The sequence below is a fragment of the Cupriavidus sp. 05N40 genome (assembly GCF_056397305.1).
Genome location: NZ_JBFTND010000001.1, coordinates 1 through 57,671 on the forward strand (window position 1 = coordinate 1; position 57,671 = coordinate 57,671).

53 protein-coding genes (1 of these 53 running past the window's edge) are annotated in these 57,671 nt (G+C 65.4%); 29 read left to right on the forward strand and 24 right to left on the reverse strand.

All coding sequences use genetic code 11. The annotated features are described in order from the left end of the window. Together AC1DO7_RS00005 and AC1DO7_RS00010 are read right to left on the reverse strand one after the other, a co-directional pair. On the reverse strand, window positions 1-321 hold a 321-nt coding region (locus tag AC1DO7_RS00005), incomplete at its 3' end, for a FeoB small GTPase domain-containing protein (protein ID WP_477115640.1). 19 nt (window positions 322-340) lie between these two features. Next, window positions 341-646: a FeoA family protein gene (locus tag AC1DO7_RS00010; RefSeq protein WP_441617196.1), complete on the reverse strand. Its 306-nt coding sequence runs from the start codon at window positions 644-646 to the stop codon at window positions 341-343. Window positions 647-948: 302 nt separating this feature from the next. Here AC1DO7_RS00010 and AC1DO7_RS00015 point away from each other — a divergent pair, with 302 nt between their 5' ends. The 5 genes from AC1DO7_RS00015 to AC1DO7_RS00035 all read left to right on the forward strand — a co-directional run bounded on the left by AC1DO7_RS00015 (window position 949) and on the right by AC1DO7_RS00035 (window position 5,576). Then, a complete protein-coding gene (locus AC1DO7_RS00015; RefSeq protein ID WP_441617198.1) occupies window positions 949-1,248 on the forward strand; it encodes an antibiotic biosynthesis monooxygenase family protein in 300 nt (99 codons plus the stop codon). 411 nt (window positions 1,249-1,659) lie between these two features. Continuing rightward, window positions 1,660-2,004, forward strand: coding sequence for a hypothetical protein (locus AC1DO7_RS00020; protein WP_441650318.1), 345 nt, complete (start codon window positions 1,660-1,662; stop codon window positions 2,002-2,004). A 114-nt stretch (window positions 2,005-2,118) separates the two neighbouring features. Continuing rightward, complete coding sequence (locus AC1DO7_RS00025; protein ID WP_441650317.1) at window positions 2,119-2,955, forward strand: DUF4393 domain-containing protein; 837 nt, start codon at window positions 2,119-2,121, stop codon at window positions 2,953-2,955. A 138-nt stretch (window positions 2,956-3,093) separates the two neighbouring features. After that, entirely contained in the window at window positions 3,094-4,797 is a 1,704-nt protein-coding gene (locus AC1DO7_RS00030; RefSeq protein ID WP_441650316.1) for an ATP-dependent nuclease, read from the forward strand. A gap of 194 nt (window positions 4,798-4,991) precedes the next feature. After that, window positions 4,992-5,576 (forward strand): abortive infection family protein, encoded by a 585-nt coding sequence (locus AC1DO7_RS00035; protein WP_441650315.1) that lies wholly within the window; start codon window positions 4,992-4,994, stop codon window positions 5,574-5,576. A gap of 649 nt (window positions 5,577-6,225) precedes the next feature. Here the strand turns inward: AC1DO7_RS00035 and AC1DO7_RS00040 are convergent. The 10 genes from AC1DO7_RS00040 to AC1DO7_RS00085 all read right to left on the reverse strand — a co-directional run bounded on the left by AC1DO7_RS00040 (window position 6,226) and on the right by AC1DO7_RS00085 (window position 14,536). Further along, window positions 6,226-6,858: a recombinase family protein gene (locus tag AC1DO7_RS00040; protein WP_477115641.1), complete on the reverse strand. Its 633-nt coding sequence runs from the start codon at window positions 6,856-6,858 to the stop codon at window positions 6,226-6,228. Between the two features lie 365 nt (window positions 6,859-7,223). Then, window positions 7,224-7,844: a hypothetical protein gene (locus tag AC1DO7_RS00045; RefSeq protein ID WP_477115642.1), complete on the reverse strand. Its 621-nt coding sequence runs from the start codon at window positions 7,842-7,844 to the stop codon at window positions 7,224-7,226. Window positions 7,845-8,042: 198 nt separating this feature from the next. Beyond that, window positions 8,043-9,437 (reverse strand): primase-helicase family protein, encoded by a 1,395-nt coding sequence (locus AC1DO7_RS00050; RefSeq protein WP_477115643.1) that lies wholly within the window; start codon window positions 9,435-9,437, stop codon window positions 8,043-8,045. Window positions 9,438-9,680: 243 nt separating this feature from the next. Further along, window positions 9,681-10,142: a hypothetical protein gene (locus AC1DO7_RS00055; RefSeq protein WP_477115644.1), complete on the reverse strand. Its 462-nt coding sequence runs from the start codon at window positions 10,140-10,142 to the stop codon at window positions 9,681-9,683. Further along, complete coding sequence (locus AC1DO7_RS00060) at window positions 10,139-10,369, reverse strand: hypothetical protein (protein ID WP_477115645.1); 231 nt, start codon at window positions 10,367-10,369, stop codon at window positions 10,139-10,141. Before AC1DO7_RS00060 ends, AC1DO7_RS00055 begins: the two co-directional genes overlap by 4 nt. After that, entirely contained in the window at window positions 10,366-10,659 is a 294-nt protein-coding gene (locus AC1DO7_RS00065; protein ID WP_477115646.1) for a hypothetical protein, read from the reverse strand. The genes AC1DO7_RS00060 and AC1DO7_RS00065 overlap by 4 nt, the downstream gene beginning before the upstream one ends. 373 nt (window positions 10,660-11,032) lie before the next feature. Then, entirely contained in the window at window positions 11,033-11,350 is a 318-nt protein-coding gene (locus tag AC1DO7_RS00070) for a hypothetical protein (RefSeq protein ID WP_477115647.1), read from the reverse strand. Window positions 11,351-11,586: 236 nt separating this feature from the next. Next, window positions 11,587-12,174, reverse strand: coding sequence for a helix-turn-helix domain-containing protein (locus tag AC1DO7_RS00075; RefSeq protein WP_477115648.1), 588 nt, complete (start codon window positions 12,172-12,174; stop codon window positions 11,587-11,589). Beyond that, a complete protein-coding gene (locus tag AC1DO7_RS00080; protein ID WP_477115649.1) occupies window positions 12,171-13,454 on the reverse strand; it encodes a tyrosine-type recombinase/integrase in 1,284 nt (427 codons plus the stop codon). The genes AC1DO7_RS00075 and AC1DO7_RS00080 overlap by 4 nt, the downstream gene beginning before the upstream one ends. A 206-nt stretch (window positions 13,455-13,660) precedes the next feature. Further along, entirely contained in the window at window positions 13,661-14,536 is an 876-nt protein-coding gene (locus tag AC1DO7_RS00085) for a LysR family transcriptional regulator (protein ID WP_441617200.1), read from the reverse strand. 294 nt (window positions 14,537-14,830) lie between these two features. Between AC1DO7_RS00085 and AC1DO7_RS00090 the strand changes: the two genes are divergently transcribed. From AC1DO7_RS00090 to AC1DO7_RS00105, 4 genes are all read left to right on the forward strand, one after another. Next, window positions 14,831-16,657, forward strand: a complete 1,827-nt coding sequence (locus AC1DO7_RS00090; RefSeq protein WP_441650312.1) for an acyl-CoA dehydrogenase family protein — start codon at window positions 14,831-14,833, stop codon at window positions 16,655-16,657. A gap of 221 nt (window positions 16,658-16,878) precedes the next feature. Then, entirely contained in the window at window positions 16,879-17,859 is a 981-nt protein-coding gene (locus tag AC1DO7_RS00095; protein WP_477115650.1) for a Bug family tripartite tricarboxylate transporter substrate binding protein, read from the forward strand. A gap of 219 nt (window positions 17,860-18,078) precedes the next feature. Beyond that, window positions 18,079-18,528, forward strand: a complete 450-nt coding sequence (locus AC1DO7_RS00100; protein WP_441617206.1) for a PaaI family thioesterase — start codon at window positions 18,079-18,081, stop codon at window positions 18,526-18,528. 78 nt (window positions 18,529-18,606) lie between these two features. After that, window positions 18,607-19,758 (forward strand): CaiB/BaiF CoA transferase family protein, encoded by a 1,152-nt coding sequence (locus AC1DO7_RS00105; protein WP_441617208.1) that lies wholly within the window; start codon window positions 18,607-18,609, stop codon window positions 19,756-19,758. Between the two features lie 161 nt (window positions 19,759-19,919). On the opposite strand, the gene AC1DO7_RS00110 is transcribed toward AC1DO7_RS00105, so the two are convergent. From AC1DO7_RS00110 to AC1DO7_RS00125, 4 genes are all read right to left on the reverse strand, one after another. Next, entirely contained in the window at window positions 19,920-21,644 is a 1,725-nt protein-coding gene (locus AC1DO7_RS00110) for a lactate permease LctP family transporter (RefSeq protein ID WP_441650311.1), read from the reverse strand. A 184-nt stretch (window positions 21,645-21,828) separates the two neighbouring features. Beyond that, complete coding sequence (locus AC1DO7_RS00115; RefSeq protein WP_441650310.1) at window positions 21,829-23,319, reverse strand: LutB/LldF family L-lactate oxidation iron-sulfur protein; 1,491 nt, start codon at window positions 23,317-23,319, stop codon at window positions 21,829-21,831. Beyond that, window positions 23,316-24,029, reverse strand: a complete 714-nt coding sequence (locus AC1DO7_RS00120; RefSeq protein ID WP_477115651.1) for a LutC/YkgG family protein — start codon at window positions 24,027-24,029, stop codon at window positions 23,316-23,318. The genes AC1DO7_RS00115 and AC1DO7_RS00120 overlap by 4 nt, the downstream gene beginning before the upstream one ends. Further along, window positions 24,026-24,820: a (Fe-S)-binding protein gene (locus AC1DO7_RS00125; RefSeq protein WP_441650309.1), complete on the reverse strand. Its 795-nt coding sequence runs from the start codon at window positions 24,818-24,820 to the stop codon at window positions 24,026-24,028. The genes AC1DO7_RS00120 and AC1DO7_RS00125 overlap by 4 nt, the downstream gene beginning before the upstream one ends. A gap of 167 nt (window positions 24,821-24,987) precedes the next feature. Here AC1DO7_RS00125 and AC1DO7_RS00130 point away from each other — a divergent pair, with 167 nt between their 5' ends. Continuing rightward, a complete protein-coding gene (locus tag AC1DO7_RS00130) occupies window positions 24,988-25,680 on the forward strand; it encodes a FadR/GntR family transcriptional regulator (protein WP_441650308.1) in 693 nt (230 codons plus the stop codon). A 50-nt stretch (window positions 25,681-25,730) separates the two neighbouring features. On the opposite strand, the gene AC1DO7_RS00135 is transcribed toward AC1DO7_RS00130, so the two are convergent. Next, a complete protein-coding gene (locus tag AC1DO7_RS00135; RefSeq protein ID WP_441650307.1) occupies window positions 25,731-26,768 on the reverse strand; it encodes an AI-2E family transporter in 1,038 nt (345 codons plus the stop codon). A 529-nt stretch (window positions 26,769-27,297) separates the two neighbouring features. Between AC1DO7_RS00135 and AC1DO7_RS00140 the strand changes: the two genes are divergently transcribed. Next, window positions 27,298-28,680: an ethanolamine ammonia-lyase subunit EutB gene (locus tag AC1DO7_RS00140; RefSeq protein WP_441650306.1), complete on the forward strand. Its 1,383-nt coding sequence runs from the start codon at window positions 27,298-27,300 to the stop codon at window positions 28,678-28,680. A 65-nt stretch (window positions 28,681-28,745) separates the two neighbouring features. Beyond that, window positions 28,746-29,534 (forward strand): ethanolamine ammonia-lyase subunit EutC, encoded by a 789-nt coding sequence (eutC, locus tag AC1DO7_RS00145; RefSeq protein WP_477115652.1) that lies wholly within the window; start codon window positions 28,746-28,748, stop codon window positions 29,532-29,534. Window positions 29,535-29,567: 33 nt separating this feature from the next. Here the strand turns inward: eutC and AC1DO7_RS00150 are convergent, their stop codons facing one another. The 3 genes from AC1DO7_RS00150 to pdxR all read right to left on the reverse strand — a co-directional run bounded on the left by AC1DO7_RS00150 (window position 29,568) and on the right by pdxR (window position 33,810). Then, window positions 29,568-30,989, reverse strand: coding sequence for an FAD-binding oxidoreductase (locus tag AC1DO7_RS00150; protein WP_441650080.1), 1,422 nt, complete (start codon window positions 30,987-30,989; stop codon window positions 29,568-29,570). Between the two features lie 105 nt (window positions 30,990-31,094). Further along, on the reverse strand, window positions 31,095-31,808 hold the full coding sequence (locus tag AC1DO7_RS00155; RefSeq protein ID WP_441650081.1) for an alpha/beta hydrolase family protein: 714 nt from the start codon (window positions 31,806-31,808) through the stop codon (window positions 31,095-31,097). Between the two features lie 403 nt (window positions 31,809-32,211). Continuing rightward, window positions 32,212-33,810 (reverse strand): MocR-like pyridoxine biosynthesis transcription factor PdxR, encoded by a 1,599-nt coding sequence (gene pdxR, locus AC1DO7_RS00160; protein ID WP_441650082.1) that lies wholly within the window; start codon window positions 33,808-33,810, stop codon window positions 32,212-32,214. A gap of 176 nt (window positions 33,811-33,986) precedes the next feature. On the opposite strand from pdxR, the gene AC1DO7_RS00165 reads away from it, so the two are divergent. From AC1DO7_RS00165 to AC1DO7_RS00225, 13 genes are all read left to right on the forward strand, one after another. Further along, window positions 33,987-35,330 (forward strand): ArgE/DapE family deacylase, encoded by a 1,344-nt coding sequence (locus AC1DO7_RS00165; protein WP_441650083.1) that lies wholly within the window; start codon window positions 33,987-33,989, stop codon window positions 35,328-35,330. A 229-nt stretch (window positions 35,331-35,559) separates the two neighbouring features. Continuing rightward, on the forward strand, window positions 35,560-37,176 hold the full coding sequence (locus AC1DO7_RS00170; RefSeq protein ID WP_441650084.1) for an ABC transporter substrate-binding protein: 1,617 nt from the start codon (window positions 35,560-35,562) through the stop codon (window positions 37,174-37,176). A 142-nt stretch (window positions 37,177-37,318) separates the two neighbouring features. After that, the gene (locus AC1DO7_RS00175; RefSeq protein ID WP_441617238.1) at window positions 37,319-38,323 is read left to right on the forward strand and encodes an ABC transporter permease; all 1,005 of its coding nucleotides are present in this window, start codon (window positions 37,319-37,321) and stop codon (window positions 38,321-38,323) included. Next, window positions 38,320-39,159, forward strand: coding sequence for an ABC transporter permease (locus tag AC1DO7_RS00180; protein ID WP_477115653.1), 840 nt, complete (start codon window positions 38,320-38,322; stop codon window positions 39,157-39,159). The genes AC1DO7_RS00175 and AC1DO7_RS00180 overlap by 4 nt, the downstream gene beginning before the upstream one ends. 8 nt (window positions 39,160-39,167) lie before the next feature. Continuing rightward, window positions 39,168-40,832 carry an ABC transporter ATP-binding protein gene (locus AC1DO7_RS00185; RefSeq protein ID WP_441650086.1) on the forward strand — a complete coding sequence of 555 codons (1,665 nt, stop codon included), beginning with the start codon at window positions 39,168-39,170 and terminating at the stop codon, window positions 40,830-40,832. Window positions 40,833-40,885: 53 nt separating this feature from the next. After that, window positions 40,886-42,148 (forward strand): 4-aminobutyrate--2-oxoglutarate transaminase, encoded by a 1,263-nt coding sequence (gene gabT, locus AC1DO7_RS00190; protein ID WP_477115654.1) that lies wholly within the window; start codon window positions 40,886-40,888, stop codon window positions 42,146-42,148. A 47-nt stretch (window positions 42,149-42,195) separates the two neighbouring features. Next, entirely contained in the window at window positions 42,196-43,662 is a 1,467-nt protein-coding gene (locus tag AC1DO7_RS00195) for an NAD-dependent succinate-semialdehyde dehydrogenase (protein WP_441650087.1), read from the forward strand. A 43-nt stretch (window positions 43,663-43,705) separates the two neighbouring features. Further along, window positions 43,706-43,993 carry a cupin domain-containing protein gene (locus AC1DO7_RS00200; protein ID WP_441617248.1) on the forward strand — a complete coding sequence of 96 codons (288 nt, stop codon included), beginning with the start codon at window positions 43,706-43,708 and terminating at the stop codon, window positions 43,991-43,993. After that, on the forward strand, window positions 43,990-45,720 hold the full coding sequence (locus AC1DO7_RS00205; RefSeq protein ID WP_441650088.1) for a thiamine pyrophosphate-binding protein: 1,731 nt from the start codon (window positions 43,990-43,992) through the stop codon (window positions 45,718-45,720). The genes AC1DO7_RS00200 and AC1DO7_RS00205 overlap by 4 nt, the downstream gene beginning before the upstream one ends. Before the next feature lie 108 nt (window positions 45,721-45,828). Further along, complete coding sequence (locus AC1DO7_RS00210) at window positions 45,829-46,902, forward strand: histone deacetylase family protein (protein WP_441650089.1); 1,074 nt, start codon at window positions 45,829-45,831, stop codon at window positions 46,900-46,902. 22 nt (window positions 46,903-46,924) lie between these two features. Beyond that, a complete protein-coding gene (locus tag AC1DO7_RS00215) occupies window positions 46,925-48,169 on the forward strand; it encodes a Zn-dependent hydrolase (RefSeq protein WP_477115655.1) in 1,245 nt (414 codons plus the stop codon). Further along, window positions 48,166-49,095, forward strand: coding sequence for a DMT family transporter (locus AC1DO7_RS00220; RefSeq protein ID WP_477115656.1), 930 nt, complete (start codon window positions 48,166-48,168; stop codon window positions 49,093-49,095). The genes AC1DO7_RS00215 and AC1DO7_RS00220 overlap by 4 nt, the downstream gene beginning before the upstream one ends. Before the next feature lie 488 nt (window positions 49,096-49,583). Next, a complete protein-coding gene (locus tag AC1DO7_RS00225) occupies window positions 49,584-50,582 on the forward strand; it encodes a Bug family tripartite tricarboxylate transporter substrate binding protein (RefSeq protein ID WP_477115657.1) in 999 nt (332 codons plus the stop codon). Window positions 50,583-50,654: 72 nt separating this feature from the next. Here AC1DO7_RS00225 and AC1DO7_RS00230 read toward each other — a convergent pair whose 3' ends face one another. The 4 genes from AC1DO7_RS00230 to AC1DO7_RS00245 form a co-directional block, all read right to left on the reverse strand. After that, on the reverse strand, window positions 50,655-51,128 hold the full coding sequence (locus AC1DO7_RS00230) for an aminoacyl-tRNA deacylase (protein ID WP_441617259.1): 474 nt from the start codon (window positions 51,126-51,128) through the stop codon (window positions 50,655-50,657). 123 nt (window positions 51,129-51,251) lie between these two features. Further along, window positions 51,252-52,214 (reverse strand): LysR family transcriptional regulator, encoded by a 963-nt coding sequence (locus tag AC1DO7_RS00235; protein ID WP_441650093.1) that lies wholly within the window; start codon window positions 52,212-52,214, stop codon window positions 51,252-51,254. Window positions 52,215-52,335: 121 nt separating this feature from the next. After that, entirely contained in the window at window positions 52,336-53,877 is a 1,542-nt protein-coding gene (locus AC1DO7_RS00240; protein WP_477115673.1) for a phospholipase D family protein, read from the reverse strand. Window positions 53,878-54,158: 281 nt separating this feature from the next. Beyond that, window positions 54,159-54,551, reverse strand: coding sequence for a hypothetical protein (locus tag AC1DO7_RS00245; protein ID WP_441650094.1), 393 nt, complete (start codon window positions 54,549-54,551; stop codon window positions 54,159-54,161). Window positions 54,552-54,748: 197 nt separating this feature from the next. Between AC1DO7_RS00245 and AC1DO7_RS00250 the strand changes: the two genes are divergently transcribed. The 4 genes from AC1DO7_RS00250 to AC1DO7_RS00265 all read left to right on the forward strand — a co-directional run. Beyond that, window positions 54,749-55,069, forward strand: coding sequence for an H-NS histone family protein (locus AC1DO7_RS00250; protein ID WP_441617265.1), 321 nt, complete (start codon window positions 54,749-54,751; stop codon window positions 55,067-55,069). Window positions 55,070-55,291: 222 nt separating this feature from the next. Next, entirely contained in the window at window positions 55,292-55,423 is a 132-nt protein-coding gene (locus AC1DO7_RS00255; protein ID WP_441650095.1) for a hypothetical protein, read from the forward strand. A 95-nt stretch (window positions 55,424-55,518) separates the two neighbouring features. Next, complete coding sequence (locus AC1DO7_RS00260) at window positions 55,519-56,676, forward strand: acyl-CoA dehydrogenase family protein (RefSeq protein WP_441617268.1); 1,158 nt, start codon at window positions 55,519-55,521, stop codon at window positions 56,674-56,676. A 192-nt stretch (window positions 56,677-56,868) separates the two neighbouring features. Beyond that, window positions 56,869-57,671, forward strand: partial view of an ImmA/IrrE family metallo-endopeptidase gene (locus AC1DO7_RS00265; protein WP_477115658.1) — the 5' portion only. The gene runs 13 nt beyond the window's last position; the window shows 803 of its 816 coding nt (coding positions 1-803); it begins with the start codon at window positions 56,869-56,871; its stop codon lies beyond the right edge, outside the window.

Here is a 57,671-nt window from a genome sequence, read left to right on the forward strand (position 1 = left end):
GTCCACCACCGATACCAGCAGGTCCGGGCGCGTCTCGCCCGCGCGCCGGCCCAGGCAGACATCGCGCGTGATGGCCTCGTCGAGGCTGGCCGCGTGCAGGCTGTAGGCACCCGGCAGGTCCAGCACGCGCACCTGGCGACCCGCCGGCGAGACGAAATGGCCTTCCTTGCGCTCGACGGTGACGCCGGCGTAGTTGGCTACCTTCTGGCGGCTGCCGGTCAGGCGGTTGAACAACGCGGTCTTGCCGCAGTTGGGATTGCCCACCAGCGCCACGCGCAAGGCGGGACGCTGGGCGGCGGAAGTCGGAGAAGCGACGGACATATTCTTGGCAGGTGCCCGCTCAGGCAGCGGTGCGTTTGGCGGCGGGCGCGTCTGGCTGCGCGGCCGGCGTGATGCTGGAGACGGAAGCGCTCACCGCTTCCACGGCAATGCGCGCCGCTTCCGAGCGGCGCAGGGCAAAGCGGGTGAAGCCCACCTGTGCCACGAGGGGATCGATGCCGAACGGGCCCAGCGCGATGACCTGCACCGCTTCGCCGGGCACGAAGCCAAGCTCTCGCAGGCGGCGCGCTACGGGATCGTTGGGAGAGGTGTCATCGACAGAGACGATGACCGCGGCAGTGCGCCGCGGAAGTTCAGACAACCGCATGGGGCTTCCAGTCCGTAGGCGCGAGGCACGGCACGCGGTCGGCAAACTCACGCCAGGGTTGGTAAATGAAAATCGTTCCCATTGTAGCCGATTTGCCTTTGTACGTTTGGTTTTCGCCGTGCCCGTCGCGATCCCGGCATTGCCCTGCGGGGCTTCTGGCAGGCCGCTGCGCGAGGTGCGGCGGCAAAGGCGCAACAGCATATCCTGCCCGGGCATAGAATGCGAGTCGGCACATGGCCGCAGCGCGGCAGCGTCGCCGTCCGCCGGCCAATACGACGACATACAGACACGGAGTGAAGACCATGATCCTTGAAATCGCGCAATTCCAGATCAAAGCCGGCTCGGAGTCGGCATTCGAAGCGGCCGTCGCGCAGGCTGCGCCGTTGTTCAGGCGCGCGCGCGGCTGCCATGGCATGCGCCTGCTCCGCTCGATCGAGACCCCGTCGCGCTTCACGCTCGAAGTGAAGTGGGAGACGGTCGAAAACCATATGGTGGACTTCCGCGAATCGGATGACTTCAGCGAATGGCGCAAGCTGGTCGGCGAACACTTCGCCTCGGCGCCCGACGTGGGGCACGTGAGCATCGCGGTCGAGGGTTTCTGAGCGCGGAAGGTCCGCCGCGGCGGGGCTGCGGTTCCCGAAAGCCGCCTGAAAGCTCCCCCTCCCTGGCGGGGGGAAGGGAATAACGCAATTGCGTTATTGGTCCAGGGGGACGCAGGGGGTAAGCTGGAAACACGCTGAACACCCCGTTCCACGCGTATTTGACAATGCTACTTGCCGGTAAAGCAGGTGGCATTTTTCTTTTGTAGATCTGACAATAGCTTATAAATCAATGGGTTATGAGATAAATATGTAAGCGTGTTGGCATGTGCTGGATTTCATGTAAGCGCCTGTGTAAGAAGTGTGCTTTTGTGTGCGTACCCTTTTCTGCGCACCAATCCCTGCAACGGTGCTATGGCGAATCCTCAGGCTGTGAGGTACGGTGCACTCCGATTTCAACTGGAAACGGCACCGATGAACGTACTCTCATGGCCTTCGATAGCCTTCTATTGCGTCTTCGCAGTCTGCATCTTCTACCAGCAACTGCATCTACGGAATTTTCGCGGACGTAATCAAGTCTTTGGTTTCGTGCTGGGCCTGTCGGCTCTTGCCGGAACCCTCACGGGACTGGTCTATCTCGGCTATTACGGCTGGGCTGTCACTTGGTGGGCACCGTTCGTAATCTTCGCTATCGGATTGGCTGCCAGCTTCCCTGGTGTACTCGTTGAGCGGATGGTGGGCACTCTGCCGCTGAGCGTTGCAGCATTCATTGGCTGGCCCGTATCGACCTACTTCATGTTTCATTACATGCCTAGATAACAAGAAGCCGGGAGGCAGTGGCGCCAGTGAAAGCAGGCGCCGCAACTGAGTCGAAGTGTGCAGCTTGCGTGCTAAAGTGCATTTTCTAAGACTCGGACTGACTGGGAGGTCAGCGTGGCCGAAGACAAAAAAGACGGCGGTTCCGTAACTGAAATCGCAAAAGCAATCGGGCAGATTGTCGACAAAGTCCCAGTATATGAAGATGCACTTCAGCCAGCCGCGAAGGAATTAGGGAAGGGTTTGGCCGTTGTAGCCAAGGCCGTCAACGCCGCTCTCGCCCCGGTGGAGGGGCTGATATGGGGCGTCGACAAGATCAAGGATTTTGTCCGTGAGCGGGTTGCCAAGAAGCTTGAGAACGTGCCACCGGGGGAAATCCAGCAGCCCAAGCCGCACATCGCTGTCCCGGCTATTGAGGCCCTTCGCTATACCGGCGCCGAAGAATCGCTCTCCGATTTGTACGCGAATCTACTGGCGACGTCGATGGACAAAGCCACGGCATACCGAGCGCATCCGGGCTTTGTGGACATCATCAAGAACATGTGCCCGGACGAGGCAAAAGTCATGAAGTACCTTGTCACCGCTTGGGACTTCATTGCCATTGCGAGTATTCACAGCAACATTGAGAATGGCGGCGGTTATAACGTGCTGCACCGGAATGTGACGTCCCTCGCAACGCGTGCTCAATGCGAGCACCCGGGTTTGCTTTCGACATACCTCGATAATCTTGATCGCCTTGGGCTTATCAAAGTTGACTACGATCAGTTCTTGACTGACCCGAAGGCATACGAAGAAATTGAGAGCGCTGCTACTGTCCAAGAGATACTGCAACGCATATCCCAAACGCCAGGACGCAAGGGCGAGATCAAGAAAGGCATAGTGAAGATGACAGACCTTGGAAGTCAGTTTGGTCGAGCTTGCATTTTGGACAAGGAAGGACAGCCGAGGGACTGAAAATCTTGGAAATTCGCAAATGCGATTGTCGCGAGGCGGGGTCTGGTGGCCTTGCGAATTTGGTCTTGCCCGCCCCCCCGACGAATACTTTATTAAGTGCCGGTCGTGTTGGGTATTTAATCTTACAGGGCTACTGTAATGCCAGAGAATACGGTTGGTGTTAGTATTGAAAGTCTTTCTTTCAGTGGTGGGCAGGCCGTGCGATTTGGCAAGAACGATGTAATTATCATCGTTGGGCCCAATAACGCGGGTAAGAGTGCAACTCTGCGGGAAATGGTAGGCAGGCTGCAAAGCGTCGGCGGAATTCCGGCGGCCTATGTATTGACTGACATTACGGTTGGTAAGCCAGCGGATGAGCAGTCAGTGTGGGATTTTGTCCGGCAGGTGGGCAAGCCAATGCCGGGGACCCCGCCGGATCACTACTTTCGGGCGGGGCAGGGTGCCAATCCGTACACGGTGACTGAATTCTTCCGCAACCCCGGTTTTTCAGGGTTGTTTAACTGGTTTGTCGTCTATATTGACGCGAGTACGCGCCTGTCCCTTGCTCAGGCACAGCAGTCGATAGATTTTGGAGCGCAACAGCCGAATCACCCGATGCACTATCTCCATCAAGATAATGCTGCAATGGGTAAGCTTGCTCGCTGGTTCAAACGGGCGTTCGGTACGGAGATCGCTGTTGATCATTTTGCGGGACAAACAATTCCTCTTCACGTTGGGCCGAATGTTGTCCCACAGGAAGGCGAAAATGTTATGAACGATGATTATCGGCAACGGCTTCGCAACGCTCCCCGCCTCGATGTTCAAGGCGATGGAATGCGTGGATTCGTCGGGGTCTTGATGCACGTACTTTTGGGCCATCAGGCGATATCGCTAGTAGACGAGCCGGAGGCTTTTCTACATCCTCCGCAGGCCAGACAACTTGGGAAGCGAATCGCTGAGGAACACGCAGATGGGCAGGTCTTCATTGCGACACACAGTGCGGACTTTCTTAGGGGGGCGCTTGAGGCTAAGGATCGCCCGCTAAGAGTGCTGCGCCTTCGCAGGGTCGCTGACAAAAATCATGTGTCAGAACTCACTCCCGACAAAATCAGGGAAGTCTGGGGCGACCCGGCTCTCAGGTACTCGAACATCCTAGACGGTGCATTTCACGAGAAGGTGGTTATTTGTGAGGCCGAGGGAGATTGTCGTTTTTATGGCGCGATTGCAGATGCTCTGCGGGACGAGGACGAGCATCCCTATGCACGCGACATGATGTTTGTTCAGTCCGGCGGAAAGGGAGGGATTTCAAAGCTGGTCAGAGCACTAAAGAGCCTTGACGTGCCCGTGGCCGCAGTGGTTGATTTTGACGTACTGTGTACCCCTGCGCAGTTGTGGCCAATCGTGGAGGCGCTTGGCGGCGTCAAGGATACGTTTGAGGTTGACTATCGGGCTGTTAAGGCATCAATCGATGCGCTAGGGAAGACAACGCCAGAGGCGTTCCGAGACAAGGCTCTCGCGGTTCTCGGAGGGATAGATGTCGGGCAGGACGAGGTGCCACGAAAAATTCTTAGCGAGATGCAGAAGGTTCTCAAAGTCTCGGTGGGAAATGCGCGAGCAAAGGAAAGCGGAATTGGTGTTCTTTCGCGCGACGCAAAGCCGGCCGGTCAGCGTCTGCTCGATGCCCTTGCGGGATTGGGTTTGTTCGTTGTGCCCAACGGTGAGCTTGAATCGTTCGTTGTCGAGGAAAGCGAAGAAAAGAATGCTTGGGTTGCCGCTGTATTGGAGAAGCACGGAAACAACCTCAAGGCTGCGCCAGAGTTGGCGGAGGCGAGGCAGTTTGTATCCCGCTTCATCAGGGTTTGAGAATGGGACGGGGAGGGGGCATGCATCAACGAGAGAGGCTGTTGGAAGAGGTCGAGTTACTTCAGAATATTCTCGTGTCGCAGGCTACCAACGGGCCCGCGTATGAGGGCGATTACGGCGGCTTACGGGCTTCCCTACTTGAACGGACTGGGTACGCCCCTCTGATTCCGAAATTCGTAAGAACTTGCAGAGACTTGGCCCAATTCTGGCAGTTCATCAAGCACAAATTCCCCTCGTACGCGGAACGTCGGACGTATCTGTGGAATGAATTCCGACCTCTCATCGAAATGATCGAGCAATCGTCATCCGGGCCAGCCGATCATGTCGTAACAGCCGCAATTGAGAGGTTTGATGCCGACCACTTACAGGCGGCGTGGCGGAAAGCGTTAGAACGCAGGCAGACGGACCCGGCAGGGGCCATAACGATTGCTCGCACTCTGCTTGAGACAACATGCAAGCACATCTTGGATGAGGTGTCCGTAGATTACGGAGATTCACCGGAATTGCCGCACCTGTACCGCCTCACGTCCAAGGCGCTGAACCTCGCTCCCAGCCAACATACTGAGGACGTCTTCAAGCAGATTCTCGGCGGATGCCATTCCGTTGTAGAGGGGCTTGGTGCCCTTAGGAATAGGCTGAGCGATGCGCATGGCACGGGGAAACGAGCGGTCAAGCCGGCTCCACGGCATGCAGAACTTGCAGTCAATCTGTCTGGTGCACTCGCGCTCTACTTGCTGCAAACGTTCGAAGCACGAAATCCAAGCAATGACCTCAATTGAAACGTATCTTGTTGCACTGGCATTTGTTGCGCTCTGCGGCTTCCTTTGCGGACTCGTCTTGGGCTGCCTCAAATCTCAAGGCGATAGCTCTGGGTTTTCAGAGACTAGGAAGAGGCCGATCATCCTCAGCCTCCTTTGTATCCCCATCGCCATTGCGTACGGGGTTGCATGGGGACTGCTGCTCGACGGTCCTCACTTAATATGGGTGCCTGGAGTGTTGGCGTGGTTTCTTGCTTCCAAGGCAGGGCGACGGTTCTATGCGGACACCTACGCATCACCAAGACCATTTCTCCTTCCCACATTGGGCGTGTTCTTGATACCGGCGGCCTACCACTTGATACGACCATACGCGGTGTATTGAGCAAGCCTGTGCTGCTGTCGGAACGAAGGCAGGCAAGGGTGGGCGCGAATGAGTCTTCCCAAATTTTGGGCGGGTGGGGTGGCTTTTGGCAGAAGTGGAAAACGCTGTGGCGAATATATCTGCGAGGGCGGTGGGACCACTTAACCGCCACGGCGTAGGGGGGCCGCCATCAGCCAAAACTCTGAAATATACAAGGCCCACAGCCACGCCATCGTTGCCGGGAGTGCCGTGGGTAGGCTGGGCTGGGCTGATGCAGCTAGGGGGCTGTGGTGGCGTCGTAGAGGCCCCTCACTTGCTGGCCCAGTCCTGCATGGGAGCGGATGCAGCAACAGACAGCAGCATGTACCGTTTGACGGTGGCAGTGCTGATGCCGAACTCTTCTGCCGTGGCTGCAATGGATGCGCCATGCTCACGGCGCCATGCCACTACAGAGGCAGCGTCTGCGGCTCGTGCACGACCTTGGTACTTCTCAGGATTGGTACGCTTGGCAGTCTCGATACCGCGCCGTTGCATCTCACGACGGTTCAGGTAGTCGGCTTCGCCTTGGGCAGCCATGAAGGCGAGCACGGCGTCACGAGTGGCCTTAGCGATGGCGTCAGTAGCAGCGCCATCAAACACCATATTGTTAAGTGTGCACTCCACCCGTACACCATTAGCCATAAGGCGCTGCATGGTGGCATGTAGCTCATCGTAGCGGCGCGAGATACGGTCAACCCAGCGCACTACCAGAACGCCACCGTTCGACAGCTTGTCTTCGATCCGCTTCCACTCCGCACGATCCAAGGGAGCAACGTGATAACCAGACACACCCTCATCGATGTGCACGTGCTTGCGGTCTACACCGTGTTGCTTCGCGTCGTCGTACTGAGAGGCCGATGACTGGCCATCCGTGCTGGAGATACGTCCGTAGTAGAGTTTCATGCTGGCTCACCTAGCTCACTGGGTTAATGGCTCAATACTAGATGGTGGCTCACAGACTGTCAACCCTATTGAGCCAAGGAATATGGCTCTTTGTAGTGGCTCAGCAGGGCATACCGTGTGAGCCATGCCTGAGGGAGCAGCAGTGCCCGGCTAGGCTGTGGCAATGTACATGCGCAATGCCTGGCTTTGACAAATCGTAACCTATTGATTATTAAAGGTTTTTTACCTTCTTATGGCTGTTTTAGGCCATTTATCGATGGGTAATCAAGGATTGCGGGTGCACGTTGACGGTGCGATGAGGCTGGAATCGGCCTGTTTTGGCGGATATTGCCCGTAGAAGGCGCCTCAGATGCAACAGAGTTGCTTTAAGAAGATTGAACGCGCGAAGCGGTGTAACCAAATCTTCCTTCTGTCRCCTCTGTCGTGAAGAGATGCCCATCAATGGTGTAGCTGGTGGCGAAGCCATATCGAGCCAACGTGTGGAAGGACATGAACTTTCGGAAGTGTTCATCTCCGACGATGCACCAGAACACCTTTGCTCTGTCCAGGCGGCCCACTGTCTTCGCGTCTGGCGCCTTGTCAAAGATGAGCACTACACAGCCGCCAGCCTCGGCTAGCTGGTGCTGGACAGCACTGAACTTGGGGACACTGGCTGACCATGACGCTTCCAGCTTCTTTTTGTTGTAGTTGCGGCTGGTGATGAAACCTTTGGCACAGTCGGCTTCGAAACGAGACAAGGCCTTGTCAGCATTGGCCTTGTTCTTCAATCCGTTCATCAGGCCAGATTTCGACTCGATGTAGATACCGGTGGCGGGACATTGAAAGTCCGACATGGCTGCGAACTCAGCGCCATGGGCATCAGTGAATGTCTGCGGGTAGTAGGCATCGTGGGGAAGGATGCCGCGCGGCATCAGCACGTAGCTCATGCCCGCCTCGGCTGCACTACGGTGGATAGCGCCAGCGGCGCCGGGTGTATGTTTGAACATTGAAATTTCCTGTGTATGTCTGTAGCTCGGGGCAAGCCCAACTTCAGTGCTTTCGCACTTCGTAATTAATAGAGAGTCTGCGCAACATTGCATTAGCTGCATTAGCCGTGCGAATCGTCCGGAAACTCTTTTCCAGCAAGGGATTGCAGTTTTCTGTGCTTTGCATTAGTGGTGCATTAGCACTGCATTAGCGTTGCATTAGCGACTCGCAGGGTTCTGAAAGTCGGGGCACGCCACAGCTTGAATGTTGGCAATCTCTTCTTCCGTCAGCGGCGGGGCACGTTTCTTACCCTTCGGGATGGGCTGCCACAACGGCTGCTGCTTCTCGCCACAACCCGGCACGACGCGGCGGCTGTCCTCATAGTTCAGGGAACCCATGATCCCCTTGATCTTGTCTGGATCAGTGCTCTTGTGCCCGTTCTCTTGGAGATAGGTAACAAGTCCAACGTTATGCACCGTGAGGCCGGAAGACACGTACTCTGCAATCAAGGTATCGAGTTGCGGTGTGCTCAGTCCCGCCATCTGTGCGTGGGCTTCAGTCTTGACGGTGGAACCCGGCTTGAAGTCCGACAGGTCTTCCGACAGCAGCCAGTGGCGAAGCACTGCGGGAGTGTCGGGCAGTTCAAACCAATCATTGAACTCTTCGAAGAATGCCGCCGTATCTTCCGGGCTAACCCTATGCTCGTTGTACTCCGTGACATAGAAGCGCCTGTCGCCGGCAGGGAATCCCGGCAGAGGGCAGCGGGAGTTGGAGCACACCCACACCCTCGCAAACACTTCCCGCTGCACACGTTCCTGAACGCCTTTGATCTCGACTGAAGTCTCGGTCTTGGTGATATTGCTTTTCAAACGTTCGTAGGTGTCCTTCCTTCCTACATCGTCATCGACTACGACAAGCAGATTTTTGACGAAAACTTCCGAGAATGAAGAGAGTGCGGAGCCATACGTTCCATCGTAGACGTGGCGGCCACCAAGGGCGGCGCGGACGATGCGGAAGAGCGTGGACTTACCTGTGCCCTGCTCACCAGTGACGATGAGGCCATGCTGAGGGCGACGGCAGGGATTCTGCACAATGTCAGCCATCACCTGTGTGACGTGCTTTCTGTCTTGGTCAGTCATCAGAACGACTTGAAGGTATCGCCTCAGGATGTCGGGCATCTCGAATTTAGCGGGAAGCTCTGGCTTGAACGGCACGAAGGTGTTAGCCAACAGGACGCCGTGATACTGAAAAAAGCGTTGGCCTACAGGTCTGAAGGCTTTGCMGTAGATGCGCGGCAGGTGGGACAGAAGCCGGGTATCAAGCTGCTTCAGGAATCCGTGGTAGTCATCTGTCCGGACCCGAACGTTGTTAGCCCTAGCCCATGCTGTGAACTCCAGCTTGAAGGCTTCTACAGCGCCGGTCTCATTACTGGAAGTGTGGATTGCTTCGAAAGGGTATGAGGAAACTTTGATGCACCACGACTGTTCTACCAGAAAGTCGGCAAACAGCTTTGTAGCGTCCTTGGGATCAAGTAAGGTGATGGATTTGGATGGAGCGGCTGTGGCCGATGTGGCATCACTCGGAACGAGCGACAGAGAGGGTTGTGCTGTCATGTTTGTCCTTTTCGACTGTGCCATTGTTGGCAGTGGTAATGAGATTGCAGATGTACTGTGATGCTGAGATGCCTGAGTCCTTGGAGACGGCGTAAAGGTCATTCCATACCGATTCAGGCAGGTAGACATACGCACGGAGTAGTTCCAGGCCGCTAGCGGTGGTGATGCGCTGGTGGTTATGTTTTGTCATGGTCATGGGTCCGTAGAATGAGAAAGGGCCGCACCATGCGGCCCTCAGGTTGATTACTTGGCTTTAGCCTTGGTGGCTGGCAGGACCATATCTGCGGAGTAACAGCCCAAAACAAAGCTAGTGACGCTATGCGGATGGAGTTCATAACCTTGTCGCACACGATGTGCAAATTCCATCAAAAATTGGAAGTCATTGGCAGATACGATATTTACAGTCGCTGGTGTCGATTCTAGGAAAGCTTTCCTAGAATCTGTCTCAGCTTTCTCAGCAGCTTGCTGTTCGGCTCGTCGTGCTTGCTCAGCTTCCCATTGCTGGCGCTTAAAGTCATCGTACTCTGTATCGGTAAGCGTCCGTGGTCCGGTGGGTTCGGCACGCTTATGTTTGTCGCGCTCTTTGGCTTCAATGTCGCGGCAGTGCGCTACATAGTCGTCAATCTGAGATTGATGGGCCAGACGCTCGGCACGGGTGATGTAACGATCCGATGGCAGGTCTGAGGGCATTGTGGGTGTGTTCATTGTGCGATTCCTTGTTTGTAGACAACTTTCTTAATGGTTTTTGATTCGTTGGGCTGGGCAGCAGTGATTTTTTGAACCTGTGCCGTGAGCGAGTCGATACGCTCAGTCAATTTGCTAATCAACGTGCTGAGAGTAAGAAACTCTGTAGATGACAGTGATGTAGCTGTAGCTTGAGGTTTGCTGGTCGTGCTGGCGGGTGCAGCGTTCTTACGAAGATTTGGTTTCATTGGTTTTCCTTGTGTGATTCAACGCCAGATTGACGTTGTGAAATGAGAAACTGATAATAATCCTCGGTGAGGAGACGGAGAGCGGCGTCGTACCGTGCCCCTGCTTGAAGATGCGTTGCAACGTCAATCTGACGTCGAGCCCTGAGAGACTGATAATATTCTTCTATGAGAAACTTGCGGGTGGCGTCACTCTTTGCCTGTTCTTGTAGTTCCTTGAATGCATACGCCGCAGATGCAGGACTGTACGATGCAGGGACCATGTCCCGCCAATTTTGATATACGATTGTCATTAGTTTTTCCTTAGTATTTGAAATTAGTGAGCCTTAGAGAATTTGAAAACCCGGTTATGTCCTCCGGGACTGCACGAATACCCGCACAATAGGGCGGCCAGGACTAAACTGCCCATGTTGACGAATGCACCTAGCTCTTGTTCTAGTTCCCAGCGAATCTGGATTGACGATAAGTTGGTATCGATAGGGTTGCGACTGAGATACTCAGACAGGTCTTTGACACTCATATAGCCGACGATATTGTTAATGTCGCGTGGAATCATTGTTGTTTCCTTTAGGTAATAGGATGCCCAGCCGTAGCGATGGATTCGCACGGAGATGCATTTGAAATTGATGGAAGAGGTACTGCGGGAGCCGCGAATGCGGCAGAGGCTTAGAGCACGCGGCTAGGGGTGATGAGCACGTTCGCTTGGTCGCGCGTAATCATTCCGCAGAAGAACAGGCGCATCAAAGCCGCGTGTAACTTGCTGGGTTCGGTGTCAGAGTGCCTGAGTTTGAAAATGGATTTGCGCACAGCCGCCACAGTCCAAGGTTTGCCGTAGGGAGACAGCAAAGCCTTCTGGTTCAGGATATCTGCGATTTGCTGCTGGGACAGATTGCGGCTGATGCCTTCAATCAGGTTGAGTAGGATGGCTTGGTAGTAGGGCAGGCTGTGCTGCGTCCTAGGGTGATACTTGGGCGTGAGGTCCATGGGTGAGTCCTTTGTGATGTGCTTGCTGTGTCATGGTGTGTTCCGGTTGACATGCGGGCTGTGTTGACATAAGATTGTATCGGGGAAATCTTTACCTCGAATATATGCATATTGTATCACGTCCCTAGCAAAATTGCAATAGGTATGCAAGGGGTGCGAGCGAGAAAAAGGCTCACAATAATGACTTTATGAGCACTTTGTAATATTTGGTTACAATTTAGTTGGTGTGGCGCCCTTTACGGCTTCTTGCGAGACTGCAATACAAGTATGTCGTCCCCCGACCACCGCAAATGTCGCCCCATGTTGCGTATCGGCTGGATCGGTCCCGATTCATCTGAAGCCCACTTTCTGAGCGTCTGCTCTGCATACCCCAGCACCTCAGCGGCTTCCTTTGTCGTCAACAGCCTACCGGCTAGAAGCCGGGTCTTCTGTGTCGCTGGCGCTGGCGCTGGCTCTTCCTCTTCCTCTTCCTCTGGCGCTGTGGGCAACGATGTAAGCCAAGGTATGGCTGTGCCTGTCAGCATGCACAATTCCTGAGCGTTGCTGGCGAGCGTCTTAAGGACGCTGGCACGCTGTGGCTTTGATATCGGCACCTCCACGCGATCTGCACAAAGCAAGGTGACTGACTCAAGCACATTAGCGGCTGCGAATTCAATAGCGGTCGTGCCTGCCTTGCTTCGCACCATCGTGGCTGTAACGGCTAGCCTATTGTTCAGGTCGGCAGCGTCGCCGCCAAAGCGTCTGACTTGCTCTCTGTCGGCCTGTGCGCGGGGCAGGTGGTCAGTTGCGAAGTCTCGCAAGAATTCAATCTGAAACTGCTTCATGCTGCTGCATCCTGTGCAAACTTAATTCCTGCCTGTTCAAGCATCCACGCTTCAATCTTGGCATGGTGCATGCGCAAGAGGTCGATGGAGCGTTGCTTGTAGTGCTTCTCCGCTACTGCGCTGGGCTTGTGTCCCATGATCTGTGCCACTACGCCGACAGGGATCGTGTCCAGCCATTCGCTGAGCGTGGCAAACGAGCGGCGCAAACCGTGCAGTGTAATGTGTGGAAGACCTGCCGCCTGTAGGGCGAGGTTATGGGGGATAGTGGGGTTCACGAGTGGCCCACCCTTGCTGTACGGACTGGCAAACACGTAATCGTCTTTGGGGGGCAGTGCCTCCAGTAGCGTAGCTAGGTAGGGCGTGAGCGGGATCGTGCGCTCTCCGCTGGCGTCTTCCGTGTCGTATAGCCTCATGGTCTTCCACTGGAAATCCACGTCCGACCATTTCAATAACACCATCTCGTTACGGCGTGCACCTGTCAGGAGAAGCGCCTGAAGGAAGGCGCTCATGACGGGGCTAGCCTGTCGGACATGAGCGAACCACAAAGCCAATTGATCCTTCTGTAGCGAATCGTTCTTTCTGGCGCGTGCTGGTGGCACTACGTCTTTCACGTTGTCGGCTTGGCAGCAATCAGGCTGTATGGCGTTCCGGTACTGGGGCTGTTTAGCGCACCAGTTCACGAAGGCTCGGAACTTGCGGAATCCGTTCTGTGCTGCTGTGGATCGTGTGGCTGATTCTTGTCGCAGCCAGTCGGCTACAACGTCGGCTGTGATGTCATGTAGCGGCAGGCACAGGAGCGGTGCCAAGGGGCCGGGGCGTGACAACGCTTTCCTACTCTTGAGAACTTCCCCGCCTTCTTGGGCAGCCTCTGCGTGTGCCTTGCGGTGAATCTCTCCCCACTTGGGGTGAGGCGCTGCAAGGTAGGCGTTCCAGGCTTCCCGGGCGAGCAGCTTTAGGGCGGCTTTCTCGTCGGCTTCGGCCTTGGCTTGTTGCTTCGTTTCGGCGGCTACGATGCGCGGGTCTATGCCCTTGTCAACCATCACCTTGAGTTCATTGGCTCTGGCTCGTGCGTCTGGAATCTTCCATGCATCGGGCGAGCCGATAGTTACGCGAATGTCTTTGCCGTGCAGCTTGGCTTGGAATATGTATGCCTTGGCCCCGTTGCGAGTGGCACGCAGTGCAAGCCAGCGGCAGCCTTCGTCCCACAAGAAAGATTGAGTCTTGCCAGCCTCGCACTCATAGGCGGCGATGCGCGATGCCGTGAAGTTGATTCGTGCCATGTAAGCACCTGTGTAAGCAAAATTAGAGTATATAAAGCCACTTCGATCTACTCTAGGTCGATGTGATGCCTCTGCAAGCCATTGAATTTACACAGAATGCTACGTCAATCTACGTCAATCTACGTCGATACTACTTGCCGGTAAAGCAGGTGGCATTTTTCTTTTCGGCCGCTGGTTTGGGTGACTGGCCGCCGGCGCGGCACGGTTCAGCCCGTGCGCACCAACGCAAGGAACCGTTCCCTGGCCGGATCCTCCACCGCCCCCTTCCAGACGCAGAACACCTCCGACGGCACCGCGGCCTGCGCCAGCGGCAGGAATACCGCGCCCGCCATTGCCGAGCGCTGCAGCGCGGCCGGCACCAGGGCCACGCCCGTGCCTTGCGACACCAGCGACACCACTGACAGCCAGTGACGCACCTCGTGCCGGATCTGGGGATAAAAGCCCTGCGCCGCGCACATCTCGAAGATGCGGTTGTAGTAGTCAGGCGAGGCATTGCGCGAGAACAGCACGAACGGCTCGCCCCGCAGCGCGCCCAGTGCCACGCTGGCCTGCCCGGCCAGCGGATGGTCCGACGGCACGCAGCACAGGAACGGTTCGCTGTGGACCAGCGCCGTGGCCAGTTCGTCGGGCACGCGGCTGGTGTGGATAAAGCCGGCGTCGAGCCGGTCGTGCAGCAGGGCCTCGATCTGCTCCTGTGAGTTGAGTTCGGTCAGCGTCACCTGGATGCCGGGATAGCTGGCCTGGAACTCCCGCAGGCGCTGCGGCAGGCCGCGGTACAGCATCGAGCCGACGAAGCCGATGCGCAAGCGGCCGATGGCGCCGGCTTCGATCTCGCGCGCCTGCTGGCGGGCGTCCTCGGCCTGGGCCAGCAGCGCGCCGGCCGATTCGCGAAAGGCGCGGCCGGCCGCCGTCAGGCGCACGCCGCGGCTGTCGCGCTCGAACAGGCGCGCGCCGATCGAGGCCTCCAGCTGCTGGATATTGAGCGACAGCGGCGGCTGCGAGATCGACAGGCGGCGGGCGGCGCGGCCAAAGTGCAGTTCTTCGGCGAGCACGAGGAAGTAGCGCAGGTGACGGAATTCCATGGCGATATAAAAAATATATGGACCAAGCCAATTTTAGAATTAGACACGAATCGCTGCACTTTGAATAATGGAGACATGCAATCCGTCCCGCACCAGCGCGCCGCGGATCGCGGCGGGAAGCGCGAAGCCAGGGCGCTCCGCCCCGCAAGGCCATGAAGGGCCTTGAAAAGCACAAATACAAGCACCAAGAGACAGCAAGCACCAGACACCGCATCACCGCATCACCGCCCAGCCGCCCGCTGCCCACGCGGCCCGGCGCCGCCGGCGCGTGCCGGCAAACACAGGAGATACCTCATGCAGACCAGCGCTGCGCGCCACCCCGCCGCTTCCTCCGCTTCCTCCGCTTCCTCCGCCACGGACAACCCGCCGGCCGCCACCCCGGCCCACCCCGTGCCCGACCAGCAGGGCGTGAACCTGTTCACCAGCGACCCGGACCTGCGCGCGCTGCTGCCGCTGTACCTGCCGGCCGACCTGTTCGCCCACCTGCTGCCCCATCTGGAGCGCCTGGGCGGCATGGCCGGCGGCGTGCTGGATACGCTGGCCCACACCGCCGACCACAACAAGCCCACCCTCTCGCACCGCACCCGCACCGGGCTGGATGCGCAAACCATCGACAAGCACCCGGCCTACGTGGAGCTGGAGCGCGTGGCGTTCTCCGAGTTCGGCCTGGCGGCGGCCTCCCACCGCGGCGGCGTGCTCGGCTGGGACAAGCCGATGCCGGCCGCGGCCAAGTACGCGCTGACCTACCTGTTCGTGCAGGCCGAGTTCGGCCTGTGCTGCCCGCTGTCGATGACCGATTCGCTCACGCGCACGCTGCGCAAGTTCGGCGACCCGGCCGTGGTCGAGCGCTACCTGCCCAACCTGACCACCCAGGTCTTCGAGGACCTGTACCAGGGCGCCATGTTCATGACCGAGCAGGGCGCCGGCTCCGACGTGGCCGCCACCACTACGCGCGCCGTGCGCGACGCGCTCGCCGAGGGCGGCTGGCGCCTGTCGGGCGACAAGTGGTTCTGCTCCAATCCGGACGCCGCGCTGGCGATGGTGCTGGCACGCGTGGAAGACGAGAACGGCCAGGCAGCGCCCGGCATCAAGGGCGTGTCGCTGTTCTTGCTGCCGCGCACGCTGGCCGATGGCAGCACCAACCACTACCGCATCATCCGCCTGAAGGACAAGCTGGGCACGCGCTCCATGGCCAGCGGCGAGATCCGCCTGGAAGGCGCGCATGCCTACCTGGTGGGCGAGCTCGGCCGCGGCTTCGTGCAGATGGCCGACATGATCAACAACTCGCGCCTGTCCAACGGCGTGCGCGCCGCCGGCCTGATGCGCCGCGCGCTGTCCGAAGGCCAGTTCATCGCCCGCGAGCGCCGCGCCTTCGGCAAGCGCCTGGCCGACATGCCGCTGATGCGCCGCCAGCTGCTCAAGCTCGCGCTGCCCACCGAGCAGGCCCGCACCATGGTGTTCCAGACCGCCGAGGCCCTGCGCCGCGCCGACGCTGGCGAGGCCGATGCCTACCCGCTGATGCGCGTGCTCACGCCGCTGATCAAGTTCCGCGCCTGCCGCGACGCGCGCAAGGTCACCGGCGACGCCATGGAGATCCGCGGCGGTTGCGGCTATATCGAAGAATGGAGCGACCCGCGCCTGGTGCGCGACGCGCACCTCGGCTCGATCTGGGAAGGCACCAGCAATATCGTCGCGCTGGACGTACTGCGCGCGATCCGCCGCGAGGGCGCGCTGCCGGTGCTGCAGGCCCACCTGGAAGGGCTGCTGCGCGACACCCCGCTGCATCCCGCCGCGCGGGCCGCCTTCACCGCCGCGATCGCCCGCGCCACGGCGCTGGCCGCGCGTGCCGCCGATGCCGGCGCCGACGGCGACGTACTGGCGCGCCAGGCCGCCTCCGGCCTTTACCACGTGACCAGCGCGGTCGCGATGGCATGGGAGGCCGGCCGCATCGGCTCCGAGCGGCGCATGCGCCTGGCGCAGCTGGTGCTGGTGCACCGCGTGCTGCCGCAGGACCCGCTGGCCGGCGATGCCGAGCCGGACTGGCTGGCCGATACCGTGGCGCCGCCGGCCGATGGCGCCGTGCGAGCCGCCGGCGCGGTAGACCAGGTCAACCTGTTCTGACCGCGGGAGCGGACCGCACGAAGGCATTGTTGCTTTACCCCACTCCCGCTCTCCCGCTCGCGGGCGCGGGGCCGGGGGAGGGGGCAGGCAGTCGCATGCCGCCTTCGCCCGGCAAACGAACCGCAGTACCGACAAGCCCTCGCGGCACCGCCAGCCGGCGCCGCGCATTCCGCCAGGGCGCCGCTTGCCCGGTGGAAGATGATCGACATCAGGAGACCACCATGACCCTCTGGCAACGCCTTGCCGCTGTCGCCGCGTGCACCCTCTGCGTGGGCATCGCCCCCGCCCTGGCGCAGAAAGACTATCCCTCCAAGCCGATCATGATGATCGTGACCTACCCGCCCGGCGGTCCCACCGACGTGATGGCGCGCACGCTGGCGGCCGCGCTCAAGACCAGCCTCGGCCAGACCGTGGTGGTGGAGAACCGCGCCGGCGCCGGCGGCAATATCGGCGCCGAAGCGGTGGCGCGCGCCGAGCCGGACGGCTACACGCTGATGTTCGGCACCTCCGCCCCGCTGGCCATCAATGTCAGCCTCTATCGCAAGATCAACTACGACCCGGTCAAGAGCTTCGCGCCGGTGATCCAGATCGGGCAACTGCCCAATGTGCTGGTGGTGAGCCCCTCCGTGCYCGCCAAGACCGTCGGCGAGCTGATCGCCTACGGCAAGGCGCACCCGGGCCAGCTGACCTATGCGTCCTCCGGCAACGGCGCGTCCTCGCACCTGGCGGGCGTGCTGTTCAACAACCTGGCCGGCACCGATTTCCGCCATATCCCGTACAAGGGCACCGGTCCCGCGCTCAACGACCTGCTCGGCGGCCAGGTCAGCATGACCTTCACCGATGTGCTGACCGCGCTGCCCTTCATCAAGGGCGGCAAGGTGCGCGTGCTCGGCGTGACCACCAAGGGCCGCTCGCAGGCCTTGCCCGACGTGCCCACCGTGGCCGAGCAGGGCGTGCCCGGCTTCGACGTCTCGGTGTTCTTCGGCGTGGTGGCGCCGGCCGGCACGCCGCCCGCAGTCATCGCCAGGCTCAATCAGGCCTTCGCCGATGCGCTCAAGCAGCCCGAGGTGCGCAAGACCTTGCAGGCGCAAGGCCTGGAGTTCGCGCCGTCGACCACGCCCGAGCAGCTGGGCGGCTTCGTCAAGGCGGAGGTCACCAAGTGGCGCGCCGTGGTGCAGAAATCGGGCGCGCAGCTCGACTGACGCATGCGGCGCGCGGCGCGGCTTCTTGTGCCAGGCAAGCGCCCGGCCAGGCCGCGCATCCGCCCCGCGATGCTGCCGATGGCCGATCATCGCGCAGCATTACGGCGGCACCGCGTGCCACCCGGTCAAGGAAGGGCTAATCGGCGGTAGTATCGACCTCCACCGCGCGCTGCCTTCTGCAGCGCGGCCCGCTTCCCTTCCTCTCGTATTCGCAACGCCATGAACGATCTCGACACCGCCACGTACGTCAACGAATTCGCCGGCGAGCCGCCCGGCACGCTGTTTGGCCTGACCATGCCGATGGCGCGCGTGTTCGGCCTGCGCGGCGTACAGATCGACGCGCGCGAGGCGCGCGTGAGCATGGCCTACCATCCCGACCACACCAACAGCCGCGGCGAAGTCCACGGCGGCGCCATCGCCACGCTGCTCGACTGCGCGCTGTCCTGCGCCGCGCGCGGCCACGACCCGCGCAGCTTCGGCGTGGTCACCATCGACCTGACCGTGCACTTCACCGCGCCTGGCCGCGGCGAGCTGACCGGCATCGCCTGGTGCGAACGGCGCGGACGCGCCATGTGCTTCGCGCGCGGCGAGATCCGCGACGAGAAGGGCGAGCTGCTGGCGCTGGCCACCGGCACCTTCAAGCTGGTGGAGCGCGTGCCCGCCAGGTAACCGGATAGCCGAGCGCAGCCTCGCCGCGCCGGCGAGGCCAATCCCCAAGATCACTCCCGCAACGAACGGAGCCCCCTCATGAGCCAACTCCCTGCATCGCCCGGCGCACTCGCCGGCATCCGCGTGGTCGACCTCTCGCGCATCCTGGGCGGTCCGTTCTGCGGACAGATCCTCGGCGACCACGGTGCCGATGTCCTCAAGATCGAGCCGCCCCAGGGCGACGACACCCGCACCTGGGGCCCCCCGTTCAAGGACGGCGTGGCCTCGTACTACTTCGGCCTGAACCGCAACAAGCGCGTGATGCGGCTCGATCTCACCACCGAGGCCGACCGCGAAGTGCTGCTGGCCCTGCTGGCCGATGCCGACGTGCTGGTGGAGAACTTCAAGACCGGCACGCTGGAGAAATGGGGCCTGGGCTTCGATGCGCTCTCCGCGCGCTTCCCGCGCCTGGTGCATTGCCGCGTGTCCGGCTTCGGCGCCGACGGCCCGCTGGGCGGGCTGCCCGGCTACGACGCCGCCATCCAGGCCATGGCCGGCATCATGAGCATCAACGGCGAAGCCGGCGGCGATCCGCTGCGGGTGGGGTTGCCGGTGGTGGACATGGTCACCGGCCTCAACGCCACGCTCGGCGTGTTGCTGGCGCTGCAGGAGCGCGAGCGCAGCGGCCGCGGCCAGTTTGTCGAGGCGGCACTGTATGACTCGGGTTTGTCGCTGCTGCACCCGCATGCGGCCAACTGGTTCATGAACGGCAAGGAACCGGCACGCACCGGCAACGCGCACCCGAACATCTATCCGTACGACACCGTCGCCACGGCCACCGACCCGATCTTCCTGGCCGTGGGCAACGACCGCCAGTTCCGCATCCTGTGCGAGCACCTCGGCATCGCCGGATATGCCGACGATGAGCGCTTCGCCACCGCGGGCGCACGCTCGGTCAACCGCGCCGTGCTGAAGGTGGAGCTGGAAGCGCGCATGGGCAAGCTGGACGGCAAGATCCTGGCCGATACGCTGGTGGCCGCCGGCGTGCCGTGCGCGCCGGTGCTGTCGGTGGCGGATGCGCTGCAGCATCCGCACACCGCGCACCGCGAGATGGTGGTGGAGATGCCGGGTGGCTACAAGGGGCTGGGCGCCCCCGTGAAGCTTAGCCGTACGCCGGCGACGTATCGGTTTGCGCCGCTGGCCGAAGGGGATCGGTTTTTGCCGCTGGTGGCGGCGAATGATGGGGAATAAGGTTTTTTTGGAGTTGGGGATTTATTACCTTCAAGGTCAAAGGCCTTGAAGGGTTAAAGCCTTGACTTCAAAGTCGAAATATTAAAGTCAAAGCCTTTGACTTTGACTTTGATTTAAAGAATTTGAATTTGACTTTGAAATCAATAATTAAAATATATTAACTACGGCACCATCCCCGTCAAAACATAAGCCTGCAGCATTGTGATGACCCCCACGATCACCGCGAACAGCAGGCTGTGCTTGACCGTGAAGCGGAACAACTCCGACTCCTTGCCCACCAGCCCGGTCGCCGCGCAGGCCACCGCGATCGATTGCGGCGAGATCATCTTGCCGGTCACGCCGCCCGTGGTGTTGGCCGCCACCAGCAGCGTGTCGGACACGCCGATCTGGTGCGCGGTGGTGCTCTGCAAGGAGCAGAACAGCGCGTTGGACGAGGTATCCGAACCGGTCAGGAACACCCCCAGCCAGCCCAGGAAGGGCGAGAAGAACGGGAAGGCGCCGCCGGTGCCGGCCAGCAGCAACGCCAGCGTCGACGACATGCCCGAATAGTTGGCGACGAAGGCAAAGGCCAGCACCAGCCCGATCGACAGGATCGGGCGGCGCAATTCCGCCACGGTCTCGCCGAAGGTGACCAGCGCATCGCGCGGCTTCATGCGCAGCAGCACTGCCGAGATCAGCGCGGTCAGCAGGATGGCGGTGCCCACGGCGGAGAGCAGGTCGAGCTTCAGCACGGCCTCGTAGGCCTTGGGCTGCGCCACGATGGGCGCGGCCTTGATGACCAGCTGGTCCAGCGCGGGTACCTTGAACTTCAGCACCGTTGCGGCCAGTACGCCGTTGCCGGCGAACAGCGCCTTGAACGACGGCAGGCTCCACACCGTGACGATGGCCGTCAGGATGCCGAACGGCGCCCACGCGCGGATGGTCTGCGCCGTGCTGTAGGGCGATGCGCGGCGTTCGTCGCCGGCGCTCTTGCGCAAGCCCCCGCCCGCGGCCAGTCCGCCACCCATGCGGGCCAGCGCGGCAGTGCCGCCGCCTGCCGCCACGGCGCCGGCGGCGCGCTGRCTGGCGCTGCGCGGCTGCCATACCTTCAGGAACAGCGTCAGCGAGACCAGGCTCACCAGTGCCGAGGTGATGTCCGGCAGTTCGGGCCCGATGTGGTTGGAGGTGAAGTACTGCGTCACCGAGAAGCTGGCGCCGGTCACCAGGGCCGCCGGCCAGGTTTCCTTCACGCCGCGCTTGCCGTCCATGATGAAGACCAGCCAGAACGGCACGGCCAGCGACAGCAGCGGCAGCTGCCGGCCCGCCATGGCGCCGATGTGCATGGCGTCGATGCCGGTCACCTGGCCCGCTACGATGATGGGGATGCCCATGGCGCCGAAGGCCACCGGCGCGGTATTGGCGATCAGGCACAGGCCCGCCGCGTAGAGCGGGTTGAAGCCAAGCCCGACCAGCAGCGCGGCGGTGATCGCCACCGGCGCGCCGAAGCCCGCCGCGCCTTCCAGGAAGGCGCCGAAGGCAAAGCCGATCAGCAGCATCTGCAGGCGCTGGTCATCGGTGATGGCCAGCACGGAGGCGCGGATGATGTCGAACTGCCCGGTCTTCACCACGATCTTGTAGAGGAACACCGCGGTCACGATGATCCACGCGATCGGCCACAGTCCGTAGGCAAAGCCGAAGCCGGCCGAGGCCAGCGCCTGCGGCACCGGCATGCCGTAGGCGAACACGGCCACGCCCAGCGCCAGCGCCAGCGTGATGGCGGCGGCCATATGGCCCTTCATGCGCAGCACCGCGAGCGCGAGGAAAAAGAACAGGATGGGCAGCGCCGCCGCGAGCGCCGACAGCCACAAGCTGCCTAGCGGCGTATAGATCTGGGTCCAGGGTTGCATGGTCGGGTCTCCTCCGATGGATGCGTTTGAATGAACTGGGAAGGGGGCGCCTTCTTGCGTGCTTATGTGCTTGCGTTCTTGTGGTCTTGCGTGCCGGGGGAACTGCCTTGTCGCCCGTGGCTTGCTCCCCTTTTCCACGCAGCGGGAAAGGGGGGCTACCGCGCCCGCGATCGGCGGACGCGTATTACTCCGCCTGCCCCCGCTCGCGCAGCAGGTCGGACAGGCTGCGCGGCGCCGGCGTCAGCGGCGCGCGGTGCCTGGTCCAGCCGAGCTGGCGCGAGGGTGCGAAGGCGCGCAGGCGCGTCGCCGCCCAGCGGAACACGCGGTAGGTCAGCGGATGCGCGAAGGCGCCGCTCCAGAAACGCCACACCAGGTGTTCGCTGCGGCTGAACTTCGCGCCCTGGCCGCGCAGCGGATGCGCGACTTGCTCTTGCGGGTCGCGGTTGGCCTCGGTACGCAGGCGGATCAGCAACTGCGGGATCGGGATGCGCACCGGGCACACCTCGCCGCAGGCGCCGCACAGGCTCGACGCGGTGGCCAGGTCCGCGGTGGCCTCGAGCCCCAGCAAGTGCGGCGAGATGATCTTGCCGATCGGTCCCGGGTAAGTGGTGCCGTAGGCGTGGCCGCCGATGCGCGTGTACACCGGGCAGTGGTTCATGCACGCGCCGCAGCGGATGCATTGCAGCGTGGCGCGCAGCTGCTCGTCGGCATAGGCCTGGCTGCGGCCGTTGTCGAGCAGCACCAGGTGCACCTCGCGCGGGCCGTCGCGCTCGCCGCGGCTTTCGTTGCGCGGGCCCGAGATCAGGTTGAAGTAGGTGGTGATGGCCTGGCCGGTGGCCGAGCGCGTCAGCAGGCTGGCCAGCGGCACGATGTGCTCGAGCCTGGCCACCACCTTTTCCATGCCCATGATGGCGATATGCACGTCCGGCACGGTGGTGGAAAGGCGGCCGTTGCCCTCGTTTTCCACCAGCCACAGCGTGCCGGTGTCGGCCGCGGCGAAGTTCACGCCGGACAGGCCGATGTCGGCATTGACGAATTCCTGGCGTAGCGCGCGCCGTCCGGTCTGGATCAGTTCGTCGACGTCTTCGGTATAGGGCGTGCCGGGAATATGCTGCTCGAACAGCGCGGCGATGTCGCCGCGCGTCTTGTGGATGGCCGGCATCACGATATGCGACGGCTTTTCGCCGGCCAGCTGCACGATGTACTCGCCCATGTCGGACTCGATGCAGTCGATGCCGCGCTCGGCCAGGTAATGGTTCAGCTCCATTTCCTCGCTGGCCATCGACTTGCCCTTGATCACGCGGCGCGCGCGGTGTGCCTGCGCGATGCCGTGGACGATGGCGTTGGCCTGCTCCGCGGTCTCGGCCCAGTGCACCTGCACGCCGGCCGCGGTGAGCTTGTCTTCGAGCTGCACCAGCAGGTCCGGCAGGCGCGCCAGCGCGTGCTGGCGGATCGCCTCGCCGAGGTCGCGCAGGCGCTCGAGTTCGTCGCCGTCGGGGAACTGCACGGCGCGCTTGGACTGYAGGAAGTCCATGGCGCCGCGGAAGCTGCTGCGCAGCTTGGGGTCGTCCAGCGCGGCGCGCGTGCGCGCCTTGAAGTCGGCCGCCGGCACGAAATGCAGGGGGCTGGCGGCGTTGCGCGGGGTGGGCGAGGTGGGCGTGGCAGGCGTGCTCATTGCGTGGCTCCGTTGGCAGCGCCGCGCGTCACGATGATCACCCACAGCTCGCGCGGGCCGTGCGCGCCGTAGGCCAGCGTTTGCTGGATGTCCGAGGTCTTGGACGGGCCGGACACCAGCACCAGGTTGGTCGGCATGCCGTCGCGCCAGCGCTCGGCGCGCGCGGCGGCGTGCAGGTCCGCGTGCAGCGTATCGGCGTACACCAGCGCCACATGCAGCGGCGGCACCAGCGAGACCRTGCGCGGCGTGTGCGCGTCCGGCGCCAGGATCAGCGTGCCGGTGGCGGCGATGCCGGAGCGCGCCACGGTAAAGCCCGCGTCCACGGTATCGAACAATTCCGCCTTCCAGGCTTCGATGGGGCGGTCGTAGGCCAGCGTGGACACGCTGCCGGGCAGCGCGCGCGCCAGCGCCGCGCCTTGCGCGCCGGCGGGATCCAGCAGCAGCCGGCGCACGCCGGCGGCGGCGAGCTTGTCGGCGAGCTGCGCGGGCCAGTCTTCGCTACCGGCGCACCAGACCTGCGCGTGGGAGGCGGTCAGCGCCGCCTGCATGGCCTGCACGTGGTCCCGGGCGGTGGCCTGCGCCGCCGCGCGGCGGTCGTCGAAGTGCGCATCGATGCGCGCGTCCAGCGTGGCGACGTCGTCGGCAGGGGCAGCCGGCGCGGCTGCCCGCAGGCGGCCCAGCATGCGCTCGCGTGAAGTCAGCGCGCTCATGCTTGTCCCCCGTTGCCGTCGGCCTTGCCGCCGGTGCGCCGCCACAAGAAACTGGCCAGGTGCTCTACCGGCAGCGGCGCGCCCTGGTGGCGCGCCGCGTGGCCGATATTGAGCAGGCAGCCGCAGTCGGCGGAAACCAGGCGGTCGCAACCGGTGGCGCAGGCCGAGGCGATCTTGTCCTGCACCATGGCGCCGGAGATATCGGGATGCTTGAGCGAGAAAGTGCCACCGAAGCCGCAGCACTCGGATTCGCGCACATGCTCGACGCGCGTGACGCCGGGCAGGGCGTCGACCAGGGCCACGCCATGCTGGCGCGTACCCATTTCTCGACGTGCCGCGCATGAGGTATGCAGCACCACGGTTTCCTCCGCTTGCGCGGGCGCGGCGGTGTCGAAGCTGACCTTGAGCACGTGCAGCAGGAACTCGCTCAGCTCGTAGACGCGCTCGGCCAGCTCGCGCGCCTTGGGCCCGGCCACCGGGTCGTCGGCGAACAGCTGGGGCCAGTGGTGGCGCATCATGCCCGCGCACGAGCCCGACGGCACGACCACCGGCCAGGGCTGGGCGAACAGGTCGAGCTGCGCCAGCGCCACCTTGCGCGCCTGCTCCGGGTTGCCGCTGCTGTAGGCCGGCTGGCCGCAGCAGCTCTGGCCGCGCGGGAAGTGCACGGTCAGGCCTTCGCGCTCGAGCAGCCGCACCGCGTCCAGGCCGGCTTGCGGCACGAACAGGTCGACCAGGCAGGTGGCGAACAGGTAGGCCTGCGCCGGGGCAGGGGGGTAGCGCCTTGGATTCATGTCTCGCTCCGTGGGGACGGATACCTGGCTGTCAGGTCCGCCGGTGTTTGGCGCATAATTCCGCGAGACGCTCGGCAGTTCAAATTGGTTGGACCAGCCAGGCGGGGATGGCGACGGAGCGGGCAATGGCTGGGGGCATGCAGACACGCGGGCGCGTGGAACAGGTGATGCGCAAACTGGAAACGGCGCTGCTCGACGGCACCTGGCCGGCCGGCACGAGGCTGCCGGCCGAACGGGCGCTGGCGGAGCAATATGGCGTGGCCCGCAATACCATCCGCGAGGCGATCCAGCGGCTGGCCGCGCGCGGGCTGCTGCAGAGCCGGCAGGGCGCAGGCGTGTTCGTCACCGAGCAGCTGCGCGCGGGCATTGCCTCGCCGTGGCGCCAGCTGGTGGCGGACCACCCGGTGCTGCGCGACGATATCCTGGAGTTCCGCCGCGTGCTGGAAGGGGCCACCGCGTATTTCGCCGCGATGCGCGCCGACAGCGGTGACCTCAAGCGCATCCGCGGCCTGCTGCGCGCGCTCGAAACCTCGCGCGAGCAGGACGACAAGACCGCCGAGGCCGAAGCCGACGCCAAGCTGCACGAGGCCATTGCCCAGGCCTCGCACAACACCATGTTCCTGCACCTGCACACCAGCGTGATCGGCATGCTGCGCGAGCACATCACCATCAACGGCACCGGCCTGCGCGTCCAGGCCGAGGACGCCTCGGCGCTACTGCTGCTGCAGCACCGCACGCTGTGCGAGGCCATCCTCGCGCGGCGCCCCGAAGAGGCGCGCACGGCCATGCAGACACATATCGATTTCGTGCGCAGCCGGGTGGAGCAGGAGGGCGGGATGGACGAACAGGAGGGGAACTAAGTGAGGGGCGCCGGGCGCCAGGCACCCGGATTGGTCCTACCTCCCCCGCCTCAGATCAGCCCCTTGGCCGCCAGCTCCCGCTTGAGATAGGCATAGAAGATCGGCCCGGCGACCACGCCGGCGATACCGTAGACCGATTCCATCAGCAGCATCACGGTCAGCAGTTCCCATGCGGCGGCGTTGATGCGCGCGCCGATGATGCGCGCATTGAGGAAGTACTCGAGCTTGTGGATCACCACCAGGTAGACCAGCGAGGCGATCGCGATCGGCAGCGAGATCGACAGCGACGCCACCACGATGCCCGCGTTCGAGATCAGGTTGCCCAGCACCGGCAGCAGCCCCACCAGGAAGGTCAGCGCCACCAGCGTCTTGGTCAGCGGCAGGTGCACGCCACACAGCGGCAGCACCACCAGCAGGTAGACCGCGGTGAGCACGGTGTTGATCAGCGAGATCTGTATCTGGGCAAAGATGAACTGCGCGAAGGCCCGCTGCAGGTTGCGCGCGCGCTCCACCAGCGCGGTGGCCAGTGGCCGGCGGTTTGGCTTGGCGATGGCGCGGTACAGCGCCACCATGGCGCCGATCACCAGGCCGATCAGGATATGCGCCAGCGTGCGCAGCACCTCCGCGCCGAACTTCTGCGCCATCTGTGCATGCTCGCGCAGCCAGGCAATCAGCGTGTTGGCCAGTTCATCCACGCCGCGCGGCAGGGCATCGTTGACCCAGCCCGGCAGCTGCGCACGCGATTGGTCGATGATGTCGGCGGCGCGGATCAGCAAGGTATCGAGCCGGTTGGCGTCGCCGCCGACGAAGCGTATCAGCGCCCATCCGCCGAGCGTCAGTCCAAGCAGCGTGACGGCGGACAGGATCGCCACCGCCAGCGCGTCGTGCTTCTGGTGCAGGCCTACCAGCCTGGGGGCCAGCACGTCCACCAGCGAATACAGCAACAGCCCGGCGAGCAGCGCCGCGACCAGGTTGGCCTGCATCACCATCCAGAGCGCCAGGGCGCTCAGGACATAGGCGACCGTGCCAACGTTCAGCCACGCTGCTTCAGGCAGGCGGGGCAGGCGTGGCGGATCGGGTTGGTTCATCGAGTCTCCTGCATGGACGGCCGGGCCGCGCGATCCGGGCGGCCGGCCATCTGTGGATGGTACGGCGCTCGATTGTCGGTCCGGCGGGCGGCCAAGGCAAGCGCGCTCGCGCGCGGGAGGCAAACTGGTCCGCTTCCGATGCGGATCGGCAGGGCCGGCGGGCGAGAGCCGGTCGCAGGCCGGGTTCCGGCGCGACAGTTGGCGGCGTGTTCGTCGACGTGGCTGGCGGCAGGGTGCCGGAGGTGGCGCTCATGACGAAGATTTGGGTACGCCAGGCAATCCTGCGTCAATCTTGGGTCAATCCTGGGCCAATCTTGGGCGTTGCGAGGTCCATTCCATCGGCGCCCGTCGCAATGTGCAGTTCCCGGGGCTCGACCCCAAGCTTGCCGCGACAGGCGTATATATTGTGCTCATGGGACTTGATATCGTGGGCTATGCGCATTGCCAGCGGCGCGTGCGGTTCCAGCTGGCGCATGGCGACCTGGCCGGCAGCGCCCCTGCCACGCCGGCAACCGACTGAGACCCGATCATGGCCTACACCCACACCGTCGCTTCGCGCCGCTACCTGTTCGGCGATCTCAAGACCTTGCTTGCCAAGGCCAGTCCGGCGCGCTCGGGCGACTACCTGGCCGGCCTGGCCGCCGCCAGCGAGGAAGAACGCATGGCCGCGCGCATGGCGCTGGCCGAGTTGCCGCTGACGCGGTTCCTGCAGGAAGCCCTGGTCCCCTACGAGGAGGACGAAGTCACGCGCCTGATCGTCGACCGCCATGACCGCGCCGCCTTCCGCGAGATCGCCGGGCTGACCGTGGGCGACCTGCGCAACTGGCTGCTGCTGCACCAGACCGATGCCGCCACCCTCGCGCGCGTGGCGCCGGGCATCACGCCCGAGATGGCCGCGGCGGTGAGCAAGCTCATGCGCAACCAGGACCTGGTGGCGGTGGCGCGCAAGTGTCGCGTGGTCACGCGCTTTCGCAACACCATCGGCCTGCCCGGCCGGCTCTCCGTGCGGCTGCAGCCCAACCATCCCACCGACGACCCCAAGGGCATCGCCGCCTCGATGATCGACGGCCTGCTGTACGGCTGCGGCGACGCCACCATCGGCATCAACCCGGCCACCGACAACCTCGGCGCCATCGTCACCCTGCTGCGCCTGGTCGACGACCTGCGCTGCCGCTATGACGTGCCCACGCAATCGTGCGTGCTGACCCACGTCACCAACACCGTGCGCGCCATCGAGCAGGGCGCGCCGGTGGACCTGGTGTTCCAGTCGGTGGCGGGCAGCGAGCGCGCCAATGCCGGCTTCGGCGTCAGCCTGGCGTTGCTGGCCGAAGCGCAYGACGCCGCGCAAAGCCTGGCGCGCGGCACCGTGGGCAACAACGTGATGTACTTCGAGACCGGCCAGGGCAGCGCGCTCTCSGCCAACGCGCACCACGGCGTGGACCAGCAGACCATGGAAGCGCGCGCCTACGCGGTGGCGCGCGCGTTCTCGCCGCTGCTGGTCAATACCGTGGTGGGCTTTATCGGCCCCGAGTATCTCTACGATGGCAAGCAGATCATCCGCGCCGGGCTGGAGGACCACTTCTGCGGCAAGCTGCTCGGCGTGCCGATGGGGTGCGATGTCTGCTACACCAACCACGCCGAGGCCGACCAGGACGACATGGACACGTTGCTGACGCTGTTCGGCGTGGCCGGCATCAACTTCATCATGGGCGTGCCCGGCGCCGACGACATCATGCTGAACTACCAGAGCACCTCCTTCCACGACGCGCTCTACCTGCGCGACACGCTGGGCCTGCGGCCCGCGCCCGAGTTCGAGGACTGGCTGCAGCGCATGGGCATCCTCGGCGAGGACGGCCGCCTGCTGGAGCTGGCCGAGCGCCAGCCGCTGCTGCAGCTCGCGCACGCCCTGTGAGCGCGGTCCCTCAAGCCCCTCACAAGCCAGCCATCTGTCAGCCATGATCCAGCCATGATCCAGCCATGAGCCGCAAACTGACCCAGCCCAATCCGTGGCAGCGCCTGCGCCAGTTCACCGCCGCGCGCATCGCGCTGGGCCGCGCCGGCAACAGCCAGACCACCGACACCGTGCTCGCCTTTGGCCTGGCTCATGCCCAGGCGCRCGACGCCGTGCACCTGCCGCTGGCGCGCGCCGACATCGAGCGCGCGCTGCACCAGGCCGGCTTGGCCAGCGTGCCCGCGCACAGCGCCGCCGCGGACCGCCAGCACTATCTGCGCCGGCCCGACCTCGGCCGCCAGCTCGACGACGAAAGCCGCGCACGGCTGGCGCAGGCGCGCCCCGCCGAGGTGCCCGACGTGGTCTTCGTGATCGCCGATGGCCTCTCCGCGCTGGCGGCCGGGCGCCACGGCGTGCCGCTGCTGCTGGCCGCGCGCGAGCGCCTGCCCGGCTGGCGCATCGGCCCCGTGGTGGTGGCCGAGCAGGCGCGCGTGGCGCTGGGCGACGAGGCCGGCCAGCTGCTCGGCGCGCGCCAGGTGGTGATGCTGATCGGCGAGCGGCCCGGGCTCAGCTCGCCGGACAGCCTCGGTATCTACCTGACCTACGACCCGCGCACGGGCCGCAGCGACGCCGAGCGCAACTGCATCTCCAACGTGCGGCCCGAAGGGCTGCCCTATGCGCAGGCGGCGGACAAGCTCGCCTTCCTGCTGCGCGGCGCGCTGGCGCTGGGGCGCAGCGGGGTGGACCTGAAGGACGACAGCGGCGCGGCGTTCGTGACGGGACCGGAATCGGCTGCCTTGCCGACATCCGAATGAAGCGGCGCACATGCCGCCGCAGCCGCGACGCACTCAACCCGGATCGAACACCCGCCCCGGACTAAGGATATGGTTCGGGTCCAGCGAGCGCTTGAGCAGGCGCATCAGCGCCAGCTCCTCGGGCGAGCGCGAGCAATGCAGGTAGGGCTTCTTGTGCAAGCCGATGCCGTGCTCGGCCGAGATGCTGCCCTGGAACGCCTGCACCACGCCGTATACCGCATCGGAGATCTCGTGTTCAGGGAAGTCCGCGTCGGTGGCGCCGGGCAAATGCACGCTGACGTGCAGGTTGCTGTCGCCTACATGGCCGAAGTTGACCAGCTCGGCATCGGGCCAGGTGGCCAGCACGCGCACGCGCAGCGCATCGGCGAAGGCGCCGATGCCGCCGATCGGCAGGCTGACGTCGAAGGCGGCGTTGGGCGCCCACATCACCGGGAATTCGGCCACCGCGTCGCGCAGTTGCCAGAAGCTCTGCGCTTCCTTGTGGCTGGATGCCACCGCCGCGTCCTGGATCAGGCCGGCTTCCATCGCGGATTCCAGCATGCCTTCGAAGGCGGGCGCGTCCTGCGCGGCGTCGTTGCCTTGCAGGTCGAGCAGCACGTAGAAGGGATGGCCCGCCGGCAGCGGCGCGCGCACGCCGGGCACGCGCGTGGTGACTAGGCCGTAGAAATCGGCCCACATCACTTCGAACGCGCTGAGGCGGCCCGAGAGCTTGCGCTGGGCATGGCGCAGCATGCGCACCACGTCGTCGTAGCCGGACAGCGCGCACAGCGCGGTCTGCGTGGCGGCCGGCAGCGGGGCCAGGCGCAGCACGGCGCGCGTGATCACGCCCAGCGTGCCTTCGCTGCCAATGAAGAGCTGGCGCACGTCGTAGCCGGCATTGTTCTTCTGCATCTTGTTGAGCGAAGACACCACGGTGCCGTCGGCCAGCACGGCTTCCAGCCCCAGTACCTGGTCGCGCATCATGCCGTAGCGGATCACGCGGTTGCCGCCCGCGTTGGTGGCGATATTGCCGCCGATCTGGCAGCTGCCGCGCGCCCCCAGGTCCACCGCCAGCAGCCAGCCGGCCGCGCGCGCGGCCTCCTGCGCCGCCTGCAGCGTGGTGCCGGCCATCACGGTCATGGTGCCGGCCTGGGTGTCGATCTCTTCCACGCCGCGCATGCGCTCGAGCGACAGCACGACTTCGCCGCCTGCCGGCGTGGCCGCGCCGGCCAGGCCGGTGAGGCCGCCCTGCGGCACCACGGGCTGGCGCATGCGGTTGCACAGCGCGAGCACGGCGGACACTTCGGCGCTGTTGCGCGGGCGGACCACGGCCAGCGGGGCGACCGCGCCGAGCGGTGCGTACCAGTCCTTGCGAAAGCGCGTCTCGATGGCGTCGCCGGTCTGCAGGCCCGCGGCGTCGAGCCGCGTGGCGAGTTCGGCCAGCAAGGAAGAGGCGTTGGGAGCGGTGCTTGCCATATGCGGTGCGTGCGGAGGAGGAAGGTGCCCATGCTAGGCGAAGGCGGCCCTGGCGTTAAGGGCCATTCGGCGCCGTGACGATGGCGCCATGGCGTGGTTCGCGGCCTACGCCGCCAGGAAGGCGGCGATCGTTTCGCGCAGGAAGGCTCGGTCCGCCGGGATATTGTGCGGGTTGCCGGCACGATGCCCGTAGTCGGACGGGATCGGGCGCAGCGCGGCCGTGCGCGCGCCGGTGAGCCGGGGCAATTCCGCCGCGTTGTCCTGCGCCTGGAAGTACGCATCGGTGCGGCCGGGCATGAGCAGCACGTCGGCGCGGATGGCGGCCAGCGAGCGGTCCAGGTCGCCGCCGAAGGCGTCGCAGCGGCTGATGTCGCCGTGCTGCCATGTCCACAGCTGGGCAAGCAGGTCGTTGGCGTCGCGGCGCGCGAAGTTGCTGTCCCAGGTGCCGGCGAGGAACGCCTCGAGCGATTCGAAGCCTGCCGCGCGCCACAGTTCGTCGCGGTAGAACGCGTGCGACAGGGCCCATCCCGCGTACACGCGGCCCATGGCGCGGTAGCCCGCGCGAGGCGGCGCGGCGAAGTGCCCGTCGCGGAAGGCGGGGTCGGCCGTAAGCGCGGCGCGCACGCCTTCGAGGAAGACCTGGTTGAACGGCGAGCAGCGCGCGCTGCCGCACACCACCGCGATGCGCCCGGCCATGTCGGCGTGGCAGGCGCCCCAGTGGTAGGCCTGCATGCCGCCCATCGACCAGCCGTACACCAGCGCGATGCGCTCGATGCCGAACACTTCCTGCAGCAGCCGTGCGCTGCACGGCCACGGCATCGTGATAAGTGACTGCGGGGAACGTGCCCGGCGCGAACTGCGGCGAGTTCGACGGCGACGACGACAAGCCGTTGCCGAACAGGTTGGGGATGATGACGAAGTAGCGATCGGTGTCGAGCACGCCGCCCGGCGCGGCCAGCCACTCGGTATCGTAGTGCTGCGCGCTGAACGAGGTCGGGTAGACGATCACGTTGTCCTTGCGGGCGTTGAGCGTGCCGTAGGTCTTGTAGGCCAGTCGCATGCCGGGAAAGTCCCGGCCCGATTGCAGCCGCACGGTGCCCGCGTCGAACAGGGCGTAGTCTTCCTTGGCGTTCATGCCGGCCTCTCCGGATATGGATTGCTATGGATTGCTATGGATTGCATTGCGCGGCATGGCCGCGCGGTCGGCGCAGGCAGCGCGCGCTTACGCGCCGCTCCACGCCTCGCGATTGATGGCCGCGGCCGGCGCGCGCCGTGGCGACCGGGTGCGCGCCAGGTGTTCCAGCGCGGGCTCGATCACTTCGGCGAGCTTGTGGAAGGCCGGTGCGATCTGGTCGTCCGGCACGCAGGCATAGCCCAGCAGCAGGCCCTGGCTGGTCGCTCGCGCGGGATCGGCGAAGTAGCGCGACAGCGGCCGCGTGGTCAGGCCCTGCGTGCGCGCCGCCATGCTGATGCCGAGATCGTCGGCGCCGGGCGGCAGGTGGACCACCAGGTGCAGGCCGGCCTCGTGCGTGGAGGTGGGCCAGTCCGCGCCGAGCCGCGCGGCGATCGCCTCGCGCAGCAGGCCCTGGCGCTGCGCGTAGCGCTGGCGCACGCGGCGGATGTGGGTGGCGTAGTGGCCTTCCTCGATGAAGTCGGCCAGCACCGCCTGCTGCATCAGCTGGCCCTCGCGGAACAGTTCCGACAGCCCGGTGGCGAAATGCGGCGCCAGCGGCTTGGGCAGCACCATGAAGCCCATGCGCAGCCCCGGGAACAGCGTCTTGGAGAACGTGCCCATGTAGATCACGCGGTCGTGCTCGTCCAGGCCCTGCAGCGAAGCCAGCGGCCGGCCCTCGAAACGGAACTCGCTGTCGTAGTCGTCCTCCACGATCCACGCGCCGCGCTGGCGCGCGTATTCGAGCAGCATGCGCCGGCGCGACAGGCTCATCACCATGCCTAGCGGATACTGGTGCGACGGCGTGGCGAAGATGAAGCGCGGCGGGTTCTGCAGCGTGGCCGCGTCCGGGGCGATGCCCTCGCTGTCCACCGGCACCGGGATGGTCTCGATGCCGGCGCTGGTGAGCAGGCTGCGCGTGCCCCAGTAGCCGGGATCCTCCATCCACGCCTTGTCGCCGGGATCGCCGAGCAGCCGCGCGATCAGGTCGATGGCCTGGTGGATCCCGGTGGTCAGGATGATCTGCTCGGGCTCGCAGCGCACCGAGCGCACCAGCCGCAGGTGCTCGGCCAGCACGCGGCGCAGCGGCATATAGCCACCGTTGTGCGCGTAGGTCAGCAGTTCCGGCTTCGGCGCGCGCCAGTGCTTGTTGAGCAGGCGTGCCCAGACCGCGTGCGGAAACAACGAGACATCGGGCACGCCCGCGACAAACGCGCCCCATTGCCGGTCCGATGCACCGGAATGCGACACCAGGTGCTGGCCGCGGCGCGACAAGGCGAAACGGTTCGGGTTTTGCTGCGGTGCGGGCACGGCGATGGTGCCATTTCGCGCCCTGCCGTTGTGCAATGCACTATGGTCGGGAAAACTCTGTGACACAAAGGTGCCACTTCCGCTCGATGCCGTGACATAGCCTTCGGCCAGCAGCTGTTCATAGGCGTACAGCACCGTGTTGCGAGAGACGCCGACTTCCTTCGACAGGAGCCGCGACGCCGGCAGCTTGCTGCCCGCAACCAGCGAGCCAGCAAGGATTTCCTGGCGAATGATCTCGTACAGCTGGCGGTTCATGTGCGTGCCGTTCTTGTCATCCGCACCATTTGCGGGCCGCTCCATACGCTGCAGCAGCAGCTCGGACAGAATCGTCTCTTTCAAAGTGGCCCCGGCTAAAAAGCGATATATGGACCTACCTATGGTACCAATGATCGGCTAACTTTCCACACATCTTGTTGGGTTCGTCGTTTTTCCAGCGACGTCTTGCCGATTCGGCTGATTCGATCCCCCTCCGGACGCGCCCCCTTGCGCACCCCGGACCAGTCAGTGGAGCCACCATGCAACGTACCGCCGGCAGTGCCGCGATGTCCGCCACGCCCGATCTTCCCGCGCTGACCACCGACGATATCGCTGCCGCCGTGCGCGCGCTCGAGCCGTACATGGTGCGCACGCTGTCGGACTTCGTGGCCGCGCCGAGCCCGTCGGGGCAGGAACAGCCGGCCGTGGCCTTCATGGAAGGCGCGCTGCGCGAACTCGGCCTGGGGTCCGAGCGCATCTACCTGCGCAGCGAAGCGCTCAAGGACCTGCCGCTGTTCTCTCCGCCATGTTGCCCGGACGGCGGCCGCTACAACCTGCTCGCCACGCACCGGCCGGTCGCGAAGGGCGGGCGCTCGGTGCTGTTCAACGGCCACCTCGACGTGGTGCCGACCGGCCCCGAATCGATGTGGCGCCAGTCGCCGTTCGCGCCGTTCGTCGAGGACGGCTGGCTGTTCGGCCGCGGCGCGGGCGACATGAAGGCCGGCATCATCTGCACGCTGGCCGCGTTCAAGGCGCTCAAGGACCTCGGCGTGCAGCCGGCCGGCGCGGTCGGCTTCAACTCCGTGCTGGAAGAGGAAAACACCGGCAACGGCGCGCTGGCCACGGTCGCGGCCCTGCGCAGCGCGGTGGGCGCGGGCAAGCTGGCCGCCTTCGACGCGGTGGTGATTCCCGAGCCGCTGGGCGAAAACCTGATGAGCGCGCAGATGGGCGTGTTCTGGATGTTCGTGGAGCTGACAGGCCACCCCGCGCATGCCGCCTACATGACCAGCGGCGTGAACCCGGTCGAGGCCGGCATCGAAGTGATGGCGGACCTGCGCAAGCTCGAGGCCGAGTGGAACCTGCCCGAAAACCGCCCGGCCGTGTACCGCGACCACGCGCACCCGATCAACTTCAACCTCGGCCAGATCCACGGCGGCGAATGGAATTCGTCGGTGCCCTGCACCTGCACGCTGGGCGTGCGCATCGGCTTCTACCCGAGCATGGACGTGGCCGACGCCAAGGCGCGCGTGGAAGCCTGCGTGCGCGGCACGCTGGCGCGCCTGGCCGGCAACCTGCAGCTCCATATCCGCTACGAAGGCTTTCATGCCCCGGGCTGCGAGTTCGACCTCGACGTGCCCAGCATGCAGGCGCTGGCCGAAGCGCACCGCAAGGTCAACGGCGAGGCGGTGCGGCGCGAGGCCACTACCGCCACCACGGACGCACGCCATTTCCGCCTGATGCTGGAGACGCCGGTGACCTGCTACGGCCCGCAGGCCCGRAATATCCACGGCATCGACGAGTCGGTTTCCATCGAGAGCATGGTGCGCGTGGCCACCACGCTCGCGCAGTTCATGCACGACTGGTGCGGCATCGAACCTGCCTGAGAGGTCGCTTCAAAGAGATCCTGGCGTCGTTGCGCGGCACGGCAGGTACCGCTTGTTCTGCTTGTACTGCCTGCGGCCGCGCCCCTTCGCTTCGCTTTGAAGCCACCGCCCTGCACCGTCGGGCAAAGATAAGTAGCCAATGAAAGTCGTAGTCACGGCAGTCGCAGCAACGCGTCCTTCGTACCTTCCGTATCCGCAGAGCACGATCACTACCACAGGAAACTGACCGATGAAATCCTTCACCCAACACCTGAAAAAGAGCTTTGGCAAAAGCCTGGTGTCGATGGCGCTGGCCAGCGCCGGCCTGGCGCTGGCGCCGGTCCTGCTGCCGGCGGGCAACGCCGTCGCGCAGACCGCGGGCGGCACCTTGTCCGGCATCGTCCAGCCCGAGCCGCCGATCCTGGTGAGCGCGCTGAACTCGCAGGCACCCACCCAGTACATCGCCGGCAAGATCTACCAGGGCCTGCTGACCTATGGCCCGGACCTCAAGCCGCGCGCCGAGCTGGCCAAGTCGTGGAAGATCTCGGCGGACGGCCTGACCTACACCTTCGAGCTGCAGCAGGGCGTGAAGTGGCATGACGGCAAGCCCTTCGGCTCGGCCGACGTGGTGTTCTCGATCGACAAGATGCTGCGCGAGGTGCATGTGCGCACGCGCGCGGTGCTCAACAAGTACGTGGACTCGATCCGCGCGGTGAACGACAGCACCGTGGAGATCAAGCTCAAGGAACCGTTCCCGCCGTTCATCTCCATGTTCGAGACCGGCACCATGCCGATGATGCCCAAGCACATCTACGACGGCACTGACTACCGCAGCAACCCGGCCAACCAGAAGCCGGTGGGCACCGGCCCCTTCATGTTCAAGGAATGGAAGAAGGGCGCCTACATCAAGCTGGCCAAGAACCCGAACTACTGGAAGAAAGGCAAGCCCTACCTGGACGAGCTGGTGTTCTACGTGATCCCCGATTCGGCTTCGCGCGCGGTGGCCTTCGAGAAGGGCGACGTGCAGGTGCTGCGTGGCGGCGACGTCGACAACGTGGACGTCAAGCGCCTGCGCGCGCTGCCCAACGTGGAATACACCACCAAGGGCTGGGAGATGTTCTCGCCGATGTCGAGCCTGCTGATGAACGAGCGCAAGCCGCCGTTCAACAACGTCAAGGTGCGCCAGGCGGTGATGCACGCGCTCAACCGCAAGATGATCGTGGACAACATCTTCTTCGGCATGGGCAAGCCGGCGGTGAGCCCGTTCGCCTCGGCCACGCTGTTCTTCGACAAGAACATGCCCGCCTACGACTTCAACCTGAAGAAGGCGCGCGACCTCATCAAGGAGTCGGGCGTCAACGTCGGCCAGTACCCGGTCAAGATCCTGTCGACCTCCTACGGCGCCAACTGGGACCGCCTCGACGAGTACATGAAGCAGATGCTCGAGCAGCTCGGCTTCAAGGTCAGCATCGAGTCGGCCGATGCCGGCACGTGGTCTGCGCGCGTCAGCAACTGGGACTTCGACCTGACCGCCACCTACACCTACCAGTACGGCGATCCGGCGCTGGGCGTGGAACGGCTCTACGTGACCAGGAACATCGTCAAGGGCACGCCGTTCGCCAACGTGCAGGGCTATAGCAACGCGCAGGCCGACACGCTGTGGGCCCAGGCCGGCGTGGCGCTGGACGCGGGCGAGCGCCAGAAGCTGTACAGCGAAGTGCAGAAGATCCTGGTGACCGAGGTGGCCGCCGGCAACCTGTTCGAGCTGGAGTTCCCCACGCTGTACCGCAAGAACGTCAGGAACCTCGTGACCACCGCGATCGGGCTGAACGAGTCGTTCGACAACGTTTCCATCGAGAAGAACTGAGTCGTCGAGTCGTATGGCGGGGCGGTCCCGGGTTCTGCGCGAATCCGGGCTCGCCCCCCGGTCATGCCCGCGCTGGCGGGGTGACGCCGCAATGTGGGCGCGATGGCGCCCGGGCCCAGTCCTTGCCCGCGTGGAGCATGCCGTGAATTTTCTCTCTTTCCTGTTGTCCCGCCTGTGGAAGGCCCTGGTGGTCGTCCTTGGCGTGGTCATCATCAACTTCTTCCTGATCCGCATGGCGCCCGGCGACCCGGCCACCGTCATGGCGGGCGAGGCCGGGGCCGGCGACGCCGCCTTCGTCAACCAGCTGCGCGAGCAGTTCGGGCTGGACCAGCCGGTGCTGACCCAGCTCGGCATCTATCTCAAGGGCGTGGCCAGGCTCGACCTGGGCTACTCCTACCGCAACCACCTGCCGGTGCTGGACCTGATCCTGGACCGCCTGCCCGCTACCTTCGTGCTGATGAGCGGCGCGTTCCTGTTCTCGCTCGTGCTTGGCGTGCTGCTGGGCGTGATCTCGGCGCGCACGCGCTACGAGAACAAGCGCCGCTGGATCGACAGCGCGGTGATGTCCGGTGCGCTGCTCCTGTACGCCACGCCGCTGTTCTGGCTGTCGCTGATGGCAATCATCCTGTTCTCGGTGGTGCTGGGGTGGCTGCCCGCCTTCGGCATGGAAACCATCGGCGCGGGCTACACGGGCCTGGCGCGCGTGCAGGACGTGGCGCTGCACATGATCCTGCCCACCATCTCGCTGGGCTGCTTCTTCATGGCGGTGTATGTGCGCCTCACGCGTGCTTCGATGCTGGAAGTGATGGGCATGGACTTCGTCAAGACCGCGCGCGCCAAGGGCGTGCCGGCCGGGCGCGTGATCCGCGTGCACGTGCTGCGCAACGCGCTGCTGCCGGTGATCACCTTCGCCGGCATCCAGCTTGGCCAGATGGCCGGCGGCGCGGTGCTGACCGAGACCGTGTTCTCGTGGCCCGGCATCGGCCGCCTGATGTTCGACGCGCTGCTGCAGCGGGACTACCAGTTGCTGCTGGGCATTTTCTTCGTCACCTCGGCGCTGGTGGTGTTCTTCAACCTGGTGACGGACATCGTCTACCGCTTCATCGACCCCCGCATCGCGGTGGGCGGCAAGGGAGCCACGGCATGAAAGCCTTCGCACGACGTTATGCGCGCAACTACGGCGCGGTGATCGGCCTGCTGGTGCTGCTGGCCGTGGTGGCGGTGGCGCTGCTGGCGCCGGTGCTGTACGAGGAATCGCCCTGGCTGATGGTGGGCGAGCCRCTGGTGCGCCCGTTCGCTGACGCGGCCTATCCCTTCGGCACCGACATGCTCGGCCGCGACATCACCGCCGGCATGCTGTACGGCGCGCGCGTGTCGCTGCTGGTGGGCGTGATCTCCACCGGCGTGGCGCTGGGGTTCGGCATCCTGATCGGCTCGGTGGCCGGCTATTGCGGCGGCCGCATCGACGACGCGCTGATGCGTTTCACCGAGTTCTTCCAGACCATCCCGCAACTGGCCATGGCGGTGGTGATCGTGGCGATCTTCAATCCCACCATCTACTCCATCGTGGCGGCCATCTCGGTGGTGTCGTGGCCGCCGGTGGCGCGCCTGGTGCGCGGCGAGTTCCTCACGCTGAAGCAGCGCGAGTTCGTGCAGGCGGCGGTGGTGATCGGGCAGAAGCCGCTGCGCATCATCGTCACCCAGATCCTGCCCAACGCCATGTCGCCCATCATCGTGTCCGCCTCTTTCATGGTGGCCACGGCGATCCTGACCGAGTCGGCGCTGTCCTTCCTGGGCCTGGGCGACCGCAACATGATGAGCTGGGGCTTCATGATCGGCGCGGCCCGCACCATGATCCGCGAAGCCTGGTGGATGAGCGTGTGGCCGGGCRTGGCGATCCTGCTCACGGTGCTGTCCATCAACCTGATTGGCGAAGGGCTGAACGACGCCATGAATCCCCAACTCCGCCGCCGCGGCGAGTAAGTCAAAGGATGCCGTTCATGCAAGCACCAGACCAGAAATCCCCGCAGAACACCGCGCCGCTGCTGTCCGTGCGCGACCTCACCATCGCGCTGCCCGCCGGCGGCGACCGCGCGCACGCGGTCAAGGACGTGAGCTACGACCTGCACGCCGGCGAGATCCTGTGCATCGTCGGCGAGTCCGGTTCGGGCAAGTCGATGAGCGCCAACGCCATCATGGGCCTGCTGCCGCCCTACCTGAAGCCGCAGGGCGGGCAGATCCTGTTCCGGGGCCGCGACCTGCTGGCGCTGGATGAAGACACCCTGCTGTCGATGCGCGGCAAGGACATGGCCATGGTGTTCCAGGAGCCGCTGTCGGCGCTCAACCCTGTGATGACGGTGGGCGAGCAGATCGCCGAGGTGATGCGCGTGCACGGCGCCTATCCCGGCGAGGCGCGCAACCGCCGCGTGCTGGAACTGCTGGAGTTCGTCGGCCTGCCCGACCCCGCCACGCTGACGCACAGCTATCCCTTCCGCCTGTCGGGCGGGCAGCGCCAGCGCGTGGTGATCGCCATGGCGCTCGCGCTCGAACCCGCGCTGCTGATCGCCGACGAGCCGACCACCGCGCTGGACGTCACCACGCAGGCGCAGATCCTGGCGCTGATCAAGCGCATCCAGGCCGAGAAGGGCATGGGCGTGATGTTCGTCACGCACGACTTCGGCGTGGTGGCGGAGATCGCCGACCGCGTGGCGGTGATGGAAAAAGGCGTGCTGGTGGAGATGGGCCCGGCGCAGCAGGTGCTCAACCACCCGCAGCATCCTTACACGCGCCGCCTGATCAGCGCGGTGCCGCACGGGCGCGCCAAGGAGCGTCGGGCGGACGCGGCCGAGACCGTGCTGGAAGTGCGCGACCTGCGCAAGACCTATGTCTCCGGCGGCGGGCTATTCAGCAAGAAGCGCGTGGTCAACGCCGTGGACGGTGTGAGCTTCAGCGTGCGCCGCGGGCAGACGCTCGGGATCGTCGGCGAGTCCGGCTCGGGCAAGTCCACCATCGGCAAATGCCTGCTCAAGCTGACCGGCATCGACGGGGGCGAGCTGCTGTTCGACGGGCAGGACATCGCGCGACTGTCGGAGCGGCAGTTCCGCCCGCTGCGCAGCGACGTGCAGATGATCTTCCAGGACCCCTTCGCCTCGCTCAACCCGCGCCACACGGTGGGCCGCATCATCACCGACGGCCCGGTCGCCAACGGCGTGCCGCTGGCAAAGGCACAGGCGCGCGCGCGCGAACTGCTGCAGCTGGTGGGGCTGGAGCCGTCCGCGTTCGACCGCTACCCCAACCAGTTCTCCGGCGGGCAGCGCCAGCGCATCGGCATCGCGCGCGCGCTCGCGCTGGAGCCCAAGCTGCTGGTGGCCGACGAATCGGTCTCCGCGCTCGACGTCTCGGTGCAGGCGCAGGTGCTGCAATTGCTGGCCGACCTGCAGAAGCGGCTGAACATCGGGCTGATCTTCATCACCCACGACCTGCGCGTGGCCGCGCAGATCTGCCACCACGTGATGGTGATGCACAAGGGGCGGGTGGTGGAGTCCGGCCCGCCYGACCAGATTTTCGACGCGCCGCGCCACGAATACACGCAGCGCCTGATTGCCGCGGTCCCCGGCAAGGAATGGGACCCGACCCTGATCCGCGCCGCCGCCTGAGCGCGCGCCATCCAGACAGCAGCACAACCCATACCAAGATGGAGCAACAACAGATGAAGAACGCCGAACTGGTCCGCCGCAAGGACGCCGCCACCCCGCGTGGCGTGGGCGTGATGTGCAATTTCTACGCCGAGCGCGCCGAGAACTCGGAGATCTGGGATGTGGAGGGCAAGCGCTATATCGACTTCGCCGCCGGCATCGCCGTGCTCAACACGGGCCACCGCCATCCGCGCCTGGTCGATGCCGTGCGGCGCCAGCTCGATCGCTTTACGCACACGGCCTACCAGATCGTGCCGTATGCCAGCTACATCGAGCTGGCCGAGAAGATCAACGCGCGCGCGCCCGGCCGCTCGGCCAAGAAGACCGCTTTCTTCACCACCGGCGCGGAAGCCGTGGAGAACGCCATCAAGATCGCCCGCGCCGCCACCGGCCGGCCCGGCGTGATCGCCTTCTCGGGCGGCTTCCACGGCCGCACCATGATGGGCATGGCGCTGACCGGCAAGGTGGTGCCGTACAAGGTGGGATTCGGCCCGTTCCCGGGCGAGGTTTTCCACGCGCCGTATCCATGCGCCCTGCATGGCGTGTCGGTGGAAGATTCGCTCAAGGCGCTGCAGCACCTGTTCAAGGCCGACGTCGATCCCAAGCGCGTGGCCGCCATCATCTTCGAGCCGGTGCAGGGCGAGGGTGGTTTCAACGTGGCGCCGCCGGCCTTCGTCAAGGCGCTGCGCGCGGTCTGCGACGAGCACGGCATCCTGYTGRTYGCCGACGAGGTGCAGACCGGCTTYGGCCGCACCGGCMRSCTSTTCGCCATGGAGCACTAYGAGGCGGYGCCSGACCTSACCACCATGGCCAAGAGCCTGGCYGGCGGCATGCCSYTGTCGGCCGTKTGCGGCCGSGCCGAGRTSATGGACGCGCCSGCSCCCGGCGGSCTGGGCGGYACCTATGCCGGCAAYCCGCTGGCGGTGGCSTCCGCGCTGGCSGTGCTGGACGTGCTCGAAGGCGAGCAACTGATCCCGCGCGGCGCCGCGCTCGGCCAGCGCCTGGTCGAGCGGCTGGAAGGCCTGAAGCCGCGCGTGCCGCAGATCGCGGAAGTGCGCGGCCTGGGCGCGATGGTGGCCGTGGAATTCCGCAAGGCCGACGGCAGCCCCGACGCCGAGTTCACGCGCGAAGTGCAGAACCGCGCGCTGGAGCAGGGCCTGCTGCTGCTGTCGTGCGGCGTGTACGGCAACGTGATCCGCTTCCTGTTCCCGCTCACGATCCAGGACGCGGTGATGGACGAAGGGCTGGACATCCTGGCCGACGTGCTCACGCGCTGAGCATCGCACGCGGGCCAACACCAACCAAGACAGAGAGACAAGACATCATGCAACTCAAGGACTCCAGCCTGCTGCGCTCGCAGGCCTTCATCGGCGGACAGTGGCAGGACGCCGACAACGGCGCCACCTTCGCCGTCACCAATCCCGCCGACGGCTCGCTGATCGCTACCGTGCCGCTGATGGGCGCGGCGGAGACGCGCCGCGCCATCGAGGCCGCGCGCGTGGCGCAGGGCGCGTGGCGCCGCAAGACCGCACGCGAGCGCGCCCAGGTGCTGCGCGCCTGGTACGACCTGATGCTGGCCAACGCCGACGACCTCGCCGTGCTGATGACCAGCGAGCAGGGCAAGCCGCTGGCCGAGGCGCGCGGCGAGGCGGTCTATGCCGCGTCCTTCCTGGAATGGTTCGCCGAGGAAGCCAAGCGCGTGAATGGCGACGTGCTGGCTACGCCCGCGGCCGACAAGCGCCTGCTGGTGGTCAAGGAGCCGGTGGGCGTGTGCGCGGCCATCACGCCGTGGAATTTCCCGCTCGCCATGATCACGCGCAAGGCCGGCCCGGCGCTGGCCGCCGGCTGCGCCATGGTGCTCAAGCCCGCCGAGGATACGCCGCTGTCCGCGCTGGCGCTTGCGCTGCTGGCGGAGCGCGCCGGCCTGCCTGCCGGCCTGCTGAGCGTGGTGACCGGCGACGCCGCCAGCTCGATCGAGATCGGCGGCGAGCTGACCGGCAGCGCCGTGGTGCGCAAGCTCAGCTTCACCGGCTCCACCGAAGTGGGCCGCATCCTGATGCGCCAGTCCGCGCCCACCATCAAGAAGCTCTCGCTGGAGCTGGGCGGCAATGCGCCGTTCATCGTCTTTGACGATGCGGATCTCGATGCCGCCGTGGAAGGCGCCATGGCTTCCAAGTACCGCAATGCCGGCCAGACCTGCGTCTGCGCCAACCGCCTCTACGTGCACGACAAGGTGTATGACGCCTTCGCACAGAAGCTGGTGGCCGCGGTGGCAAAGCTCAAGGTAGGCCACGGCCTCGAGCCCGGCGTGCTGCAGGGCCCGCTGATCAATGAGGACGCGGTGGCCAAGGTGGAGCAGCACATCGCCGATGCCGTGGGCAAGGGCGCGCGGGTGCTCGCCGGCGGCAAGCGCCACGGCCTGGGCGGCACCTTCTTCGAACCCACGGTGCTGGCCGGCGTGACGCCGGACATGCTGGTGGCGAAGGAAGAAACCTTCGGTCCGCTCGCGCCGCTGTTCCGCTTCTCCAGCGACCAGGAAGTGATCGACATGGCCAACGACACCGAGTTCGGCCTGGCCTCGTACTTCTTCAGCCGCGATATCGGCCGCGTGTGGCGCGTGGCCGAGGCGCTGGAGTACGGCATGGTGGGCATCAATACCGGGCTGATCTCCAACGAGGTGGCACCGTTCGGCGGCGTCAAGCAGTCCGGCCTGGGCCGCGAGGGCTCCAGCTACGGCATCGAGGAATACCTGGAAACCAAGTACCTGTGCATGGGCGGCGTGGACCGCTGAGCCCGGGCACCGCACCCGCACACCCCTTTGAGCCGAGGCCGCCATGAGCAGACCCCAAGCCGTACCCACCGTGCAGGTCGACAACGACCGCGTGGCCGTCACCGAGTGGCGCTTCGCGCCGGGCGCCGAGACCGGGCATCACCGCCATGGCCATGACTACGTGGTGGTGCCGATGACCACCGGCGCGCTGCGGCTGGAAACGCCGGCCGGCGAGGTGGTCAGCCAGCTGGTGGCGGGCCGGGCCTACTACCGCGCGGCGGGTGTGGAGCACAACGTCATCAACGCGCACGACGGCGAATGCGTGTTCGTGGAAATCGAGATCAAGCGATGAATGCACCCCTGTCCCAGGCATCGTCCGCCGCGCCGCGCGAGCGCAACGGCGGCCAGATCCTGATCGAGCAACTGCGCCTCCAGGGCGTCAGGCGCGTGTTCCTGGTGCCGGGCGAAAGCTATCTGCCTTGCATCGATGCGCTGTACGACCACCAGGACGCGATCCAGCCCATCGTGTGCCGGCAGGAAAGCGGCGCGGGCTACATGGCGGAGGCCTACGGCAAGCTCACCGGCGAGCCCGGCGTGTGCTTCGTCACGCGCGGGCCCGGCGCCACCAATGCCAGCATTGCCGTGCATACGGCGTTCCAGGACTCGACGCCGATGATCCTGTTCGTCGGGCAGGTCGGCAACGATTTCAGCGAGCGCGAGGCCTTCCAGGAGATCGATTACCGCCGCATGTTCGGCCAGATGGCCAAGTGGGTGGCGCAGATCGACCGCACCGAGCGCATCCCCGAGTTCATCGCGCGCGCCTTCGCCGTGGCCACCAGCGGCCGGCCCGGCCCGGTGGTGCTGGCGCTGCCCGAAGATACGCTGTGGGGCAAGGCCGCGGTGGCCGACATGCCGCGCTACCAGCGCGCGCACGGCGCGCCCACGCCGCAGGCGCTGGCCGAATTGTCCGGCCTGCTGGCGCGCGCCGAGCGCCCGTTCATGCTGGTGGGCGGCTCGGGCTGGAGCGCGCAGGCGCAGCGCCGGCTCGAGGCATTCGCCGAGCGCTTCGCGTTGCCGGTGGGCGTGGCGTGGCGCCGGCTGGAGTGCTTCGACAACCATCATCCGAACTACGCCGGCCATGTGGGCTGGGGCATGGGCGCGGCGCTGCAGCAGCGCATCCGCGAGGCCGACCTGCTGATCGCGGTGGGCACCCGCATGGGCGAGGCCACCACGGAGGGTTACACGCTGGTGGAAAGCCCGCTGCCGCGCCAGCGGCTGGTGCATGTGTACCCGGATGCCGGCGAGCTGGGCCGCGTGTTCCACCCGGCGCTGCCGGTCGTGTCGGACGTCAATGCCTTCGCGGCGGCGCTCGATGGCTTGTCGCCCGCGCGCGCGCCGGCCTGGGCCGCGCGCACGCGCACGGCGCGCCACGAATACCTGGCCGCGCAGGAGCCCAGGCAGGCGCCGGGCAGCCTCAACCTGAACCGTGCCGCGTGCCATGTGCGCGACGTGCTGCCGCAGGACGCCTGCATCACCGTGGGCGCCGGCAACTACGCCGTGTTCCCGCATACCTACTACCGCTTCAAGGGCGTGGGCACCAGCCTGGCGCCCACGGTGGGCTCGATGGGCTACGGCCTGCCGGCCGCGATTTCGGCCAAGCTGGAGAACCCGGAACGCACCGTGGTCTGCTATGCCGGCGACGGCTGCTTCCAGATGAACCTGCAGGAACTCGGCGTGGCCATGCAGTACCGGCTCGGCATCGTGATCCTGGTGTTCAACAACGGCATCTGGGGCACCATCCGCGCCCATCAGGAGCGCGAATTCCCGGGCCGCACGATTGCGCTCGGCTTCGACAACCCCGAGTTCACCGAGCTGATCCGCGCTTACCGCGGCTATGGCGAGGTGGTGGACAGCGACGAGGCCTTCGGCCCGGCGTTCGCGCGTGCGCGGGCCTTCGCCGACAAGGAGCGGCTGCCGGCACTGCTCGAGCTGCGCTATGACGCCGATGGCATTGCGCCCGGCGTGACGCTGACGGAGATCCGCGAAGCGGCGTTCGCCCTGCAGCGGGCGCAGGCATAGGCGCATTGCCATTGCTTTGCCCCTCTCTCGCTGGCGTGGGCGAGGGGAGAAAACCTTCGGTCGACCACCACCCTGACGAAGACCAACAAGTCTCACCACAAAACAATCATGCGCGCCTTCTTCTCGGATGACCAACTGCTGCACCAGCCCCGCCAGTTCATGCGCGCGGGCCGCCTGTGCGAGCCGACCGACGTGCCTGCGCGGGCGCATGCGCTGCAACGCGCGCTGGCCGGGCGCGGCATCGAACTGGCCGAGCCGGCCGACTTCGGCCGCGCGCCGCTCGAGGCTGTGCACAGCCCGGCTTATCTCGATTTCCTCGGCTACGCCCACGAGCGCTGGATGGCGCTGGCGCGGCCCGGCTTCGAGCCCGGCATCGAGGTGCTGCCGAATCTCTCGCCCTACTACAACGGCCGCGTCGAGCAGCCGCGCCGCGTGCCTTGCCCGACCGATTCCATCATCGCGCAGGCCGGTTACTACCTCGGTGACCTGAGCGCGCCGCTCGGGCCACAGAGCTGGCGCGCCATCCTGCGCTCGGCGCACAGCGCGGTGGCCGCCGCGCAGTATGTGTGCGAGCAGCAGGACCGCCAGGGCATCGCCTATTCGCTGTCGCGCCCGTCCGGCCACCACGCGCACAGCGACCGCGCGGCGGGCTTCTGCTACGTCAACAACTCGGCCATCGCGGCGCAGACGTTGCTCAAGCGCTTCGGCAAGGTGGCGGTGCTGGACGTGGACGCCCACCACGGTGACGGCACCCAGCAGATCTTCTACCAGCGCTCCGACGTGATGACGATCTCGCTGCACGCCGATCCGAGCGGCTACTACCCCTTCTATACCGGCTACGCCAACGAGCGCGGCTACGGCGCCGGCTATGGCTACAACCTGAACTTCCCGCTGGCGCACGGCACCGAGGACGACGGCTTCCTGGCCGCGCTGGACAATGCGCTCGACGCACTGCGCGACTACCGCCCGCAGGCGCTGGTGCTGGCGCTGGGCTTCGATACCTATATTCACGACCCCATCAGCGTGCTGCGCGTGGGCTTGGACGCCTACCGCGGCATCGGCGAGCGCATCAACGCGCTGGGCGTGCCCACCGTGGTGGTGCAGGAAGGCGGCTACGAGGTGGAAGCGATCGGCCCGGCGCTGGATGCGTTTCTGTGCGGCCTCGTCCCCGCGATGGCCTGAGACAAGAACAAGGAGACCCGAGATGACCGCACTGAAGATCAACGGCGAGCGCCTGTGGCAATCGCTGATGGACCTGGCCCGCGTCGGCGCCACGCCGCGCGGCGGCAATGCGCGCCTGGCGCTGACCGCGCTGGACGGGCAGGGCCGCGACCTGGTGACGGGCTGGATGCGCGATGCCGGCCTGAGCGTGACCGTGGACCGCGTGGGCAATATCTTCGGCCGCCGCGCCGGGCGCAACGACAGCCTGCCGCCGGTGATGACCGGCAGCCATATCGACACCCAGCCCACCGGCGGCAAGTTCGACGGCTGCTTTGGCGTGCTGGCCGGGCTGGAAGTGATGCGCACCCTCGACGACCACGGGGTGCAGACCGAGGCGCCGCTCGAGCTGGCGATCTGGACCAACGAGGAAGGCACGCGCTTCGTGCCGGTGATGATGGGCTCGGGCGTGTTCGCCGGCATCTTCCCGCTGCAGACCGCGCTGGACGCCACCGACAACGAAGGCAAGCGCGTGGCCGACGAACTGCGCGCCATCGGCTACGCCRGCGACGCCGAAGTGGGCGGGCGGCAGGTGGGCGCGTATTTCGAGGCGCATATCGAGCAGGGTCCGGTACTGGAAGACGCCGGCAACGTGATCGGCGTGGTGACGGGGTCGCTGGGCCTGCGCTGGTACGACCTGACCGTGACCGGCATGGAAGCGCATGCCGGCCCCACGCCGATGCCGCTGCGGCGCGACGCGCTGTACGGCGCGTCCTTCATCCTGCAGGAGGTGGTGCGCATCGCCCATGATTTCGCGCCGCACGGGCGCGGCACGGTGGGCGTGCTCGACGTGCATCCCGCCTCGCGCAACGTGATCCCGGGCGAAGTGAAGTTCACCGTGGACCTGCGCCACCAGGATGCGGATCGCCTGGCGGAGATGGACGCGCGCCTGCGCGCGGCCTGCGCGGCGCTGGCGCGCGGCGAGACCACCGGCGCGCCGCTCGGCGTGAAGATCGAGGACGTGCAGTATTTCCCGCCCACGCCATTCGCGCCGGAGCTGGTGGGCCATGTGCGCAGTCAGGCCGCGGCGCTGGGTCATGCGCACCAGGACATCGTCACCGGCGCGGGTCACGACGCGGTGTACATCGCCACGGTGGCGCCCACCGCGATGATCTTCGTACCGTGCAAGGACGGCATCAGCCACAACGAGGTGGAAGATGCCAAGCCCGAGCACCTGGAAGCCGGCGCCAACGTGCTGCTGGGCGCGATGGTGGCGCAGGCCGGCGCATGAGGGCCGCCGCGCCGGCGGGCGGCAGCGCGGCGGGCTGGTGGCGCGGCGGCCTGATCTTCCTGTGCGCGGTGGCCTTGTTCGCCACCGTGGACGCCACCGCCAAGCACCTGGTGGGGCGCTACCCGGCGCCCTTCCTGAACGCGGTGCGCTACGCCGCCACCGCCACGGTGGCGGTGCTGATGCTGGCGCGCTCGGGACGCCTGCGCTTCTGGCGCACGCCGCACCGCGGCCTGCTGGCGCTGCGCGGCGTGATGCTGGCGCTGGTCGGCACCTGCTTCATGACCGCGCTGCTGTGGATGCCGCTGGCCGAGGCCACCGCGATCTACTTCATGTCGCCGCTGGTGATCGTCGCGCTGTCGCCGTGGCTGCTGGGCGAGCATGTGGGCTCGCGCAAGTGGCTGGCGGTGGGTGCGGGCTTTGCCGGCATGCTGCTGATCGTGCGGCCAGGCTCGCAGTTGTCGCCGCTGGGCACCTTGCTGATGGTGGCGGCAGCCTTCGCGTATGCACTGCTGCAACTGCTCACGCGGCGCCTGGCCGRCAAGGCCGATGCCGGCGTGCAGTACGGCTTCGCCGCGGTGATCTGCATGATCGCCACCGGCCTGCCGGCGCCGTTCTTCCTGCCGGCCGTGTGGCCCGGCGCGGCGGACTGGCTGGCCATCCTCGCCATGGGTTTCATGAGCGCCGGCGCGCAGGTGCTGCTGATCCTGGCGCTGCAGCGCGCGCCGGCCTCCACCCTGGCGCCGCTCAACTATTGCCACCTGCTGCTGGCGCTGGTGTACAGCGCGCTGTGGTTCGGCCGCTGGCCTGACGGGCCCGCCATGGCGGGCATCGCGCTGATCATCGCAGCCGGCCTGTCCCTGACCTTGCCAACGCGCGCCACGGCCCACGGGCGTGGGCGCTTTCGTTCCACCTCAAGCGCGGAATGATCGTGAGTGGATCGCACGACCTCGCCCACCGGATGCCGTTCGGCGGGGTCGGGCAATCAGGCAACGGCCACGACAAGTCATTGCATGCGTTCGATAAATGCACTGACATAAAGACGGCCTGGATTAAATTTGGTTGAGTGAATCTATTTAAATAAATTGGAAAGGAGGTATCGCTTTATTTTCATGTGAAGGACGTTGACTGATCGCATGACGGGATGACAATGTCGCCTTTCATGCGGGATAGCCATGCTTTTTGTCGTATCGATGCCGTTGGAGCGGGCAGGAGGATACCGTGTCTTCATGATGGAATTCATATCGARAATTCCATCGGAGTGCATGATTCTTGATTGCGCATCCAATCAGGTGCAGATTTCGCTGAAAACGGTATGCCGGTTCCGGGGAAATCCGTTTCCAAGTGGCATGGCAATTGCTTCATTGATCCTTAACCCCAGCCGGGACGATCCCATCTCCTAGAGGCAAGCCACACCATGCACAATCATCCGTTCAAGAAACGACGCGCAGCCACGCTCGCCATCCTGCTGGGCGCCGGCCTCGCCGCCGCACCCTCGCTGTTTGCCCAGACAGCGCGCGACTGGCCCACGCAGCCCGTGCGTATCGTGGTGCCGTTCCAGGCCGGCTCCGCCACCGACCTCATCACGCGCCAGCTCGGCATCGGGCTGGGCAAGGAGTACGGGCAGACCTTCGTGGTGGAGAACCGCCCGGGCGCGGCGGCGATGATCGGCAGCGAGGCCGCCGCGCGCGCGCCCGGCGACGGCTACACCTTGCTGATGTCCGGCCCGGCTTCGCTGGTGACCAACCGCTTCCTCTACAAGAAACTCAGCTACGATCCCGACGCCTTCGAGAAGGTCGCGGTGGTGGCGTTCACGCCCAACATCCTGCTGTCCAGCCCGGACCTGCCGTTCAAGACCTTGCCCGAGATGATCGCTTACGCCAAGGCCAATCCGGGCAAGCTGACCTATGCGTCGTTCGGTGCCGGCACCACCTCGCACATGGCCGGAGAAATGCTCAAGGCGCTGGCCGGCATCGATATCGTGCACGTGCCGTACAAGGGGGCGGGCGAGGCGATCCCGGCGCTGCTGTCGGGCCAGGTGTCGATGTACTTCGACACCATCATGACCGGGCTGCCCTATGTGAAGGCCGGCAAGCTGCGTGCGCTGGGCATGTCCAACGCCAGGCGCTCGGCGATTGCGCCGGATATCCCCACCATCGCGGAGCAGGGCTACCCGGGCTTCGATATCGCGCCCTGGTACGGCATCGTCGCCCCCAAGGGCACGCCGCCCGAGGTGGTCGGCAAGCTCAATGCATCGATCAACAAGCTGCTCAAGGATCCGGGCTTCCGCGAGAAGCTGGCGGCCACCGGGGCAGAGCCGCGTGGCGGCTCGGTCGCGGATTTCGGCGCAATGGTCGGCGCGGAAATCCCGCGCACGGAGAAGCTGGTGAAGCAGTCGGGCATCAGCCTGCAATAGTGATGGTGGCGCCCGGGCTGCGGGAAAGGACGGGGGCGCGCCACGCGCAAGGCAGCAAGCGCCCCTCGGGGACTACATCATGTGGTGGGAGAAATGTCCTTGCTCGGCACCGGCCATCAGGTCGGTGAACTGCTCGCAGGTCATGTGGACCAGCTGTTGGTGATCGCCTGCCTCGAAGAACACTTCCGGCTGCGCCAGCAGGCTCTCGTCGAGATAGGTGTGCATGCCATACGCCATGGCCACGGGAGGAATGGCGCCGAAGTCGCAGTCCTTGAAGACTTCGCGGATCTCGTCTTCCTGCGCGAGGATCAGCGTGCGGCCTGTCTGCGCGCACAGCGCCGCCAGGTTCAGGTGATGGCTGGACGGGATGACCACGGCCACGTAGCCGATTTCGTCCTCCAGCAACAGGGTCTTGGCCAGGCGGTCTCCGGGAACGTGTGCTGCCTCGGCAGTGGCCATGCTGCTGAGGGTGTAGGGATGGCGGATGGTATCGAAACGGCTGTTCCTGCTGTTCAGGCAATTTGCCAGGGTGGTAGCCAAGGCCATGATGCGTCTCCTTCGCTGTACGTTGCAGTCCGGGCCGGTTGACCCCTGCGTTTCCTACTATAGACGGCGTTGCCGGGCTGCCAAGCCGCTGTGCGCACCGGTGACGCCGGCGTCATGCGGGGGTCACGGCTCGTCGGGTGCTTCGTCGGGCTCGCCGGCGGGTGGCGTCTGCCGGGGTGCGGGCCACAGGGCCTGCAACTCGGTCTTGAGAAAGTTCAGCAGGTAGCGCGTGGCCATGGTCTGGTAGCGGTTGGGCATGGTCAGCATGTAGAGGCGGCTGCCGAACACACTGATGTGGTAGTCCGGCAGCAGCGCTACCAGCGTGCCCGCCTCGAGCTCGGCGCCAATGGCGTAGAGGGGGAAGATGCCGAGGCCGAGATCGCCCAGCACGCCGTCCTTGAGGAAGGCGAAGTTCTCCGAGCTGAGCGTGGGCTCCAGCGCCACCTGCTCGCGCACGGAATCGGCGCCCTGGCCGCGCGAGCCGAACGCCTTGAGCTTCTGGCCGATGGGCGAGGCACACACGATCGCATGGTCCTTGAGATCGGCCAGCTCGCGCGGGGCGGGCTGCGTGGCCAGGTAGCCCGGCGAGCCGCACACTATCCATTCGACCACGCCGATCTCGGTGGCCACCACCGAATCGGGGGGTGTCGAGATGATGCGCAAGGCCACTTCCACATCCTCGGAGACCAGGTTGTGGATGCGGTTGTCGAACACCACGTCGAGCGTGATGTCGGGGTAGCGGTGCTTGAACTTCACGAGCAGCGGCGACAGCATCGCGTGGCCCAGCCCGGTCGGCACCGACAGGCGCACATGGCCTTGCAGGCTCTTGCCCATGCTGTTGATCAACGCGTTGGCCGCTGCCACCTCGCCCAGGATATTGCGGCCGTGCTCGTACAGGCCGGCGCCCACCGGCGTGGGTTCCACATGGCGCGTGGTCCGGCGCAGCAGCTGCACGCCGAGCGCCTCCTCCAGCGCCTTGAGGTGGTAGCTCACGTTGGCGCGCGTCATCTTGAGCTTGCGCGCGGCGGCCGACAGGTTGCCGGCGTCGACGATGTCCACGAACAGGCGAAGGGCATTGAGATCCATGTGGCGCTTGAAATCCTTTATGAAAGCGTGCAGCGTGCAGCGGGCAGCGGGCAGCGGGCGTCGGCACGGCAGGGAGTTTAGCGTTGATCGCCCGCGCGCCTGGCGCGCACGCGCCGCCTGCCTATAGTTCCTCCTGCAGCGGCAGCAGGCGCAACAGCCCCTGCCCGAGATGCTGGAAGAAGCCCATGTCCGGCTCGCTGCGATAGGTCCGAAGCAGGCCGTCCTCGCGCGTGACCCAGACCATCTGCTGCTGCCCGCTGGCGGGATCTGCCTCCAGCATGACCTTGTAGGCGACGTCGAGCAGCTTGTCGTCCAGTCCCGTGCTGAGCGTGGCGCACAGCGCGGCGCTGTCGAGCACCACGCCCATCTCGGTGTTCAGCCGTGCCGAGCGGGGGTCCAGGTTGAGCGAGCCGACGAACAGCAGGTGGCGGTCCACCATATAGCTCTTGGCGTGCAGGCTCGCCCGGCTCTTGCTGATCAGGCTGCGGTGGCCGGTGCGGGCCATCTCCGCGTAGGCCGACGGCTTGAGTTCATACAGCTCGACGCCGGCTTCGAGCAGTGCCTGGCGCGTGGGYGCATAGCCGGCATGCACCGCGCTGACATCGGTGGCGGCGTAGGAATTGGTGAGGATGCGCACATGCACGCCGCGCTGCGCCAGGGCGGCAAGCCACTCGACGGATTTGCGGTCGGGCACGAAGTAGGGCGAGACCAGGGATAGCTCCTGTTGCGCGCTTCCCAGCAGCCGCGCCAGCTTCGGGATGGCGTGGGTGGAGTCGTCCTCGGGCGGTAGCGTGACCTTGACGGCCTGGTCGGCGATCACCGTGCCACGTCCCCAGTAGGCGGGCAGCTTGCCGGCTTCGAGGGCGCGCACGATGCCGGAGGTGAAGAGTTCCTGCGCATACTCGCCTCCCCTGGCCYGCTCCGCCTCGCGGTCCAGGTATTTGCGCAAGGCCTCCACTTCGGCCTGCGCGTCGTCCGGCGCGGGCAGCAGCGCTGCCGCCGGATAGCTCGCGGCGCCGTTCCAGTAGTCGTCGAAGACGGCGGACACCTGTTGCACCACGGGGCCGCCGGCCAGCACGTCGAAATCCGTGAAGTCGCTGGCGGCGTCGGCGGAGAAGTACGGGTCGCCGATATTGCGTCCGCCCACCACCGCGAGCTGATTGTCGGCGGTCATCGATTTATTGTGCATGCGCCGGTCCAGGCGCCGGAAGCTCGTGGCGAAATCGAGCCAGCGCGCGCCGCGATTCGCAAACGGGTTGAACAGCCGTACCTCGATATTGGGATGCGCGTCGATGGCCGCCAGCGCACGGTCCTGCCCCGACAGGTGAAGGTCGTCGAGCAGCAGCCGCACGCGCACCCCGCGGTCGGCCGCCGCCACCACGGCGCCGAGCAGGGTCTTGCCGGTGAGGTCGGCGTCGAAGATGTAGTACTGCAGGTCCAGGCTGCGCTCGGCGCCGCGCGCCAGCGCGAGCCGCGCCACCAGCGCGTCGGGGCCGGATGACAAGGGATAGAACACCGATTCGCCGGGGTGTTGCGCCTGCCCCGGCGCCAGCGCCTGGCCGAGCCTCGTGCTGGCCGTATCGGTCAGCGCATGCGAGGGCGTGCCGCCGGGCGGCTGCGGCAGGCTGGCGCAGGCTGTCAACAGCGCCAGCATCATCGCCATGCCGACGCGCGTGCCGAGCCAGCCGGGGCGGCACCGGAGCGCTTCGACGGGATCCACGGCACCGCTCACGTGTGAATGGGGTTTATCTCGCAGCGCAAGCGGCATCTCGTATTCCCCCGAATTGAAGTGGCCCGGTTCCCAATGGACGCGCGAATTGCACGTTACCACCGGTTTGATGCGGCAGGCAAAGAACGAGGCCGGCCAGCGTACGACCGGGCGGGCACCAATTGGCAATGCCGCGCTGGCGCGCGTTTGAATCAAAGCAGGCAATGCATTGCGATTCAAGTGCCGTGGGCATGCCGGGGCCTTTCCTTGCAAAAAAACTTCCGCATCGGGGGCACCGGCCATCCGCCCGGTGCGATACGCATGCGGCGCGAAAGTGGATATTGCTTAGCATCGGCTTTGAAGGTCTTCGCCAATTTCCATGCCGCTTCGCGCATTGTCCAGGAACTGTCCGATGGCCGGGATTTGATCCAATCCATGGTGGCGAGGCGATGGCCGGTAGCGGCCTGCCGGCGGCAATTGCGGGCCCATTGGCCCTGCTTTCGGCTTTCAAACCCCTTTCTTGCCGCCGCGGGTTGCTTGAATACACCAGCATGGCGGCGGTCAAAGCGGGGATAGGAAACCGCAATATCCGTGGCGCTAATACGTGAATCCGGAATCTTCAGGGACACGCATTGGCCGTTGCCAATCACGGCAATCGGACCATTCCGCCCAATCGGCACGGCCGCGGGGCATGCCCCAAATGGCAGCGAAATTCGGACGGTTGTATCAAGTTCTTACGTTGCTATTTCTTTATTAATCAAACGTGGTAGGCTGTGGCAGCAAATTTTCCCTATCATTCAATTAACCCTGACCCAGGAGAATCAAAATGGCGACGTACAAGCAGCTGATCGCGGAGAAGGAAGCGCTCGAGGCAAAACTGACGGAGATGCGCGCCAGTGAAGTGTCCGGCGTCATTGCCCAGATCCAGGGTCTCATGTCGGAATATGAACTGACGCTCGACGATATCGCTCCCAAGCGCCGCCGCGGCCGTCCGGCAGCCGGCGCCAATGGCAAGGCCGCCAAGCCCAAGAGCGCGCTGCCCCCGAAGTACCGCGACCCCAAGACCGGGGCCACCTGGACCGGCCGTGGCCGCGCTCCGGCATGGCTGGGCAAGAACCGCACGCGCTTCCTGATCGCGGAAGCCTGATTGACGCGGCGGCGCCTGGGTGCCGCCCGGTTTTCCTGCCATCAACCCGGTTGCGGCGCTCCGCGCGCCGCGATCGGCGTGCCTGACGTTGCCTGTCCCGCCCTTGTTCGGGCTTCCCCCCCTGTTTCCATGAAAAAGCCGTCCGCGCATCGTCGCTGCTGGCTGCGTCCCGCTGGCGCTCATGCGCACGAGAAGCTGTTGTCGAAGCAGTACGCGACTTGCATGAACAAGGCTGGCATCACCACCACCGCCGGCATGCATGACTGCATCGCGGTGGAGACGGCGCACCAGGCTGCTGTTTTCCGCTTGCCAAAAGAAATGCAGCAATCACATTTTTCTGATTGTAAAAAATAACTATCCATTCTGTTCAAGACATGGGGGATTGTCAAAGCCAGGTGACGGCGTACCATGATGGCCACATCGTTGTTTGCCTTGACCGGAGATTTCCCATGAGCCTGGATGCAGAATCCTTTTCGCTGCTGCGCGCGTCGGTGCAGCGTTTTATCGACGAACGCCTGAAGCCGGCCGAAGACACGCTCGAGGAAATTGACGACGTACCGGCCGAGATCGTCGCCGACATGAAGGAGATGGGCCTGTTCGGGATCTCCATCCCCGAGAACTACGGCGGCATCGGCCTTTCGATGTCGCAGGAATGCGATGTGGTCTACGACCTCGGCCACACCGCCTTCGCCTTCCGCTCGGTGTTCGGCACCAATGTGGGCATCGGCTCGCAGGGCATCCTGATGGATGGCACCGAGGAGCAGAAGCAGGCCTACCTGCCCAAGATCGCCAGCGGCGAGCTGATCATCTCGTTCGCGCTGACCGAGCCGAATGCCGGTTCCGACGCGGCTTCGCTGCAGACCCGGGCCGAGCTCGACGGCGACCACTACGTCATCAACGGCACCAAGCGCTTCATCACCAACGCGCCGCGCGCGGGCGCCTTCACGCTGATGGCCCGCACCGGCGGTGCCGGCGCCTCGGGCATCTCGTCGTTCGTCGTGCCGGCCGATACCCCGGGCATCTCGCTGGGCAAGCCGGACAAGAAGATGGGCCAGCGCGGCACCAAGACCTGCGACGTGGTGCTGGAGAACGTGCGCGTGCCGGCGGCCAACATCATCGGCGGCGTGCCGGGCGTGGGCTTCAAGACTGCCATGAAGGTGCTTGACCGCGGCCGCCTGCATCTCTCGGCGCTGGCCTGCGGCATGGCGCACCGCCTGATCACGGACGCCGTGGCCTATGCCAAGGAGCGCAAGCAGTTCGGCCAGCCGATCGGCGATTTCCAGCTGATCCAGGCCATGCTGGCCGACAGCCAGGCCGAGCTGTACGCGGGCCTGTCGATGGTGCGCGACTGCGCTGCGCGCTATGACGCCAAGACGCCCGGCAAGAGCGATCCGGAAGTCAGCATGCTGGCCTCCTGCACCAAGATGTTCTGTACCGAGATGGTGGGCCGCGTGGCCGACCGCGCCGTGCAGATCCACGGCGGCGCCGGCTATATCGCCGAGTACAAGGCCGAGCGTTTCTACCGCGACGTGCGCCTGCTGCGCCTGTACGAAGGCACCACGCAGATCCAGCAACTGATCATCGCCAAGCAGCTCCTGCGCGACTGATCGCGCCGCGCGCAGGCGGGGGCGGGCACCACGTCCGTCCCGCCGCGCGCGCGGCGGCCTGCGCCGCCGGTTCGCATCCACCGCTCGCATCCACGGCTTGCATCCACGGCTTGCATCCGCGGCCTGCTTCATGGCCTGCTTCACGGCCCGCGGGCGCGCACCGCCCCGTCGCTTCAACGGAGACCACCCACGATGGCATTCGTCGCTTCCGGCGTGCCCGCGCGCAGCCCCGACCTTGTGGCAGCGGGCAATACGCCCGGCCRCCATGCGCTCCTGGCCGCCAATGACAATGCGGGGCCCGGCAGCGCGCCGTGCTATCCCATCATCGAAGCGCTGATGGCCGCCCTGCAGCCGGCGGACGCGCCGCTCGACTGCATTCGCCTGGCGCTTGGCGCCGGCCGCGCGCTGCACCGCGCCGATCAGGTGTGCTCCGTACAGCCGAGCCGGCTGCAGAGCTTCGACGGCGCGCTCTATCGCACTGGCGCCCGTGCCTGGACCATTCTCTACAGCGACCGCCTGGCCGCGCCGGACGCGCGCTTCATGATTGCCTACCTGCTCGGCAGGCATCTGCTGGGCGGCACCGACCTGGATTTCGTCGAGTGCGCCAACGAGGCGCTGATGGCCATGCCCGACGACGAATCGGCGGGCGGCCAGGCCTATGCCTTCGCCGGCCGCCTGCTGATGCCGCTCGACGTGTGCCGCCGCACCTTGCCCGGCGCGGTCGACCTCGACGCGCTGGCCGCGCTGGCCGGCCGCCTTGGCCTGCCATTGACGCATGTGGCGCGGCGCTGGCTGTCCTATACCGCGCAAAAGGCGGTGCTTACGCTCGAGCATCAGGGCCGCAGGCTGGGCAGCTGGGCCAGCGAAACCGCGTTCGGCCTGTGCGCCGAGCGGCTGGGCGGCACGCGCATGGTGCTTGCGGATGGCATCGGCATCGGCCTGTCCATCTGGCCCAGGCATGCCGCCGTGCGCGGGCAGTCGCGCAGGCCTGCGGC

Excerpts from the sequence above, each read along its gene's own strand:
- AC1DO7_RS00255 (WP_441650095.1), top strand. The coding sequence starts at position 55,292 with ATGAACAAGGCTGGCATCACCACCACCGCCGGCATGCATGACTGCATC.
- AC1DO7_RS00100 (WP_441617206.1), top strand. The coding sequence starts at position 18,079 with ATGAACGATCTCGACACCGCCACGTACGTCAACGAATTCGCCGGCGAG.
- AC1DO7_RS00085 (WP_441617200.1), bottom strand. The coding sequence starts at position 14,536 with ATGGAATTCCGTCACCTGCGCTACTTCCTCGTGCTCGCCGAAGAACTG.
- AC1DO7_RS00225 (WP_477115657.1), top strand. The coding sequence starts at position 49,584 with ATGCACAATCATCCGTTCAAGAAACGACGCGCAGCCACGCTCGCCATC.
- AC1DO7_RS00205 (WP_441650088.1), top strand. The coding sequence starts at position 43,990 with ATGAATGCACCCCTGTCCCAGGCATCGTCCGCCGCGCCGCGCGAGCGC.
- AC1DO7_RS00155 (WP_441650081.1), bottom strand. The coding sequence starts at position 31,808 with ATGCCGTGGCCGTGCAGCGCACGGCTGCTGCAGGAAGTGTTCGGCATC.
- AC1DO7_RS00130 (WP_441650308.1), top strand. The coding sequence starts at position 24,988 with ATGCGCAAACTGGAAACGGCGCTGCTCGACGGCACCTGGCCGGCCGGC.
- AC1DO7_RS00075 (WP_477115648.1), bottom strand. The coding sequence starts at position 12,174 with ATGAAGCAGTTTCAGATTGAATTCTTGCGAGACTTCGCAACTGACCAC.
- AC1DO7_RS00210 (WP_441650089.1), top strand. The coding sequence starts at position 45,829 with ATGCGCGCCTTCTTCTCGGATGACCAACTGCTGCACCAGCCCCGCCAG.
- AC1DO7_RS00065 (WP_477115646.1), bottom strand. The coding sequence starts at position 10,659 with ATGACAATCGTATATCAAAATTGGCGGGACATGGTCCCTGCATCGTAC.
- AC1DO7_RS00080 (WP_477115649.1), bottom strand. The coding sequence starts at position 13,454 with ATGGCACGAATCAACTTCACGGCATCGCGCATCGCCGCCTATGAGTGC.
- AC1DO7_RS00260 (WP_441617268.1), top strand. The coding sequence starts at position 55,519 with ATGAGCCTGGATGCAGAATCCTTTTCGCTGCTGCGCGCGTCGGTGCAG.
- AC1DO7_RS00135 (WP_441650307.1), bottom strand. The coding sequence starts at position 26,768 with ATGAACCAACCCGATCCGCCACGCCTGCCCCGCCTGCCTGAAGCAGCG.
- AC1DO7_RS00150 (WP_441650080.1), bottom strand. The coding sequence starts at position 30,989 with ATGGCAAGCACCGCTCCCAACGCCTCTTCCTTGCTGGCCGAACTCGCC.
- AC1DO7_RS00235 (WP_441650093.1), bottom strand. The coding sequence starts at position 52,214 with ATGGATCTCAATGCCCTTCGCCTGTTCGTGGACATCGTCGACGCCGGC.
- AC1DO7_RS00060 (WP_477115645.1), bottom strand. The coding sequence starts at position 10,369 with ATGAAACCAAATCTTCGTAAGAACGCTGCACCCGCCAGCACGACCAGC.
- AC1DO7_RS00040 (WP_477115641.1), bottom strand. The coding sequence starts at position 6,858 with ATGAAACTCTACTACGGACGTATCTCCAGCACGGATGGCCAGTCATCG.
- AC1DO7_RS00250 (WP_441617265.1), top strand. The coding sequence starts at position 54,749 with ATGGCGACGTACAAGCAGCTGATCGCGGAGAAGGAAGCGCTCGAGGCA.
- AC1DO7_RS00170 (WP_441650084.1), top strand. The coding sequence starts at position 35,560 with ATGAAATCCTTCACCCAACACCTGAAAAAGAGCTTTGGCAAAAGCCTG.
- AC1DO7_RS00020 (WP_441650318.1), top strand. The coding sequence starts at position 1,660 with ATGAACGTACTCTCATGGCCTTCGATAGCCTTCTATTGCGTCTTCGCA.
- AC1DO7_RS00105 (WP_441617208.1), top strand. The coding sequence starts at position 18,607 with ATGAGCCAACTCCCTGCATCGCCCGGCGCACTCGCCGGCATCCGCGTG.
- AC1DO7_RS00090 (WP_441650312.1), top strand. The coding sequence starts at position 14,831 with ATGCAGACCAGCGCTGCGCGCCACCCCGCCGCTTCCTCCGCTTCCTCC.
- AC1DO7_RS00055 (WP_477115644.1), bottom strand. The coding sequence starts at position 10,142 with ATGAACACACCCACAATGCCCTCAGACCTGCCATCGGATCGTTACATC.
- AC1DO7_RS00030 (WP_441650316.1), top strand. The coding sequence starts at position 3,094 with ATGCCAGAGAATACGGTTGGTGTTAGTATTGAAAGTCTTTCTTTCAGT.
- AC1DO7_RS00200 (WP_441617248.1), top strand. The coding sequence starts at position 43,706 with ATGAGCAGACCCCAAGCCGTACCCACCGTGCAGGTCGACAACGACCGC.
- AC1DO7_RS00195 (WP_441650087.1), top strand. The coding sequence starts at position 42,196 with ATGCAACTCAAGGACTCCAGCCTGCTGCGCTCGCAGGCCTTCATCGGC.
- AC1DO7_RS00010 (WP_441617196.1), bottom strand. The coding sequence starts at position 646 with ATGCGGTTGTCTGAACTTCCGCGGCGCACTGCCGCGGTCATCGTCTCT.
- AC1DO7_RS00125 (WP_441650309.1), bottom strand. The coding sequence starts at position 24,820 with ATGAATCCAAGGCGCTACCCCCCTGCCCCGGCGCAGGCCTACCTGTTC.
- AC1DO7_RS00070 (WP_477115647.1), bottom strand. The coding sequence starts at position 11,350 with ATGGACCTCACGCCCAAGTATCACCCTAGGACGCAGCACAGCCTGCCC.
- AC1DO7_RS00230 (WP_441617259.1), bottom strand. The coding sequence starts at position 51,128 with ATGGCCTTGGCTACCACCCTGGCAAATTGCCTGAACAGCAGGAACAGC.
- AC1DO7_RS00015 (WP_441617198.1), top strand. The coding sequence starts at position 949 with ATGATCCTTGAAATCGCGCAATTCCAGATCAAAGCCGGCTCGGAGTCG.